A 56,960-nucleotide genomic window follows, 5' to 3' on the forward strand; every position below is an offset into this window, starting at 1 on the left:
GGGCGGACGGGTGTGCGGAGGGGCGGGCGGAGGCGGAGGGGGGCGGGCGGCTTTCGGGAAGTGTCGGCCGCTACCCGTCAGTCACCGTGCGTCCGCCCCTCGGCGCGGCGGGCGGCGAGCAGATCGCGGGCGGCACGGAGCGGCTCCGGGTAGGCCCAGGCCCGGACGTCGACCGGTCCGGCCAGGAACCCCTGCCGGTCGAGGAAGCGCTCCTGCTGCTCCAGCAGGGCGAGGCGCTCCTCGGAGAGGTCGAGGTGCAGGGTGCGGTGACCGCCCGCCGCGTACGCCCCGGCGACGCCCTCCTCCCCCGCTCCGGTCTCGGCGCCCAGGATCCGCGCGACCTCCGCCGGCTGCCCGGCGGCCCAGTCGGCGGCCTCCAGCAGCACGGCGAGGAAGCGGGCCACCAGGTCCGGGTGCGCGTCGAGCAGTTCCTGGCGCACGGTGATCGGCCGGGGCGTGCCGTTGTTCACCCGAGCCCGGCGGTCCGGGACGGCGTCCAGGTCGACCGCGACCTCCGCCCCGATCCGTCGGGCCGCCTCCACGGCGAGCGCGCCCTTCACATAGACCGCGTCCACGACACCGTCCCGCAGCGCCGTCAGCTCCGCCTCCCACTGCCCTCCGCCCGGCGCGGCCGGCACGTCCACCAGCTCGACGTCCGCCGGCGTGAGACCCGCGAGCGAGAGTGCTCCGTGCAGGCCGGCCAGCGCCATCGCGCGCCAGAAGTCGATGGCGATCCCATGGTGTGGGACGGCGAGCCGCAGCCCGCGCAGTTGGCCCGGCTCGGTGACCCCGCTCCCGGACCGGACCAGGACGACCTGGCGCTCCTCGATCCAGGTGAGCCCGACCAGCCTGGTCCGCTCGCCGCGCGAACGGGCCCAGAGCGCCGGCACATTGCCGCCCTCGCGGAACAGCCCGGTCAGGGCGTGGGTGTAGTGGTGGTCGGCGGCGACCTCCGGAGGCGCGTCCTGGAGCGAGCGGACGGCGATGCCGTCGGGGGCGAACTCCCGGCCCAGCCAGCCCCGGTCGGCCGCGATGCCGGTCGCGGTGGGCACCGGGCAACGGGTGAACCAGAGGGTGTCGGGCACCCCCGGGGCAACGGCGGCGACGGGGGAACCGGTGGTCGGGGAACCGGCGGTCGGGGAACCGGTGGTCGGCGCGGGCCCTTCGGCGGAACTGCGGGCGGAACTGGGCACGGTGGCTGGTCCTCTGCGGCGGGGCGGGTGCGTGCGCGCCCCCGACGGCGGGGCGGTGGGCGCGGTACGGGTCACCAGGCGTGGTGGAACGGAACGGGGGCTGGAACCGGGGGCGGGGCGGAGTCGTACGGGGACCGGCGCGGGCCGGGGTGCGTCAGCGACAACACGCGCAGGAGGAGGGGCACCGGTGGGTCGTCACGGCACTGCTCCTTCCCGAGGTCCGGGCGCCGCCGGACGGGGCCGTCCGGTGCGCTGCGCCGAGCGTTCCACGGCGGGCGAGCCAGGAGCAAGGGTTTGCCACATCATGGGATTGCTTGTTCATGAACGGCATCCTTTTGCAACGCCGTTGACACATTCCCGCAGCACGCGCTGCCATAGTCTGGGAGCGACTCCGGTGAACGGCCGGAGCCACGGACAGAACGAGAGATGCCATGGCCGAGGCCGTCACCGCCACCCAAGGCCCGCCGGCCGGCGCCCAGGCCGTCCAGCGGGCCCTCGGGCTGCTGCACTGCTTCCACGACAACGGCCCCGATCTGAGCGCCTCGGACCTGGCCCGCCGGATGGGCCTGTCCGTGTCCACGGCGCACCGGCTGGCCCGCACCCTGGTCAGCGCCGCCTTCCTGGAGCAGGACGAGCAAACGGCCCGCTACCGGCTCGGCCCGGCGGTCGCCGAGCTCGGCCAACTCTCCTTCCACCAGCGCGGGCTGCACCTGGCCGCCCCCGAGCTCGACCTGCTGTCCCGCCGCACCGGCGCCGCCGCCGATCTCGCGATCCGCAGCGGTCCGCACGCGGTGATCCTGGTCGGCGCCTCCGTCCGGCCGGACACCGGGCTCGGACTGCGCCGACCGCTCCACTCGACCGCGCTCGGCAAGGTCCTGCTGGCCTGGCCCCGCCCCGGCGACGCGGGCGTGGCGACGCTCGGCCCGCTGGCGCCGTTCACCGACCGGACCATCACCGCACCGGAGCGCCTGGCGGAGGAGCTGGCGAAGGTCCGGGCGGCCGGTCACGCGCTCAACGACGGCGAGTCGGAGACCGGGGTGCGCACGGTCGCCGTACCGGTGCTGGACGGCGCCGGCCAGGCCAGGTTCGCCCTCGCCGTCCGCTCCACGCCCGTACACCTCACCGACGAGCGGCTGGACTGGTTCCTCGACCACGCCCGGGCCTGCGCCGGAGCGCTCGCTGTTCTGCTGCTGCCGCCCGACCAGCGGATCTGAGGAAACGTCAGAACGCATGAGGGGGCCGGGCGTTCGGGAAGAACGCCCGGCCCCCGGCCGATCGGTGTCGCGAAGTGCGGTGCGATCGGTCGACGTACGGTGCGGCGAGGAGCGGGGTGCGCGCTCAGGCCACCGGCGTGTACTTGTAGCCGACCCGACGAACCGTCACGATGCTGTCGCGGTAGGCCGCTCCGAGCTTGCGGCGCAGCCTGGCCACGTGCACGTCCACCGTGCGGCCGTCGCCGACGTGGCCGTAGCCCCAGACGGCGGAGACCAGGTGGTCACGGGTGTGCACCCGCTGCGGGTGCTCGGTCAGATGGGCGAGCAGCTCGAACTCCAGGTAGGTCAGGTCGAGCAACTGGCCGTCCACATAGGCGTTCCGGCGCTCGGTGTCGACCGAGATCCCCCGGCCGACGGGCCGCACCGGACGCGTGCCGGCGCCGGCGGCGGCCCCGACTCCGGCGACACCGAGGCCACCGGCGCCCGGCGCACCGAGGACCGAGGCCCCGACGGCGGCGGCCGGACCGGCCTGCGGGGCCGGGATCGTGGCGGTCGGGAAGCCCTGCTGCCCGGCGCCCGGCGCGGCGGCGGCTCCGCCCTCGGCCGGGACCAGCACCAGGTAGCCGACCATCGGCTGCCCCGCCGAGGCGCCGAACTGCGCCCCGTACTGGGCCAGCAGGGCCTGCGGCAGCGAGCCCTGGGGCAGCGCGGCGACCACCGCGGCACCCTCGGGCAGCGCCGCGAGCAGCGCCTGCGGCGGGAGCGCCGGAACGAGCTGCGGTGCGGCCGGCGGGACCGGGCCGACCGGCGGGACGGACGGGACCGCGGCGGCGACCCGGCCGAAGCCGGGCTGCCCGAAGCCGGACTGGGCGGGCCCCTGCGACGCGGAGCCCGGCTGGCCGGCGGCGGCCGGCCGCTGCGGTGCGGGCCCGCCGTGCCGGCGGTCGACGGGGGACGGGACGGAGCGGACCGCGCGCAGGTGCGGGGTCGCGGAGGGGAGGGGGAGAGTGGCCGTGGAGGTGGAGGACATGATGTCGCTCATTTCGCGCGTGACGGACGGGGTGGAGTCGTCTGCGCGTCTACCGGGCGTGCTGCCGTGGACCGACCCGAGGTCAGCGGAGGGAGTGCCGGGACGCGCTGGGCGAGCCCGGACACGTCTGGTCGAACAGGTGTGGCTGGCGGGACGGCCAGAACGGTTCGAGGAGGTTCACTGGTGCTCTCCGCAAAGCGGGCAGGGCCGACGACGGCCAACCGGACTGCTGTCCGGTACTGCCGGGTCGACGATGCGATGGACCGTCAGCGTCCGCCCGGCCCGTCCGGTGAGTCCGGAAGGGGCGCACCGGACGGGAGATCCCCCGGGCGGCGAACGGCGGTGACGGTGAGGTGGCTGGCGACGGTTGGCGAGGTCAGCGACAACAGGCGCTGCAGATCAGCGCGTGGTCGATGTACCGCCGGACGGTCAGCGCCGGGGTGACCGGCATGGCGAGATCGGCTTGGGCGGACCCGGCCTCGGCACATCGCTGCTCGACGTTCATGGTTCGGTCCTCCCCCCTCGGTCTGCCGGTACGTCCCTGTACCGCGCTGCGGCGCGCGTGCCGGACGCACACCGGGCGCGCGGCACGTTCGCGGCATCCCGGCAGCGGGCCGGGCGGCCTTCGACACCAGAGCCTTCCACGCCGGGGCGGTCAAGGCAACCTGCTCGGCCAGGATCGTCCGGCATGTGAACACCCTGATGAGACGCCACCTGTCGGGGCCGGGGCGGGAGGCAGCGGCGGGAGGCGGGAGGCCGGGCCGGGCGGGCTATCGGGCCCCGGCGCTCGTCCCGGCGCTCGTCCCGGTGCTCGTCCCCCGGCGCGCCGCCGCGTGCTCGACCAGGGCCACCAGCAGTTCCTTGCCGTCCTCGCGGCGGCGGGCGTCGCACAGCACCACCGGAATGTCCGGGTCCAGGTCGAGCGCGTCCCTGACCTCCTCGGGGGAGAACAGTTCACTGCCCTCGAAGCAGTTCACGGCGACCAGGAACGGGATCCGCCGCTGCTCGAAGAAGTCCACCGAGGGGAAGCAGTCCGCCAGCCGCCGGGTGTCGGCCAGCACCAGCGCGCCGAGCGCGCCCCGGGCCAGCTCGTCCCAGACGAACCAGAACCGGTCCTGGCCGGGCGTGCCGAACAGGTAGAGCGCCAGCCCCGGCCGCAGGTCGATCCGGCCGAAGTCCATCGCCACCGTGGTGGTGCGCTTGGCCTCGACGCCCGCGGTGTCGTCCACCGGGCGGCCCAGCTCGCTGAGTTCCTCCTCGGTGCGCAGCGGCCGGATCTCGCTGACCGATCCGACCAGGGTGGTCTTGCCCGCGCCGAAGCCGCCGGCGACCAGGATCTTCACCGCGACCGCCGGACCGCCCCGCCAGCGCGGGTCGTTGGCCCGCTCGGCGCCCCCGTCGTACGCGGGGCCCGGGGCGGTGGCGGCGGGGGCGTGGAGGTCAGAGCGCACGGAGTCCATTGATCACGTCTCGCAGCAGGCGCTCGTCCGGCAGCTCGGCGAGCGGAACGGGTCGGGTGACGCTGATCAGCTCGGCGTCGTAGAGATCGCCGAGCAGGACGCGTACGACGCTGACCGGCAGGTCGGTGTAGGAGCCGAGCTCGGCCACCGAGATCGGCTCCCGGCGGCACCAGGCCAGGATGGTCTGGTGCTCGGGGTCCAGCACATGGGCGGGGACGGCCGCAGCGACCGGCGCCGGGTCCTTGGCGACGATCAGCGAGATCAGGTCGAACAGGCCGTCCTCGACCGGCCTGGCCCGGCCGCGGGTCATCGAGAAGAGGCGCACCACCGGTCCGGCCTCGTCGTCGAACCAGCGGTCGTCGACCGGGGTCCGCGGCCGGAACAGGTCGAGTTCCGACTCGTCCCCGTCCCCGCCGGCCGGACCCCGGTCGTCCGGGCCCCGGTCGGTGGCTTCCCCGCCGGTCGCGTCGGCCACGCCGGCCGTGTCCGCACCGGTCGTGTCCGCACCGGCCGCACCGGTCGGCTCCGGATCGGCTGCCACTGCCCTCGGCTCCTCGTCCGCCATCGGACCGCTCATCTCCCGGGCGGAGCCACGTCGGCGCGCGGTTCGGCGGCCAGGTGCTCGCCGACCCGCTTGACCAGCAGGGCCATCTCGTAGGCGATCTGGCCGATGTCGGCCTCGGCCTCGCTCAGCACCGCCAGGCAGCTGCCGTCGCCGGCCGCGGTGATGAACAGGAAGGCCTCGTCCAGCTCGACCATGGTCTGGCGCACGCCGCCGACCTTGAAGTGCCCGCCGGCGCCCTTCGCCAGGCTGTGGAACCCGGCCGCGACGGCGGCCAGGTGCTCGGCGTCCTCCCGGGCGAGGTCGCGGGAGGCGCCGGTGGCCAGGCCGTCGCCGGAGAGGATCACCGCGTGGCGCAGGGCGGCCACTCGGCCCACCAGGTCGTCCAGGAGCCAGTTGAGGTCTCCGGACGACTGCGTCGAAGTGGTCATGAATCAGTTCCTTCTGCTGGAGCGGGTCGTGCGGATGGAGCGGGTCGTACGGGTCGTACCGGTCGTACGTGCGGTGCGGGTCGTCCAGGCCGTGCGGATGGTGCGGTGCCTTCGGGCGGCCCGTCGGACAACGGACCGGCGGGTGCGTCCGGTTCCGCCACCGGGCGCGGGGACCGGGCGAACCTGGTCGGCGGTGGCACCGGCGCCCGTCGGGCCAGCGGCGCCGGTTCACCCCCGGATGGGCCGGGCAACGCCGCCGGGGCGGGTGCCGGGGCGAGCGCGCGGCGCACCGACGGCGCCGGGAAGGGCGTCCCGGGCGGCGTCGGAGCCGGTGGCGCTGTCGGCGTCGGAACCGGGGCGGGCGACGGGGAGTCCGTCGGCCGGGCGGCAGGGGTGCCCCGGCCCCGGGTGAAGCCGCGCTGGAACGAGGCGAAGGTGGCCCGCGCCTCCTCGGGCGAGCGCTCGCGCACCGGTTCGCCCTCGCCCGCCCGGGCACCGGAGCCGCCCGGACCGTCGGCCCGTCCGGCGGCGGCCTCCGCCGCGCGCTCGCGCAGTTGCGGGGCGAGGCTCGCCTGCCGCACCCGTCGCGGCAGCCCGCCCGGCGTGCCCGCGGTGGCGGTCCGCGGCGGCACGGCCTCGGCGGTACCTGCGTCGGCGGCACCGGCGTCGACCGCCACGGGCGCCGCCGTCGCGACGGCCCGGTCCGCGACCACGGCCTCGGCCGCGTCGGCGGGCCCGGTCCTGAGCTCGGCCGAATTCGGCCCGAGGGAATCCATGCCGTCCGCCGTGCCCGCCGGGTCGTCCGCGCGCCGGTGGCGGCCGGTGCCCGGTCCGGTCGCGTCGCCGGTGGCCGCCGCGACCAGCACGGGCCCGCCGCTGCCGCGCGACCGGCGCGGCAGACCGCCGGGGGTGCGGGCCGGTTCGGGTGCCGAGGGGCGCGGCCCACCGGCGATCCGGTGCCGGCCGCCCGCTCCGTTCACACCCTTCAGCGCGCCGTTCGCGCCGTTCATGCCGTTCGCGCCGTTCGCGCCGTTCGTGCTGTTCGTGCTGTGGGAGTCGTGGGAATCGTCGTCGGGGCCGTCCTCGGCCAGGGCGGGCACCGCGACCAGGTCGCGCTGTCCGCGCCGACCCACCGCTGCCCGTCGGCCGCCGACCGGCCCGGGAGCCGCGCCCGGCCCCTGACCGGCCCCCGCCCCGGAACCCGCCCCGGAACCCGCACCCGGGCCGGAGGCCGCGGGCGGCTCCGGCAGTCCGTCCGGCGCCTCCGCCAGCAGCTCGCGCGGGATCAGCACCACCGCCGTCGTCCCCCCGTACGGGGAGGGCCGCAGGTGCACCCGGATACCGTGCCGGCGGGCCAGCCGGCTGACCACGAACAGGCCCAGCCGGTCGGTGTCGGCGAGGTCGAACTCCTGCTCCACCGCGAGGCGTTCGTTGATCCCGGCGAGCAGTTGCTCGCTCAGCCCGAGCCCGCGGTCGTCGATCTCCAGCGCGAAGCCGTGCGCCACCACCTCGCCCTGCACGGTGACCTGGGTGCTGGGCGGGGAGAACACCGCCGCGTTCTCGACCAGTTCGGCGATCAGGTGGGTGACGTCCGCGACCGCGCTGCCGAGCAGCCCGGTGCCGGGGAACGGCCGGACGATCACCCGGGCGTAGTCCTCGACCTCGCCGACCGCCGCGCGGACCACGTCCACCATCCGCACCGGCTTGCGCCAGGCCCGGCCCGGCGAGCCGCCGGCCAGGATGATCAGGCCCTCCGCGTGCCGCCGCATACGGGTGGTGAGGTGGTCGACCTTGAAGAGGTCCTCCAGCTCCGCCGGGTCCTCGGCGCGCCGTTCCATGGTGTCGAGCAGGGTCAGCTGGCGGTGCAGCAGGACCTGGCTGCGGCGGGCCAGGTTGACGAAGACGGCCGAGACGCCGCGCCGCAGTTCGGCCTGCTCGACGGCGGCCTCGACGGCGGCGCGCTGCACGGCGTTGATCGCGCGGCCGACCTGGCCGATCTCGGCCTGGCCGAACTCCAGCTCCGGGGCCTCGGTGGCGACGTCCACCGACTCGCCCTTGCGCAGGCGCAGCATGACCGAGGGCAGCCGGGTGCCGGCCAGCTCGTTGGCGGCGTTGCGCAGGCCGATCAGCTCGCGGACCAGGCCCCGGCCGATCCGGAAGGAGATGAGGACCGAGAGCACCACCGCGACCAGGCCGATCAGACCGGCGATGCCGCCGCGCCAGAGCAGTCCGACCGCATAGGAGTGGTCGCGGTCGTCGATGGTGCCGCTCAGCCGGGCGTTGATCGCCGCGAGGTCGCCGAGGGCGCGGTCGGCGGTCTCCCGCCAGGCCTCGCCGTTGATCGCCTGCACCACCCGCTCGGGTCCGCCGGCGCCGACGAAGTCCGCCTCGGCGCGGGCGAGCGCGGCCCAGGCCTCGCCGCCGCGCAGGGCGATGTAGTCGGCCTGGTCGACCGGGTCCAGTTCGGCGATGTAGACGGTGAACAGCGCCTGCTGGTTGTGCAGGGCGTCGAGCGCGACCTGGTACTGCTCGGAGGTCGGCCGGCCGTTCCCGGTGCGCAGCCCCTCCATCGCCGCGTCCTCCTGGGCGAGGTACTCCCGGGCGCGCATCAGCTCGATCAGGATCGTGCCCTGCCGAGGGAGTTGGCCGCTCTGGCGGGCGACGAAGGCGGACCGGAAGCCGAAGACGGGCTTGATCAGGTCGGTGTACTGGCCGAGCGCGAACTCCCAGTTCAGCGCGGCGCGGCCGATCTGGGCGCGCAGCGGGCTGAGCTGGTCGGCGGCGGCGAGGATCTGCAGGTAGCGGCCGCGCTGGGCCTCGTCGAGCCGGCTGCCCTCGCTGTCCTTCTTCTGCTGCAGTACGGCGAGGTCGTGGTCGGTGGCGGCGCGGGCCTGCTCGAAGGCGTCGCGGGCGGCCCGGGAGGCCGGGTCGGCGAGCCTGCGGACGGCGGCCCGGCGCTCGTTCTGCAGGTCGTGCGCGTACAGGTCGACCGGGCTGCCGAACTCCTTGTAGGTCGCGCTGACGTCCAGCCTGCTCCAGACGTCGCCGGTGGTGGCGAGCGTCGCGTACGCCCAGAGGGCGGTGAGGGCGACGATGGGCACCAGGAGCAGCGCGATGATCTTCGCGCGGATCGAGCTGCTGCGCAGACGCATGGAGTCCTCGGTCGGGAAGTGCCAGGCGCGGACGGGGTGCGGGGAGTGCTGGAGGCGTGACGGGGCGGGGCGGCCTGGGAGCGGGAGCGTGGGGGTGGAAGCGTGGGGCGGAAGCGTGGGGGCGGCGACGCGGAGGCGGCTCGACCAGGAGGCGGATCGACACCGACGAGTTGACACGGGCTGGTTGACACGGACAGGGTTGGTACGGACCAAGCGCCGGCCAGGGGCAGCGCTCGGCCGCGACCGAGGACCCCGGCCGCAGGTCTGCGAGACTCTACTACGGCCTGACCACTCGTTCGAGGGTCGAACCCACCCTCTTCTCGGCCCGGACCGGATCGTGTCCGGATCGCCGTCGCGATCACCGCTTCCGCACAGTCGTACGAGGCCCTCGACGGCTCCACGACACTTTCCGCACACGCCGGTGCCGATCTCGTCGCGTCACGGTCACAACCCTGGGCAGTCGGCGAGGGATCCGATAGTTTCGCTGCACCTGCAGGACTGATCGGGGGGATCGTGCGCGAGTTCACCACCCCCGCCCCGGCCGGACCGCCGGCCGCCGGAGGTCTGGCCGACTCGCTCTACGACACCGCGGAGCGCTCCCCCGCCCTGGTCCAGCTGACCCGCCGGGCCGACCGCTCCCGACGCGCCGCCGCCGGGGACGCGTGGCAGGACATCACCGCCGCCGACTTCCGCGACCAGGTGCTCGCCCTCGCCAAGGGCCTGCTCACCCGGGGCGTGCGCTACGGCGACCGGGTCGCGCTGATGTCCCGCACCCGCTACGAGTGGACCCTGTTCGACTACGCGCTCTGGTCGATCGGCGCGATCTCCGTCCCCGTCTACCCCACGGCCGCGCCCGAGCAGGTCCGCTGGATCCTCGCCGAGACCCAGGCGGTGGCCTGCCTGGTCGAGGACGAGGACCACGCGATGACCGTCGGCGCGGTCTGCGACGCGTTACCCGACCTGACCGGCATCTGGCAGCTGGACCGGGACTGCGTCGAGGCGATCGTCGAGGACGGCCGCGGGGTGCCCGACTCGCTGGTCCACCGGCAGCGGCTCGGCGTCACCACCGACACCGTCGCGACCGTCGTCTACACCTCCGGCACCACCGGGCGCCCCAAGGGGTGCCTGATCACCCACGGCGCGCTGGCCGCCGCGGCCGACGCGCTGCTCGACGGCTGGGGCGAGGCACTCCGCGACACCGGCGGGCACCCGCCGTGCACCGTGCTGTTCCTGCCACTGGCGCACGTCTACGGACGGATGGTGCAGATCGCCTCGATCCGCGGCGGCTTCCGGATCGGCCATGTCTCCGAGGTGTCCACGGACGCACTGCTGCCCGCGCTCGCCGCCCTCCGCCCGACCTTCCTGCTCGTCGTCCCCTACGTCCTGGACAAGGTGTTCCAGCAGACCCGGCGCACCGCCGAGGAGGCCGGGCGCGGCGAACTCCTCGAACAGGCCCGACAGGTGGCCGTCGACTGGGCGGCCGCCCGGGAACAGCGCGCCTTCGGGCACGGCCCCGGCCCCGGCACCGCGCTGCGGCTGCGCCACCTGGCCTACGAACGCACGGTCTACCAGCGGCTGCGCGCCGTGTTCGGCGGCCGGGTGCGGGCGTTGATGTGCGGCGGCTCGACGCTCGACCGCGAGCTCGGGCTGTTCTTCGCCGGGATCGGCTTCCAGCTGTTCGAGGGCTACGGGCTCACCGAGACCTCGGCCGCGGTCACCGGCAACCCGCCCGGACGGTCGAAGATCGGCTCGGTCGGACGGCCGGTGCCCGGCGCGACGGTGGCGATCGCCGACGACGGCGAGGTGTGGGTCCGCGGCCCCGGCGTCTTCGGCGGCTACCTCAACCATCCGCGCTGCACCGCCGAATCGCTCTTCGAGGGCTGGTTCGGCACCGGCGACCTCGGCAGCCTGGACGAGGACGGCTATCTGACCATCACCGGCCGCAAGAAGGACATCATCGTCACCAGCAGCGGAAAGAACCTCGCGCCCGCCGCGCTGGAGGTCCGGGTGGAGTCCCACCCGCTGGTCTCGCAGTGCCTGGTGGTGGGCGACGACCGGCCGTACGTGGCCGCGCTGATCACGCTCGACCCGGCGGCACTGGCGCACTGGCTGAAGCGACGCGGGCGCGGGCAGTCGGACCCGTGGACCGTGCTCGCCGACGAGGACCTGCACGCGGAGGTCCAGCGGGCCGTGGCGGCGGCCAACACCGCCGTGTCGCGGGCCGAGTCGATCCGCGCCTTCCGGCTGCTGCCCAGGGAGTTCGGGGTGGAGCAGGGGCTGATGACGCCCTCACTGAAGCTGCGGCGGTCGGCGATCGTCGAGTACTACGCGGCGGACATCGAGGAACTGTACGCCCCCTGACGTCTCGTCTTGTCCCGTTTTACGCAAGTGAATTGGGAGTCCATCGGGTACGACCGGCCCCTTGACGATCGCGGTGGTCCAGTCCATTGTTTTGCTCCGGTCCGAGTGCGGCACGCCGAAGCTCCCGCCCCCTCCGGGAGCACCCCCACATCCCGTTGTCCGCGCGTCCGCCCCACGGGCGCGTCCCCCACGCTGGAGTCCCCACGTGTCCATCTCCTCGCGCATGTCCACCCGTCTGTCCGGGCTCGGGTTCGGGTTCGGGTTCGGGCGGTTGCCCGCCGGCCTGCCCGCTCGCCTGCCCGCTCGCCTGTCCGCGCTGGCCGCCTCGGCCGCGCTGCTGGTGGCCGGCCTGGCCGGACCGGCCGTCGCGACGCCGTCGTCCGCGGCGCCGTCGTCCGCGGCGCCGTCGTCCGCGGCCGGGCCCGCCTCCGCCGCCGCGCCCGCCGTCAACCTGGCGACCAACCCCGGGTTCGAGATCCCCGCCTCCTCGCTCGCCGACTGGGGCAGTGTGCCCGGCTGGCGCTGTTCCGGCGGGCCCGCCGAGGCCGCCCTCACCACCACCGCCCCGCACTCCGGCAGCTCCGCCCTGGCCGTCACCCCGGCCGGCGACGAGTCCACCGGCGAGTGCGTGCAGACCGTCTCGGTCCAGCCCGGCACCACCTACACCGCCTCCGCCTGGGTCCGCGGGAAGTTCGTCTTCCTGGGCGCCACCGGCGGCACCGACCGCCCGACCGCCCCCGCCTGGACCGAGTCGACCGACGGCGGCTGGCAGAAGCTGACCACCCGCTTCACCGCCGCTCCCGGCGCCACCACCGTCCGGCTCTCCGTCCACGGCTGGTACCAGCAGGGCCCGTTCGCGGTCGACGACGTCCGGGTCGACGGCCCCGCGCCCGCCCCGGCGACCTCCGCCGCCTCGGTGCCGACCAGCGACAAGGTGGTCTTCTTCACCGTCGACGACGGCTGGCAGACCACCCCGGAGGCGGAGCAGGTCATCGCCGCCAACAAGCTGCCGATCACCGCCTTCCCGCTGCCGATGGCCGCCGCCAACAACCCCGACTACTTCCGGCGGGTGACCGCCGCCCCCGGCTCCTCGATCCAGGACCACAGCGTCTCCCACACCGACCTCACCACCCTCTCGCCCGCCGCGCAGCAGGTGGAGATCTGCGACGCCCGCGACTCGCTGACCCGCCTCTTCGGCACCGCGCCGACGGTGTTCCGCCCGCCGTACTTCGCCTGGAACGCCGACACCCTCCAGGCCGCTGCCAACTGCGGCATGCGCACCGTGCTCACCGCCGACGCGGACTTCAGCTGGGGCGCCTCCAACATCTGGCACGAAGGGACCCTGTCGCCCGGCGACGTCGTCCTGCTGCACTGGACCGACACCCTCGCCGACGACCTCCGCCGCGCCCTGGCCGCCGCCGAGGTGGCCGGCCTCAAGCCCGCCGGCCTGGCCTCCTACCTGCGCTGACCTTCCCGACCCCTGCTCGCACGGCGCACCGCCGGCCCCGCCCCGGGGCCGGCGGTGCGGCGTTTCCCCGACACGACGACGCGTTGACAGCAGCGCCGCACGGATGCTGGGATGGGCCGCGTGCAGCGTGGCGCCGGCCAAAGAGATGTGGGCCGGCCGGCAGCCGGGCCGGCACCCGACACCGAGGGACGACGCGTGATGAGAACGTTCTCCGCTCCCCTTTCCTGAGCTCCTCGGAGCACTTCTTCGCACCTCTTCGCGGCCGCGACCGGGCCTCTTCCGGGACGGTGCCGCCGCTTCCCCTTCCGAGTCCCTTTTTCGACTCCCTTTTTCGATGCTCCGGTGAGAGATCCGGAGAGAGAGCTGCACAGTCGTATGCCCATGTCTTCCTTGTCGTTCAATCAAGCTGTCATCGAGGAGTTCCGCGCCCGGGGCGGGAGGGTCGGCGGACCCTTCGAGGGCGGGGACCTGTTGTTGCTGACCACCGTCGGCGAACGGTCCGGGCGGGAGCACACCGTCCCGCTCGGATTCGTGCGGGCGGACGGGCTGCTGCTGGTCGTCGCCTCGGCGGCCGGGGCGCCCGAGCACCCGCAGTGGTACCGCAATCTGCTCGCCCGCCCGCTGGTGCGGGTGGAACTCGGCACGGAGGTCTTCGACGCGACCGCCGTCCCCGCCGAGGGGAACCGGCGCGAGCGACTGTTCGAGGCCGTCGTCCGGGCGGCCCCCGGGTACGGGGACTACCAGCGGCACACCGCGCGGCTGCTGCCCGTGGTCGTCCTGGAGCACCCCGGTGCCGGGGCCGGGGCCGGCGCCGGGGCTCCGGCGCGCGAGGTGACGAGCCTCGCGGACAAACTGCTGGAGGTGCACGACTGGCTGCGGGCCCAGCTGCGGCAGCTGCGGGCCGAGGCCGAGGCGCACCTCGCCGGAGGTGTCGGGCACGCTCCGTCGCTCGGACTGCAGCTCCGCCAGCACTGCCTGGCGTTCTGCCAGGGCCTGACCGTGCACCACACCGGCGAGGACCGGGGTGTCTTCCCCGCGCTGGCCCGCAGCCACCCGGAGCTGCGGGGCGTGCTGGAACGGCTGGCCGAGGAGCACCGCACGGTGGCGCGGCTGAAGGACGAGCTGGTCGCGCTGGTGTCCGGCCTCGACTCCGCCGACGGCTCCGCCGAGCCGGAGCTGTTCCGGGCCGCGCTGGCGCGGACGGCGGACGAGCTGGAGGCCCATCTCGCCCACGAGGAGCGGGAACTGCTGCCCGCCCTGGCCGGGATCCCGTTCCCGCCGCCGGGGCGGTGACGGGTCGGTGACGGGTCGGGCCCGCCGGTCCCTCCCGGGTGGGGGGACCGGCGGGCCCGCCGGGTTGTGCGGTCGGGGTTCTGCGATCGGGGTTGTGCGGTCGGGGTTCTGTGATCGGGGGCGGGCTTGTGCGGCTGGGGTCAGGCCTGCGCGGTGAACACCGGCAGGAAGCCGCCGGAGTGGCCGGAGGCCTTCGGGTGGTAGCTCTCCTCCACCGGCAGGGTGGTGCTGTTCAGCCAGGTGGTGCTGGAGCCGCAGATCTCGTGCTCGCGGAAGATCGACCGGACGTCGCCGAAGGCGAAGCCGGCGTTGGCAGCACGCTTGGCGATGACGTCGTCGAGCGTGTCGGCGGCGCCGTTGATGGCGGCCCGCTTGGTGTCGCCGATGCCGAAGATGCAGCTGCCGCCGACCTTGTAGAGGTGCGGATAGCCGAGCACGACGACCCGGGCGTTCGGGGCCTTGGCGTGGATCGCCGAGTAGACCTGGTCGAGCTTGCCGGGCAGCGTGCTGGTGGCGTAGTTCTTCGCGGTGGCGACCGCGTTGAGACAGGCGCTCTCCGAGTCCAGGACGCAGGTCTGCATCGTGCTGGCGAAGCCCGCGTCATTGCCGCCGACGCTGATGCTGACCAGCGTGGTGGCCGAGTTCAGGGTGGAGAGCTGGTTGTTGAGCACGTCTCCGGTTCTGGCGCCGGAACAGGCGAGGAACGAGAAGGAGGACGGCGCGTGCGCGTTCTTCCACAGGTACGCGTACGCGTTGGTGCTGCGCTTGCAGCTGCCGCTCTCGCTCGTGTAGCTGCCGGCTCCGAGGCCCGAGGCGTAGGAGTCGCCGAGCGCGACGTAGTTGACCCCGGCGGCGTGGGCCGAACCGGCTGTGACGAGGGTGGTCAGGGAGAGGAGCGCCGCGGTGACGGCGACGGACATGGCACGGGCAGGGCGTAGCATGACACCTCCAGGGAGTGACTTGCGTCACACAATTTGATACCAGGCGGTAGCTAACTCTGGAAGTTGTCATGCCAAGGCAATTGACGGTCAGTCTGACAACGGCACGGTGAACTGCCCCTTCTGGCACGGTAAGTGCGCCCGTGCGCCGGTTTCGGGGCATCGCCCGATCGAGGGACGGCACTCAGCCGGACGTGCGACCGCCGGCGGCGGCACGCTCGGGCGGTCGGCGAGGCGCGCGGCAAGGCGCGCGGCAAGGCCGTCGGTCGGGTCAGGCGGTCAGGACGTCGGTCGGTCAGGCCGTCGGCGATTCCCCCGGGGCGGCACCCGGGGCCGCGCCGGGGAACAGCTCGCAGCCCGCCGCCGGAAGTTCCTCGATCGTCTCGTTGGCGGCCGAGGGCACGCCCAGCCTCCGGACGGCGGTCGCCACCGCAGCCCGGGCCTGACGCAGGCCGGGCACGCCCCAGCCGAGCAGCTCGACGGCGAGGCCCGGTGCGACCAGCAGCCGCCGGTAGTGCCGCCCCGAGGCCGGGTCCGGCGCACTCGGACCGACGGCCCGCAGCGCGGCGGCCATCCGGACCCGGGCGCACTCGTGGCCGCCGTTGGCCGAACCGACCCGGTCGTAGAGGTAGCCGAGGTAGTACGGCGTGCCGATCAGCGCCTGCGCCTCCTCGGCCGCCTCCCGGGCCAGCGCCGAGCCGGGGTCACCGGCGTCCTCCGGCTCCAGCGAGCCCCCGGGCAGCGAGACGACGCCGTCCTTGGGGTTGACCAGGGTCAGCACCCGGCCGTCGGGGGCGAACAACCACCCCCAGGACTGCTTCACCGGAAGCCCGGCGGGCACCTGCTCGCCCGGCCGCCACGGCCAGCCCGCAGTGGGACGCCGGCGCACCCGGCCGAGCAGCTCGGCGATCTCCGCGCTGTACTCGATCCGGCTCATGCGTCCCCCCTTTCGGTGTCGGGCTCGCCGGACCGACGGTGCGCGGGGACGGTTCGCGGTACGCGGTTCGGGGCGGCGGGCGCGGCGGCGTGGGGCACCGGCCGTTCCCACTGTTGATCTTCCCCGAAATCTTCCCCGAACAGGCGGTCGATGAACAGTCCCCAGCGCCGCTTGGTGGACAGCCGGAGCCGAACGCCCTGGTCAGCCGCGATCAGGCCAGGGGCCCACCCCCGCCCCCGGTCGGCCGCTCCCCGGGCGGTCCGCCCTCACCCGACGGCGGCGGCGCCGGCAGGGGGAAGCCCGGCAGCGGGACGACGGCCGGCGGGAAGGGCAGGCCCCGGCCGACGTCGTCGGCGAGCTCGTCCAGCACCTCACGGACGGTCATCGGCCGCAGCCTCCCGCCCCACAGCGCCCACCCCCGCACCGTCTGCCCGCCGGGGGACGCCGGGTCCCCGTGCAGCACCATCGCACCGGCACCGCCGACGGCGAGGCCCGCCGCCAGCGTCACGCAGAACGCCTCGGCGTCCCGCCCGCCGGGCCCGGGCCGGCCCCGGGCCACCCGGACGTCGGTCGCCGAGGTCAGCTCCTCGCCGTCCTCGGGGCCGTGGCAGCGCAGGGTCAGCAGGTGGATCCCGTCACCGGCCCCCGCGCCCACCGCCAGCTGGACCTCGACGGCGTGCCGCATCACCGCCACCAGCCGCCGCTCCCCCGGCGACCCCTCGCCCGCCGCCGTCAGCAGGGCCGCCATCGCGATGGAGATCCGGACCCGCGCCCGGTGGTCGTCGGCCAGCTCCGGCAGCAGCACCGCCAGCCGCTGCCCCGCGTAGACGAACGGCTCCCCGGCCAGCTCGGGGTCGGCCGCGTACGCGACCCGGGCGGCGGCGTCCGCCGGTGCGAAGCCGAGCTCCTCGCAGTACTCCGCGTAGTCCGCCGGGTCGAGCACCCGGAGGTGGACCTCCAGTCCCTGCCCGCGCAGCGCGCGCAGCTGGACCGCCACCCGCCGCAGGTAGGAGCGGAAGGTCAGCCCGCCGAACAGCCCGTACCGCGCCAGGTCCGCGAAGTCGGCGGCGCCGACGGCCAGCGCGAGCGCCACCGGCTGCGGCGGGGGCGCCCCGCGCGGGCGCCCCCGGCGCCGCTCCCGCACCCCGGGACCGGCGGGCCCGCCCGAGCCGCCCGCCCTGGGCACGCTCGCCCCGCCGCCCGGCGGCCGCCCGTCGGGGATCCTCCCGCCAGGCCCGGCCGGCCCGGGCCGACGCCGCTCCGCACCGGGACCCCACAGCCGCACCACGGGCGCGCGCCACCGCTCCCGGCAGCCACCCGCACCCGGACGCCGGTCCCGGCCCCGCCTCCGGCGCCGCCCCCGCTCCTGCTCCCGGCCCTGCTCCTGCTCCCTCGCCCGCCGCTGGTCCGGGCGCTGGAACCCGCTCCGCATCCGCTCGCGCACGATCGTCTCCCTCCGTCGTCGGTACTCCGGCACCGGCCCCACGAGCCCCTCGGCTCCCGGCGAACGCGACCATACACACCGTCACCGACAATCGACCCGGAGTGACGTCGACGAGGCCCGGCGGGCGGCCCGGGGACGGTCCCGGGACGGCCGGCGGCACCCGTTCCGGACCGGGTTGTCGGTGCCGCCCGTTATGGTCGGGAACCATGCGACTGCTGCATACCTCCGACTGGCATCTCGGGCGCTCGTTCCACCGGGAGAGCCTGCACGACGCCCAGCGCGCCTTCCTGGACCACCTCGTGGCGGTGGTCCGGGACGAGTGCGTCGACGCCGTGCTGGTCGCCGGCGACGTGTACGACCGCGCGCTGCCGGGCCTGGAGGCGGTGGCGCTGTTCGACGACGTGCTGCACCGGCTGGCCGACCTCGGCGTGCCGACGGTGTTCATCAGCGGCAACCACGACTCGGCCCGCCGCCTCGGCGTCGGCGCGGGCCTCATCGGCCGGGCCGGCATCCACCTGAGGACGGACCCGGGCGAGTGCGCCGAGCCCGTGCTGCTGGCCGACGCGCACGGGCCGGTCGCCGTCTACGGACTGCCCTACCTGGAGCCCACCCTGGTCCGGGAGCGCTTCGGCCTGGCCCGCGGCGGGCACGCCGCCGTGCTCGGCGCGGCGATGGACCAGGTCAGGGCCGACCTCGCGGCCCGCCCGGCCGGCACCCGCGCGGTCGTCCTGGCGCACGCCTTCGTCACCGGCGGCGAGCCCAGCGACAGCGAGCGCGACATCGCGGTGGGCGGGGTCGCGGCCGTACCCGCCTCGGTCTTCGACGGCGTGCACTACGCCGCGCTCGGCCATCTGCACGGCTGCCAGACCCTCGCCCCGCACCTGCGCTACAGCGGCTCCCCGCTCGCCTACTCCTTCTCCGAGCACGAGCAGCGCAAGAGCATGTGGCTGGTCGACCTCGCGGCGGACGGCTCGGTCACCGCCGAGCGGGTGCCCTGCCCGGCCCCCCGGCGGCTGGCCCGGCTGCGCGGCCGGCTCGACGAGCTGCTCACCGACGAGCGGTACACCGCCGACGAGCAGTCCTGGGTGCAGGTCACCCTCACCGACCCGAGCCGCCCCACCGAGCCGATGGAGCGGTTGCGCCGCCGCTTCCCGCACACCCTCCAGCTGCTGTTCGACCCGGAGGAGAGCACCGCCGCGGCCTCTCCCTCCTACGCGTCCCGGGTCAGCGGGCGGACGGACCTGGAGATCGCCGAGGGCTTCCTGCGGCACGTCCGCCCCGGCGCCGACCCCGACCCGGACGAGCTGGGCTGGCTGCGCGAGGGCTTCGAGCGCGTCCGGGAGACCTCCGACCGGAAGGCGGAGCTGCCCCGATGAGACTCCACCGGCTGACCGTGACCGCCTTCGGCCCCTTCGCCGGCGCCGAGACGGTCGACTTCGACGCGCTGGCCGCCGGCGGCCTGTTCCTGCTGCGCGGCGCCACCGGCGCGGGCAAGAGCAGCGTGCTGGACGCGGTCTGCTACGCCCTCTACGGCGAGGTGCCCGGCACCCGCCGGGCCAACCGGCTGCGCAGCGACCACGCCGAGCCCGACCGGCTGACCGAGGTCCGGCTGGAGCTGACGCTCGGCGGCCGCCGGCTGGAGATCATCCGGATCCCCGAGCAGCCCCGGCCGAAGAAGGTCGGCACGGGCATGACCGTCGAGCGGGCCCAGACCCTGCTGCGCGAGTGGTCGGCGGACGGCGCGGGCACCGGTGCGGGCGGGCCCGGCTGGCGGGCGGTCAGCAAGTCGCACCAGGAGGCCGGCGAGGAGATCCACCGGCTGATCGGGATGAGCCGGGACCAGTTCTGTCAGGTGGTGCTGCTGCCGCAGGGCGACTTCGCGCGCTTCCTGCGGGCCGACTCGGAGGAGCGCGGCAAGCTGCTGCGCCGACTGTTCGACACTGAACGGTTCCAGTCCGTCGAGGCCTGGCTCGCGGAGCAGCGCCGGGCCCACGAGGCCGCCGTCCAGACCGGGCGCCGCCGGCTGCGGGACTTGGCCAGCAAGGCCGAGCAGGCGGCCGGGCCGGGCGCCGAGCCCGCCGAGGGCCCGATGGCGGCCACGGACGAGGCGGCGCCGAGCGCGGCGGCGGACACCGAGCTCACCACGGGAGTGCTGGGCTGGGCGGCGGTGCTGCGCGGCGGCGCGGCCGAGCAGCTGGCCGTCGCCGAGGCCGCGCTGGCCGGCGCGGAGGAGGCACACCGGGCGGCGCAGCGGGCCAGGGAGGCCGCCGAGCAGCGGGCCGACCGGCAGGAGCGGCACCGGCAGGCGGTGCGGGAGGCGGCCCGGCTGGCCGAGGACGAGCCCGCCCGCGCGGCGGACCGGCGGCGGCTGACGGCGGCGCAGGCGGCGGTCGGCGTCGAGTCCGTGCTGCACCTGCGGGAGCGCGCGGCGGCCGCCTACCGGCAGGCCCGGGAGGAGGAGCACCGGCACCGGGCGGTCCTCGCCGAGGTCCCGACCGGCCCGACCGGCCGTGCGCTCCTCGGCGGCAGCGACCCCGGCGGCGGCAGTGAGCGCGGCGACGGAACGGCCGGCGGCGGCCGGGCGCTGGCGCACGCCGAGGCCGAGGAGCTGGCCGGGGCCGAACGGCGGCTGCGCGCCGAGATCGTCCGGCTGGAGGCGGCCGGGGCGGACGAGCGGCAGTGCGCCGAGCTGGCCGGTACCCGGACGGCGCTGACCGCGGACCTGCGGCGGGCCGAGGACCTCGCCGAGGAGGCGGGCGAGTGGCTGGCCGAGTTCGACGCCCGGCACGCCGCCCTGAAGGAGGAGGAGTCCGCCGCCCGGGAGGCCGCCGCGCTGGTCGAGCGGCTGGACGCCCGGCGCGCGGAGCTGACCGCCCGGTTGTCCGCCGCCCGGGCCCGGGACGCGCTGGACGGCGAGGTCGGCCGGGTCGGGCCGCGCGCCCTCGCCCTGCGCGCCGAGGCGCTGGACGCCCGCCAGTACGGCCTGGAGCTCCGTGAGCGCCGGCTCGCCGGGATGGCCGCCGAGCTGGCCTCCGGGCTGAGCACCGGCGAGCCCTGCCGGGTCTGCGGCTCGGCGGAGCACCCGGCCCCGGCCCGCCCGGTCGGCGAGCCGGTCCGGGCCGAGGACGAGGAGCGGGCCCGGCGCGCCCAGACGGCCGCCGAGCAGGCCGCCGACGCGGCCGAGCAGGAACTCGCCGGGCTCCGGGTGCGCCGCGCGGCGGCCGCCGGCGCGGCCGGTGAGGAGGCCGCCGACGCCCTGGCCGGGGTGCTCGGCGGGCTGGGGGCGGAACACCGGGAAGCGGTCCGGGTCGCGGAGCGGCTCGGTGCGGTCGGCCGGGCGATCGAGCGGCTCACCGAGGAGCAGACCGCCCGCCGCACGGCGCTCTCCGACGCCCGGGAGCGGAGCGCCGAACTCGCCGCCCAGGCCCGCGCCCTGCACGCCGAGCAGGAGAAGCTGACCGCCCGGGTGGCGGCGGCCCGCGGCGACGCGCCGTCGGTGGCGGCCCGGGCGGCCGCGCTCGACCGCCTCGCCTCGGCCGTGGCCGCGCTGGCCGGCGCCGCCCGGGCCGCCACCGAGGCGGCGCACCAGCTCAAGCAGGCGGACGACGAGCTGGCCGACGCCGCGGTGGCGGCCGGGTTCGCGAGCGCCCAGGACGCCGTCGCCGTCCTGCTGCCGCGGGCCGAGCGGGACGGGCTGGAGCAGCGGATCGACCGGCACCGGGCCGAGCTGGCCGCGGTGGAGCGGCGGCTCGCCGAACCCGAACTGGTCGCGGCCGCCGCCCTGCCGCCGGCCGACCTGCCGGGCACCCGGAGCGGGCTCGGCGCCGCCACCGACCGGTTGCGGGCGGCGCACGCGGCGCGGGACGCGGCCCGCCTGCGGTGCGAGGCCCTCGCCGCCATCGGGCGGCAGCTGGCCGAGCTGGCCCGCTCGCTGGCCCCGGAGCTGGCCAGGTACGCGCGGATCAGCCGGCTGGCCGCGCTCACGGCCGGCACCTCGACCGACAACCGGCTCCGGATGCGCCTGGAGTCGTACGTCCTGGCGGCGCGGCTGGAGCAGGTGGCGGCCGCGGCGAGCGAGCGGCTGGTCCGGATGTCCGGCGGCCGGTACACGCTCGTCCACAGCGACGACCGGGGCGGCGGCAACAAGCGCTCGGGGCTGGCGCTGCGGGTGGTGGACGCCTGGACGGGCACCGAGCGCGACACCGCGACGCTCTCCGGCGGCGAGAGCTTCTTCGCCTCGCTCGCCCTGGCACTCGGTCTGGCCGACGTGGTCACCGACGAGGCCGGGGGCATGCCGCTGGACACCCTGTTCATCGACGAAGGCTTCGGCAGCCTCGACGAGCACACCCTGGAGGAGGTGATGGACGTCCTGGACGGGTTGCGCGAGCGGGACCGCGCGGTCGGCATCGTCAGCCACGTCGCCGATCTGCGCAGCCGGATCCCGGCCCAGCTCCTGGTCCGCAAGGGCCGGCACGGCTCCACCCTGGCGCCGGCGGGACGGGAGGACGCCTGACGCCCGAAACGCCCCTGACCCGACCGACCGTCCGCCCCGGGAGGATCCTGCGGCGGGCCGGGGGCCGGGCGGCCCGCTCAGCCGGAGCAGGCGATCCGCTGGGCCTGCTGCCAGGTACAGACGGGGCAGAGGGTGCTGCCCGGGTGGTCGGCGGGCAGCTCGGTCGGCTCGCCGCACAGTACGCAGTCCGCGCGCGGACCGGTGGAACCGGGGTCGGGCAGCAGGGCCGCCTCCGCGCCGCTCGGGGCGAGCTCGCAGACCTGCTCCGCCGCCGGGGTGTCCTGGACACCGGGGGCGGCCGTGTCCTGCCTGGCTGTTTCGCTCATGCCGCCTCTCTACTCCCCGGACCGGGCAGGGCGCAAGGCGGTCCCGGGCGAGGCCGCTCCGGGGACCGTCGATACGGTGGCCGTATGCCCGACTCTCCCGGTCACGAGGTGTCCCCCGCCGTTCCCTCCGTCCCGCCGCCGGTCCCGCCGGTCCCCTCCGCCCGGACCAACGCCTCCGGATCCACCGGGACGGCCGGGTCCACCGAGGCCACCGGGACGGCCGGATCCTCCGGGTCCGCCCTGGAGCGGAGGCTGCGCGCCGCCCGGGCCACCGGGCCCAACTACCGCGAGGTGGGCGCAACCGCGGACGCCCGGCTGCCGGAGGGCTACACGCATCTGCGGCGGCGGGTGCATCTCGGGCACGGCCCGGAGGTCCTGGCGCGGGCCGGCCGCTTCGTCCTCGGCTGGGGCTGCCAGCTGGGCACCGGCTTCGCCGTGTTCCCGTACGCGCCCGCCGAGCCCGGGACGACCGTCCTCCTGCGGCTCGGCCTGCCCGGCAGCCGCTGGCCCCGGCTGGTGATCCCGTGCCGGGTGGTGTGGACGGTGGACGAGCCGGACCGGATCGGCTTCGCCTACGGGACGCTGCCGGGGCACCCGGAGTGCGGCGAGGAAGCGTTCCTGGTGTCGATGGACGCGGCGGGCGAGGTGTGGTTCGAGGTCGTCGCCTTCGCCCGGCTCGCCGCCTGGTACGCGCGGCTCGGCCGGCCGGTCGCCGTGCTCTGCCAGTACCTGGCGATAGAGCGGTACCTCGCGTCCGTGGTCGAGGCCGCCGCCGGCCCCGGAACCGGGGCACCGCTGCCGGACTAGCGTTCCGCCCGGCCCCGACGGGCCGGGGCCGGGTCCGGGGCCGGGCGGCGCGCTCAGCCCAGGAAGGAGAGCCGGAGCGTGCGGTGCGGGTTGTCCCCGTTGGTGTCGACCAGCACCACCGACTGCCAGATGCCCAGCGCGAGCTGTCCGTCGATCACCGGCAGGGTGGCGTGCGGGGCCACCAGGGCGGGGACGACGTGGTCCCGGCCGTGGCCGGGGCTGCCGTGCCGGTGACGCCACCGGTCGTCGGCCGGCAGGAGGTCGCGCAGGGTGGCGAGGAAGTCCTCGTCGCTGCCGGAACCGGTCTCCAGGACGGCGATCCCGGCCGTGGCGTGCGGGACGAAGACGTTGAGCAGGCCGTCCCGTCCGACAGCGTGTTGGTCGAGGAACCGGACGCAGCGGTCGGTGATGTCGAGCGCGACCTCATGGATTCCGGTGGTGATGTCGAAGGTCTCGGTCCGGAAGGACGTGGAGGTGGGAGTGGAGTGGGACGTGGTTCGGGTGTGGGTGTGGTCCGCCATGGCGCCATCCTGACCCACGGCCGAGGGTGGACCGGCAAGCCTCGCCGACTCCCGGCGCCGGAGGGGCCGGTCGACATAGGCTGAGAGGTTCAGACCAAAAATGACATCCGAGGATCGGTACGGACCACGGATGACCAGCCGGGCCGGAGACGGACCCGCCCGCGTCGGCCCGCATCGGCACGGAGCGGGGAGCGGAAACGCGGAAGACCCGACGGTCGTCAGGATCCGTCGGGCCGGTGCCGAAAAGGCGTGTGTGCAGGAGGAAGGGCGGGGCGGAGACCCCGGGTTCGGGGCCCCGCGCGACCGGACCGGATTCGACCGGACCTGACTCGACCGGACCGGTCGGCTCAGCCGCGGCTGCCGAAGAGCCCCCGCCGCAGCCGGCGCAGCGGCGCCAGCAGCTTGACCCGCGTGTGGCGGCGCGGCGGCGCGGTCGGGGCACCGACGCCACGCGGCGTCAGTTCCCTTATCAGCCCGAGCGCCTCGGCGGTGTCCACCGCCGGGAGTGCGGGCGCGCCGAGCACAGCCAGGTGTCGCTCGATCCGGCGGCCGGTCGCGCCGACGCCGCACTGGATCGCGGGCACCCGAGGCCGGGTCCGCACTTGCATGTGTTCCATCAGTTTTCCCACCCCTACGAGGCGCCAGGGCCGTGAGGCGAAGACTATCCGTGACAGACGGCCTTCGCGCAACCGTCCTGGTGTTCTGCAACCGTACCGTGCTGCGTCAACTGACACTGCACCAGGGCCCACCCGACCGATCACGACTGAGCATCAATGATGGTGCACGACCGGCGGGACGTCACCGGGTTCTTCGGGTCGCACACCCGGCGCCCGCCGTGACGGTGTACGCCCGGCGCACGGGGTCACCGCCCCTTCACGCGCCGTGGCCACCCGGCGGCCACCGCACCGCCCTCCGGCCGTCACCCCCGGGGCGGGCCCGGTACGTCGGCGACAAGGTACGACTATCCGTTTAGGAAGTGAACACAGCCGGGGGATTGACGCGGGAGTCGGCTCCAAGCAATATCTCTATCGATCACGCGGGCGCGAGCACCACCGCCCCCCGTGTTCGACTGATGAAGATTCCGGCTCCCCCGTGCCTACTGCCAGGCCGCCTCGACGCTGCGGTGGCCAGGCTCGGGCGGTGCTCGGACCGGCGGCCGGCCGTAGAGGGTCGGCCGGGCCGCCACCAGGCTGCCGGTGCCACCCCCTTCCGGGGTCCGGCACCGGCGGCTCCGGCCCAACGGCCCTCGGCCGTGACCGCCCCGGCCCTCGAACCCGGCCGGGCCTCCCCGAGCCGGGCCTCCCCGGGAGGGCACACCCCGCCCACCAGCAGCGCCGCCGCACCCGTCCTCCGCCCTCCGCGGCCGCGCTCGGTAGACTCGGCCAGCGTGCCAGTCCTCCTCAGCATCGTGCTCCCCGTCCACGGGGTGGAGCGCTTCCTGCCCCGCTGCCTCGACTCCCTCCTGGCGGACACCCCGTCCTCCGAGTCCCGCTTCGAGGTGATCGCGGTCGACGACCGCTCCCCCGACCGCAGCGGCGCGATCCTGGACGAGTACGCGGCCCGTGATCCGCGCCTGCGCGTCCTCCACCTCGCCGAGAACCAGGGCCTCGGCGGCGCCCGCACCGCCGCCCTCCCCGAGGTGCGCGGCGCGTACGTCTGGTTCGTCGACAGCGACGACTGGGTGCCCGAGGGCACGGTGACCGCCCTCCTCGACGAGCTCACCGGCGAGCTGGAGCGCGAGCGGCGCGGCGAGGCGCCCGTCGACGTCCTGCTGACCGACTTCGTCCACGTCTACCCCGACGGCGGGACCGAGCCCAACCCGTGGCGGCACGTGCTGACCGGTTCCCCGCTCGTCGCGGGGGGCACGCTGGCCGAGCACCCGGCCGTGTTCAAGACGGTGATGTCGGTCTGGAACAAGGTGTTCCGCCGGGAGTTCCTGCTCGGGCTCGACGTCTCCTTCGGTCGCGGCTTCTACGAGGACATCTCCGTCACCTACCCGGCACTGCTCGCCGCCGAGCGGCTGCGCTACTTCGACCGCCCCTGCTACTTCTACCGGCGCGGCCGGACCGGGGCGATCACCAGCACCGCCTCCGCCAAGCACGCCGACGCCTTCGCCCAGTACGACGCGATCTTCGCCTTCCTGGACCGCCCCGACCAGACCGGCCACCCCGTCCGGCCCGTCCCCGGGACACTGCGGACCCTGGTCTTCGAGCGGACCGTGCAGCAGGCACTCACCGTCTACGACACCCCCGGACTGGTCCCGGTCGGGCTGCGGCCGGAGTTCTTCCGGCGGATCGCCGAGCACTTCACCCGGCACCGCCCGGCGGGCTACCGCTTCCCAGGGGGCGTGCGCGGCGTGCAGTACCGGCTCGCGGCGCGAGGCGCCCGGCGCGCGTACGCGGAACTGCGCCGCACCGGCCGACTGCCGCGCGAACTCAAGCGCGGGGCGCGGGCGGTGGCACCGGCCCTGAAGAAGGGGGTGCGCAGCAGCGCCCGGTTCACCGCGTACAACGCGTTCCGCCGGATGCCGTTGAACCCGCACCTGGCGGTGTACGCCGCGTACTGGCACCGGGGTTACGCGTGCAGCCCGGCCGCGATCTACGAGAAGGCGAAGGAGCTCGCGCCCGGGATCCACGGGGTCTGGGTGGTGGAGAACCGCGCCCAGGCGGCGACGCTGCCGGACGGGGTGCCGTACGTGATCGTCAACACCCCGGCGTACCTGAGGACGATGGCCACGGCCAAGTACTTCGTGAACAATGTCAACTTCCCCCGGACCATGGCGAAGCGGCCCGGCACGGTGCACGTCCAGACCCAGCACGGCACGCCGCTGAAGGCGATGGGCATGGACCTCAGGGACCACCCGGTGGCCGCCGACGGGATGGACTTCGACCGGCTCCAGGAGGCGGTCGACCGCTGGGACTTCCTGGTCTCCTCCAACCCGCACACCAGCGAGCACTTCGCCCGCGCCTTCCCCGGCCGCTACGAGATGCTGGACACCGGGTACCCGCGCAACGACCGGTTGGCCGGGGCGACGCCGGCCGGGACGGCGGCGATGCGCGAACGGTTCGGGCTGGCGCCCGGGCGCACCGCCGTGCTGTACGCGCCCACCCACCGGGAGGCGCGCGGCGGTTATGTGCCGCTGCTGGACGTCCGGGAGCTGGCCCGGCGGCTGGGGCCGGACTTCACGCTGCTGGTCCGCACCCACTACTTCCACACCGGCGGCCCGGGCGACCTGACGGCGGACGAGGACGCGGCGGAGATCCTGGACGTGTCGGCGCACCCGACGGTGGAGGACCTCTACCTGGCGGCCGACGTCCTGGTGACGGACTACTCGTCGATGATGTTCGACTACGCGGTGCTGGACCGGCCGATCGTGATCTTCGCGCCGGACTGGGAGGAGTACAAGCGCGACCGGGGCGTCTACTTCGACCTGTTCGAGCAGCCGCCGGGCGCGCTGACGACGGATCCGGAGGGGCTGGCGGCGGCGCTGCTGGCCGGTGACCCGGAGCCGGCGGCGCGGGCCGACTTCCGCAAGCGGTTCTGCCCCTGGGACGACGGCGGGGCGGCGGAGCGCGTGGTCCGCCGGGTGTTCCCGACCACCGGCTGAGCGCACGACGGCACGACAGACGCGACAGACGGGCCGGGCACAGCAGGCACAGCAGGCGACAACAACGCGAGGACGGGGCCCCGGAGACGATCCGGGACCCCGTCCGGGCCGGCCGGCCCCGGCCTCGTCAGCCCTGGCGCGCGGCCAGGAACTCCTCGAAGGTCAGCTCGCCGTCGTGGTTGGTGTCCATCTGCTTGATGATGGCCTCGGCCACGGCGACCGAGGTGGTGAGGTCGCCGAGCTCGCGCGCGACGAGGGCGTACTCGGCGGCGGTGATCCGACCGTTGCCGTTCCGGTCGAACTTGTCGAACGCCGCGCGAATGTCGTCGACGTCTGCCATGGGGGCCTCCTGGGACCGAATCAACTGCTGATGTGCATTTCCGACGGCGGTACCCTACCCGCCCGTGGCGAGCGCCACTGCGGGCGGGAGTGGACGGGCTCGGGGGTGGGTGTCGTAGTCTGCGGGTCTGATCCCGGCCCGGCCGGGGAAGCGAACGCCGCTCGTCGTACCCCAGGCCCGGGCACCTCTCGGGCGTGCTCGTCCAGGGAGGGACCATGCTCGATCTCGTCACCAGGCTGGTGCTGAAACCGCTCGCCCGGGGGATCTGGCGGCCCACCATCGAGGGCATGGAGAACGTGCCGCGCAAGGGCGGCGTCATCCTCGCCAGCAACCACCTCTCCTTCATCGACAGCGTGGTCATCCCGCTCACCGCGCCGCGCCGGGTCCACTTCCTGGCCAAGGCCGAGTACTTCACCGGCAGCGGCCTCAAGGGCGCGCTGTCCCGCGGCTTCTTCCAGGGCATCGGCGCGGTGCCGGTCGAGCGCGGCACCTACCGGTCCGCCCAGGCCTCGCTGGAGTCGGCGCTGGAGATCCTGGAGGACGGCAAGGCGTTCGGCATCTACCCCGAGGGCACCCGCTCGCTGGACGGCCGCCTCTACCGCGGCAAGACCGGCGTGGCCTGGCTGGCCCTGACCGCCGGCGTCCCGGTGGTGCCGGTGGCGCTGGAGGGGCCGGACCAGATCCTCCCGATCGGCAAGCGGGTGCCGCGCCTCAAGAAGGTGACGGTCCGTTTCGGGGAGCCGCTGCACTTCGACGAGCTGCACGGCCAGGCGCGTTCGCTCAAGGCCCGCCGCCAGGTCACGGACGAGGTGATGGCGGCGATCCAGCAGCTCTCCGGCCAGGAGGTCGTGCAGACGTACAACGAGGTCCCCAAGGCGGCCTGAGGCCGGGGGCCCCCCCCCTCCGGCCCCGCCACCCCTCCGGCCCCGCCACCCCGCCACCCCTCCACCTGGGGCACCGCCGCGCCCGGCTCAGGGAGCGACGCCCGGCTCAGGGAGCGACGGCCGCGACCGGGGCCTCCCGGCGGAGCAGCGCCGCGTACCGGCCGTCCGCCGCCAGCAGCTCTTCGTGGGTGCCGAGTTCGGCGACCTCGCCGCGCTCCAGCACGGCGATCTGGTCGGCCCCGCGCACGGTGGAGAGCCGGTGCGCGATGGTGATGGTGGTGCGGCCCTCCGCGAGGGTGTCGATGGCCTCCTGGACGGCCCGTTCGGTGCTGTTGTCCAGCGCGCTGGTGGCCTCGTCGAGGATCAGTACGGGCGGGTTGCGCAGGATGGTGCGGGCGAGCGCGAGGCGCTGCTTCTCCCCTCCCGAGAAGCGGTAGCCGCGCTCGCCGACCAGGGTGTCGTAACCGTCCGGCAGCGAGGCGACGGTGTCGTGGATCCGCGCGGCCCGGGCCGCGGCGACGAGTTCCTCGTCGGTGGCGTCCGGCTTGGCGAAGCGCAGGTTGTCGGCGACCGAGGCGTGGAAGAGGTAGGTCTCCTGGGAGACCACGCCCACCGCGCGGGCCAGGCTGTCGAAGGACAGCTCGCGGACGTCGACGCCGTCGATGGTGACCCGGCCGCCGGTGACGTCGTAGAGCCGGGGCACCAGGTAGCTGAGCGTGGTCTTGCCGGAGCCGGTCTCGCCGACCACCGCGAGCGAGCCGCCCGCCGGGATCCGCAGCCCGACCCCGCCGAGGGTGGGCCGCTCCTGCTCCGGGTCGTAGCGGAAGTCGACGTTCTCGAAGCGGACCTCGCCGCGGATCTCGCCGAGGGTGACGGGGTGCTCGGGCTCGTCGATCTCCACGGTCAGGTCGAGGTACTCGAAGATCCGCTGGAACAGCGCGAGCGAGGTCTGCACGGCGACGCCGGTGGCCAGCAGGCTGATGGTCGGGCGGAACAGGCCCTGCTGGAGCGAGACGAAGGCGACCAGGGTGCCGACCGAGACGATCGGCGCACCGCCGGCGGCGGTCATGCCGGCCGCCCAGTAGATCACCGCGGGCATCGCGGCCATCACGATCTGGATGGTGTTCATCCGCCAGCGGCCGGCCATCGAGGCGCGGACCTCCAGGTCGGCCAGCCGGTCGGACTGGCCGGTGAACTCGCGGGCGAGCGAGTCGGTGCGGCCCATGGTGCGGCCGAGCAGGATGCCGCTGACCGACAGCGACTCCTGGACCGCCGAACTCATCGCGGCGAGCTGCTTCTGGCGCTCCCCGGTGATCTTCTTGCGCTCGTTGCCGACCCGGCGGCTGATCCAGACGAACACCGGCAGGAGCACCAGCGACACGACGGTGAGCCGCCAGTCCAGCGCCACCATGGCGACCACCGAGGCGACCACGGCGGTGAAGTTGGAGACCAGCGAGGTGGCGGTGGAGGTCACCGTGGACTGCATGCCGCCGATGTCGTTGGCGATCCGGGACTGCACCTCACCGGTGCGGGTGCGGGTGAAGAAGGCCAGCGACATCCGCTGGAGGTGGCCGTAGACGGCGGTGCGCAGGTCGTGCATGACCCGCTGGCCGACAGTGGTGGAGATCAGTGTCTGGAGCACGCCGAAGACGCTGTTGACCACGGCGGTGGCGACCATGCCGAGCACCAGGACGGTCAGCAGGCCGGTGCGGCCCTGCGGGATCGCGGTGTCCAGCACGGCGCGGAGCAGGAACGGCGTGGTCACCGAGACCACGGCGGAGGCGGCCACCAGCAGGCCGACCAGGGCGAGGCGGCCGCGGTAGGGGCGGAACAGCGTGAGTATGCGCCGCCACTGGGTGGGCGGGCGCGGGTCGTTCTCGGCGTGGGCGGGCGGGGTCCACTGGATGCCTTCGGGGCGCACGGCGGGCAGCCTCCCTCGGACGGCGGCGCGGGCGCGGCGCCCGGGGGGGCGCGCGCCGACGGCGGGTGGGCGGTCGGGCGATCGCCAGCATAACGAGAGAGGCTCATAGTTAGCAAAGCTAATAGTGAGACCGACTCCGCTGTGCTGGTCGGGACGCCCGGCCGTCGCACCCACCCCCCGGGGGGGGCGCGCCGGCCGGCTCAGTCCGTCCGGTACGTCCGGGCCGCCTTGGAGGAGACGCCGCCGAGCCTGCCGGACGGCAGCACCCGCGCGATCGCCACCGCCGCCTTGTAGCGCTTGCTCGGCACCGACACCGAACGCCCCCGGGCCAGGTCGCGCATGGCCTCCTCGACCACGCGCTCGGCCGACAGCCAGCCCCAGGACGGGATGTTCCCGGTACCCATGCCGGCCCGCTCGTGGAACTCGGTGTGCGTGAAGCCCGGGCAGAGCGCCATCAGCCGCACCCCGGTGCCGCCGAGGTCCCGCATCACCCCCTGGGTGAAACTGACCACCCAGGCCTTGCTCGCGCCGTAGGTGCCGCGCGGCAGGAAGGCTGCCACCGAGGCGACGTTGACGACCGCGCCGCGCCCGCGCTCGCGCATCCCCGGCAGGGCGGCCGTGGTCAGCCGCAGCACCGCCTCGACGTGCACCTTCAGCATGTCCAGCTCGTCCTGCAGCGGCACGGTGGAGAAGGCGCCGCGGTTGCCGAAGCCGGCGTTGTTCACCAGCAGGTCCACCGGGCGGGAGTCGTCGGACAGGCGGGCCTCGACGTCGGCGATGCCCCTGTCCGTGGCGAGGTCGGCGGTGAGCACCTCCACCTCCACGCCGAACTTCCCGCGCAGGTCCGCAGCGGAACCCTCCAGCCGCTCGGTGTCCCGGGCCACCAGGACGAGTCCGTAGCCGCTCCGCGCGAGGCGGCGGGCGAAGGCGGCTCCGATGCCGGCGGTCGCGCCGGTGATCAAGGCAGTGGTCATGCAGCGACCGTACCTACTCCCGAGTACCGGCGACAGCGCTGCGCGGCAGCGCGGTGCCTCTTCGTGACCACCGTCACGGACAGTGCCCCAGTGGCGCCGGACCGTTCGTGCTCGTATCGTCGTTCGAGGGGGGCGTCGCCGGGCCTGGCGACGGAACTTCGATGAGGAGGCACCCGATGCTTGCTCAGACCACCCGAACCACGCGGACGACGCTCGCCACCCAGGGCGAGCTCGACGCACTCGGCATGTTGATCACGGAGGACGAGGCGACCGTCAGCGACGCGCCCACGTACCGTCCGGAAGCCGCCGCGCTGCTGCTGCTGGCAGGCGCGCTGCTGCTGTCCCCGAAGCCGCCGAAGGAGAAGACGCGGTAGTCGGAACGGACGCTGCCGGGCGACGCGCGGAGTCCCACCGCGCCACAGCCCTCCGGCCCCGCCGCGGCCATGAGCCCGGCGGCCGGGGCGGCAGGCCAACGGCCCGGACCCCGGCGGAGCCGCCGCGCGAACGCGCCGCGACCCCGTGAACACCGCGAAGCCCCCCTCCAAGGAGAAGCACGCAACCATGCCGACCGCCGATCTCGCACTCCGCGACGAATACGCCGCAGCGGTGGAGCGGCTGGCGGGCCGCACCCTCGACGCCCTCCGGGGCGCCGGGGGTGCGGTCGCGCCCGCGCCCGCCTTCCCCGGTACCGGCCCCGTGCCGCGTCCGGTCCTCGCCGCCGCCCGGGTGCTCGGGCCGGACGTCCTCGCACCGCAGGCACTGGGTGCGACCGGACCCGACGAGCAGGCCGTCCTGCTGCTCGCGGAGGCCCACCGGGCCTTCCCCCCGTCCGCCTTCCCGGCCCCCTCCGCCACTCCCCCCTCCGGCCCGGACGAGGAGCGGGCCGCCGGTGCCGCCCTGGTCACCGCGTGGCGGGACTGGGGCACCGCCGTCCTGCTGGCCCGCGCGCTCGGGCCCGCCGCCGACGCCCTGCTCCCCGGGGCGGCGGGCGAGGACGCCGCCCAAGGCGCGCCGCGGCCCGGCCGCGCCCCGCTCCCGGAGCCGTACGCCTGGCAGGCCTGGTCGGTGCGGATGGCCCAGCTCTCCGCGCTCGCCCTGCCCGGCCTCGACGGGCCCGTCCACGACGCCGCCCGCGAGCACACCCTCGCCCTGGCCCGCGGCGCCGTCCGCTCCGTCCTGCGCTGCGACCAGCGCGTCGCCGCCCGCCTGACCCGCTGGCTCGCCTGGCTCGCGGCCGACGGGCGGGACCTGCCGTTGGAGGTCGAACCCATGCTGGAGCGGATCCGCGCCGTGGGCGACGGCAGCGCCCGCACCGCGCTCGAACTCGCCGTCGCGGAGCGCCTGCTGACCGGAAGGACGTCATGACCGACCACCGGATCCTCGCCACCGCACAGCAGTTGGGCTCCCGGGCGATGTCCTGGCTGCACACCTGCCACGAACGCGGCTTCGGCCGACTGCCCGACGACGTCACCATCGACCTGGCCGATCCCAACAACGCCTACAAGCCGCTCGCCGAGTCCGCGCTCGCCGCCTCGCTCGTCCTGCGCGACGGCGTCACCGGCCCGGAGGACGCCCGGATCGCCCGTGAACTCCTGGACTTCGGCTGGTCCCAGCTGCGCGAGGGGAACCTCCTGTACGAGCGGCTGCTGCGCTACCCGGTGATGACCGACCCGCTGGAGACCTACGTCCACTTCGCCCGGTCCGGCTACCGGCACGCGGCGCTGGAGGAGCTGCTGGAATCGCTCACCAAGGTGCGCGGGATCCAGGCCATCGAGATGATGCCCAACCGGCGGCTGGCCCTCGCCAACGCGCGCCGGGTGATCGGGCTGCGCAACCAGCCCGACGACTGGCCCGCCCTCACCGCCAGGACCTGGCTCGGCGCCACCCCCGAGCCCTGGGCGATCGACTGGCTGACCGGCTACCACATCACCCACGCCGTCTTCCATCTCACCGACTGGGGCGCGCAACCGGAGAGCATGCCCGAGCCGATGCGCGACTACGTCCGCAACTGGCTGCCGGTCTGGGTCGACACCTGGCTGGAGGTCGGCCAGTGGGACCTCGTCGGCGAGCTGCTGGTGGTGGACTCCTGCATCGGGGAGCCGGTCACCGGCGCCCAGGGTTGGGAGGCGCTCGCCGCCATCCAGCGCGAGGACGGGCTGATCCCCCGGGAAAGCGCGGAACCGGTCTCGGACGACCCCGAGCAGGCGTTCCGCGACCACGAGCACACGGCCGTGGTCGCCGTGGTCGCGGGCACCGTCACGCTCTCCCGCGCGCTCGGCGGCGCGGCGGTCCCGGCGTGAGGGCGCGATGAGCACGACGGTGGCGGGCACGGGAGCGGCGGGCGTCGCGGGAATCGAGGGAGTCGCGGGCACCGAGCCCGGTGCGCCCGGGGCGGAGCAGCTCGCCGGACTCGTGCTCGCCGCCGGGCCGCACGCCACCGCCGTGACCCTCGCGGTGGCGCGCGGCGAGCGCTCCGCCGTCCACTGCCACGGCCGGACCGCCCGCGACGGCGGCCCGTGCACACCCGACACCGGCTACGAACTCGGCTCCGTCACCAAGACCTTCACCGCCCTGCTGCTGGCCGAGCTGGCGGCGCGCGGCGAGGTCGCCCTGGACGACCCGGTGCAGCGCCACCTTCCGGCCGGACGGCGGCCGCCGGACGTCCGGCGCGGCGGACCGATCCGGCTGATCCACCTGGCCACCCACACCTCCGGCCTGCCGGGGCTGCCGCCGGGCCTGCTGGCGAGCGCCGTCCCCGCCTGGAACAGCAACCCCTACGCCGGCTACGACGAACAGCGGCTGTGGGCGGCGCTGGCCCGAACCACCCTGCGCCGCCCGCCCGGTGAGGTGTACTGGTACTCCAACTACGGAGTCGGCCTGCTCGGCCGGCTGCTCGCCGAGGCGGGCCGCGGCCCCGACTACGCCGGGCTGCTCGGCGAGCGGATCGGCCGCCCGCTCGGGCTGCGGACCCTCTCCTGCTCCCCCGACGCGCCGCAGTGCGCGACCGGCCACCACCTCGGGCGGCCGCTCCCGCCGTGGCGCATCCCCGCCCTCCCGGGCGCGGGCGCCGTCCGGGCCGGGGGTGCGGACCTGCTGCGCTTCCTGCGCGCCCACCTGGAGCCGGACGGCGGCCCGCTCGGCACCGCGCTGCGGGAGGTGCGGCGGCCCCGGTTGCGGCTACCGCGCTCCGGCGACGAGATCTGCCTGGTCTGGAACCACCGCCGCGCCCCGGACGACCGCGACCTGTTCTTCCACTCCGGCGGGACGCGCGGCTTCACGGCGTTCGTCGGCTTCTGTCCGCAGACCGCCACCGCGGTCGCCGCGCTCACCAACACCGGCCCCACGGTGCGGTCCTCCTTCACCCAGACCGCCTACGACACCTTCAAACGGCTCGCCCGGCCGGACGGGGAGGCCGCGGAAAGCGGCTGACGTCCCCGTCCGGCGCGGGCCCGGCCGTCAGTCCTGGTCGGACCGGGCGGCGGTGTCGGCCGCGCCGCCGGCGCCGACCGGGCGGAGGCGGGAGGCGGCGGTGGCGGCGAGCTGGGGCGCCAGCCTGGCCACGTCGCGCGACCCGACGGCGGCGATCAGCGACGGCAGGACCCAGCGGACCGGCTGCATCCCGCGCAGCCACGCCTGGGCGTAGACATGGGCGGAGCGCCGGGCGATCCCGGCGGCCAGGCGGTCCACCGCCGGTTCCAGCGGATAGGTCTTGTTGGCCGGCCACGGCAGCCGGGAGCGCATCTGCTTGAGCACGGCGTCCTCGTCGGCCCCGCGCACCATGTCGGTGTCGGTCCAGCTCAGGTACCCGACACCCACCTTGACGCCCTGGTGGGCGACCTCGGCCCGGATCGCGTGGGCGAACGCCTCGACCCCGGACTTGCTCGCGCAGTACGCGCTCATCAGCGGCGCCGGGGTCAGCGCGGCCAGCGAGGCGATCTGCAGGAGGTAGCCGCGGCTCTCGGCGAGGGCGGGCAGGAAGGCCCGGGCGGTGGCCACGCTGCCGAGCAGGTTGACCTCGATCACCCGGCTGAACGCCCGGTGGTCGCTGTCCAGCAGCGGACCGCCCAGGGCGATGCCGGCGTTGGCGACGACGGTGTCGATCCGGCCGTAGTGCGCCTTGATCCGCTCGGCGAGCCCGGTGAGCGCCTCGACGTCGGTGACATCGGCCTCCCAGGCGGTGGCGTCCGGGCCGCACTGTGCGGCGACGGCCTTCAGCTCCTCCGGCTCCAGGCCGACCAGCGCGACCTTGGCGCCGCGCCGGGCGAGGTTGCGGGCCAGGGCGGCGCCGACACCGCGTGCGGCTCCGGTGACGACGGCGACCTGGGCGGAGAGCGGTGGGGTGGCGGTCATGCGACGGCGGTCCTCTCGGGGTCGACGGTGGCGGCCGGCAGGTCGGTACCGGTGGTGGCGACGGAGTCGGCGGAGTCGGCGGCTGCGCGGCGGGCCGGGAGGTGGGCGGTCGCCATCCGGTCGATCTCGGCGGCGACCTCGGCCGGCCGCTCGAGCGGCGCCATGTGGCCGACCCCGGGCAGCAGGAGCAGCCCCTGCGGGTCGGCGAGCGCCGCCACCATGCGGTGCGCGTGCACCGGCGGGGTGAGCCGGTCCTCGGCGCCGACCACGACGGCCGTCGGCGCGGCGAGGCGGGCCAGCCCGGGGCGGACGTCCAGCCGGTCCAGCACCCGCGCCCAGTTGGCGCGGACCCCGGTCGGGCAGGCGTGCGCCATCCGGACGGCCACCTCGGTGCGCTCGGCGGGCGCGTCCGCGCCCATGATCGCGTACTTGAGTCCGGCCCGGCTGACCGGACCGACCGGCCCGAGCGGCAGCCGGGAGCGCAGCACCTGCCGGTGCAGGAAGCGGCGCAGCCCGGGCGGGCGCACCGCGTCCGGGACGATCCGCACCTCGGCGAGCAGGTCGGACGGCCCGGTGGAGATCAGGACGGCGGCCGCCGTCCGTTCGGCGACCTCGGGGCGGGCGGAACCCGCCATGACGGTCATGCCGCCCATGCTGTGCCCGGCCAGGACCGCCCGCTCGCCCTCCGGGACCACCCGGGTGAGCACGGCGGCGAGGTCCTCGGCCAGCGCGCGGGTGGAGTAGCGGGCCCGGCTCGACGGGATCTCGCTCCGGCCGTGGCCCCGCTGGTCGTAGACCACCACCCGGTACCGGTCGGCGAGCCGGTGGATCACCGGCGCCCAGAAGTGGGTCGTGCAGGTCCAGCCGTGCGCGAGGACGACGGTGGGCGCCCCCGGCTGTCCGTGGACCTCGATGTGCAGCCGGGTGCCGTCGGCCGAGCGGACGGCCAACTCCTCGGCGGGTACCGGCTGGAGACAGTCGGCGGGGATCGGACGGCGGCTCATGCCATGACCTCCTCGGTCCCGGTGGCGGCCGCGGACGGCTCGGACGGCGGCGCTGACAGTGCGGACGATGCGGACGGCGCGGCCCGGTCGTCCTGGCGGAGGATCAGCTCGTACTCGGTGAGGTCCACCTTGCGGGTGGCGCGGCGGAACGAGGTGGTCGAACCGGGCCAGAGCACCGTGTTCTTGCCGCTCTTGTCCAGGTACCAGCTACGGCAGCCGCCGGTGCTCCAGACCGTGCGGTCCATCCGGTGCTGGAGTTCGAGGTTCCAGCGCCGCTGCGCCCGGGCGGTGGGCTGCATCGCGGTCGCGCCGATCTCGTCGAGCCTGGTCAGCGCGTCGATCAGGTAGTTGAGCTGGGACTCGATCATCAGGATCATCGAGCTGTTGCCGAGCCCGGTGTTGGGGCCGATGACGAAGAAGAAGTTCGGGAAGCCGTGCACGGTGGACCCGCGCAGGGCCTCCATGCCCTCCTTCCACTTCTCGGCGAAGCTCGTGCCGTCGGCCCCGAACACCCGGGAGCCCATCGGCATGTCGGTGACGTGGAAGCCGGTGCCGAAGACGATCGCGTCCACCTCGTGCTCGCTGCCGTCGGCGGCGACCAGGGTCGAGCCGCGCACCTCGCGCAGCCCGGCGGGGACCACCTCGGTGTTGGCGGCGGCGAGCGCCGGGTAATAGGTGTTGCTGAGCAGGATCCGCTTGCAGCCGATCCGGTAGTCCGGGGTGAGTTTCGCCCGCAGGGCCGGGTCGGCGACGCCGTCGGCGAGATGGCGTTCGGCGAGGCGCTGGACCAGCTTGAGCAGGCCGGGCCGCCGGACGAACGCGTCCACCTGGAGCTCGCGCAGGGCGAACAGGGTGCCCCGGCGGGCCTTCGCGGTGATCGGGAAGCGGCCGTGCAGCCGCTTCTCCAGCTCGGTGATCGCCCGGTCCCGGCGCGGCAGGACCCAGGCCGGGGTCCGCTGGAAGACCGTCAGCTTCCCCACCTGCGGCTGGATCGCCGGGACGATCTGGGCGGCGGAGGCCCCGGTGCCGACCATCGCCACGCGCTTGCCCGCGAGCGGGAAGTCGTGGTCCCAGCGGGAGGAGTGGAACACCTTGCCGGGGAAGGAGTCCAGGCCCGGCAGGTCGGGGATCTGCGGGTCCGCGAGCGGTCCGGCGGCGGCCACGACGGCGTCGGCGGTCCAGCGGCCGGCCGTCGTGGTGATCTGCCAACGGGTCCGCTCGACGTCCCAACGGGCCTCGGTGACCTCGGTGTTGAAGCGCAGGTGGGGGCGGAGGCCGAAGACGTCGGCGACCTTCTCCAGGTAGGCGCGGATGTCCGGCTGGCCGGAGAAGCTGCGCGGCCAGTCCGGGTTGGGGGCGAAGGAGAAGGAGTAGAGGTGCGAGGGGACGTCGCAGGCGCAGCCGGGGTAGCTGTTGTCGCGCCAGGTGCCGCCGACCGAGTCGGCGCGCTCCAGGACGACGAAGTCGGTGATGCCCGCGCGGCGCAGCCGGACGCCGGCGCCGAGGCCGCCGAAGCCGGAGCCGATGACGGCGACCCGGACGTGCGGGACCGCTTCCGGCTCCACCGCTTCCGACTCGACGGCTTCCGACTCCACAGCCTCGGGCTCAACGGCTTCCGGCTCGACAGCTTCCGGCTCCACGGCCTCGGGCGCGGTGCGCGACCGGTCCTGGGTGGTCGCCCCGGAGGCTCGGGGGCGGGGGCGCTTGGTGCTGGATGCCATGCGGCGTCCTCCTGGGGGTGGGGGACCGTGGGGCGCACGTCGCCGCTGCTCGGCGCGGCGCGGATCACGCCAACCGTGCCAGCAATCACTGGCACGGTTGGCAGGGTAGCCCTTGTTGACACTTGATGGAAGAAGCCCGACCGCTCCGATCGGACAAGCGTCGGTCCTATGCTGAGCGCCGTGGACAAGGTCGAAGCTGCCCCCGAGGACAGACACCGCGAGTTCCGGGTGGAGGAGCTGGCCGAAGCGGCCGGGATCACCACCCGCACCCTGCGCTTCTACCGCGAGCGGAAGCTGCTCCAGCCGCCCCGCAAGGAGGGACGGATCGCCTGGTACGGGGAGGCCCACCTGTCCCGGCTGCGGATGATCGCCGAGCTGCTGGAGCGCGGCCACACCCTCGGCGGCATCGCCGAACTGATCGGCGCCGGCGAGAGCGGGCGGGACGTCGCCGATCTCATCGGCCTGGAGGCTGCGCTCGTCGCGCCCTGGTCCGACGAGACGGCGGTCCATCTCGACTGGGACGAGCTGAAGGCGGCCTTCGGCGACCAGCTCACCGAGGAGAACACCGCCGAGTCCATCGACCAGGGCTTCATCACCGTCGAGGAGGACGGGATCACCCACGTCAGCCGCCGCCTGATGGACGCCACCACGGCGCTGGTGGCGGAGGGCGTACCGCTGTCGGTGGTCCTGGCGGCGAGTCGGCGGACCCAGGAGCACGTGACGGCGATAGCCGAGATCTTCACCGCCCTGGTGCGCGAGCACGTGCTCGGCGCACTGTCCGCCGAGACCCCGCTGCCGCCCGGCGAGGCCGCCCGGCTGACGGAGCAGATCCTGCGGATCCGCCCGCTCGCCCGTACGGTCACCGACGCCCAGTTCGCCCTGGCGATGGACCGCCGGGTGCACGCCGAGTACGACGAGCTGCTGCGGCAGCGCCTGGAGCACCGGGAGGGCGACTGACGGTCGGGCAGGCGTAACGATCCGTGCCACCGGGCAGGGATCAGCCGCCTCGCCGCCTGCCGCCCGAACGGAGTCGCCCGATGCCCGACACCCCCGCCCACCGCCGTTCGCTCCCCGCCCCTGTCCGCCGCGCCCCCGCGCGTCTCGCCCCGAGCCGGCGCGGGCTGTTCGCGCTGGCCGCCGGGCTGGCCGCAGGAGCAGCGCTCACCGCCTGCGGGTCCGACGGGTCGAGCACGACGGGTACGGTCGGCGGCACTACAGGCACTACGGGCACTACGGGCACGACCGGAACGACCGGAACGCCCCGCGTGGTGCGGCACGCGCGCGGCGAGAGCACCGTCCCACCGCGGGCCGGCCGGGTCGTCGTCCTGGACACCGACGCCCTCGACTCCGCCGTCACCCTGGGCCTCACCCCGGTCGGCGCCACCACCGTCGCCGCCGGCGCGCCGTTCTCCGCCTACCTGCCCGCCGAACGCCTCACCGGCGTCAAGGCCGTGGGCGTCATCGGCTCGCCCCAGCTGGAGGTGATCGCCGGGCTGCACCCCGACCTCATCCTCGGCAACCAGGTCCGCGACGACAAGCGCTACGACGAGCTGTCCAAGATCGCGCCGACGGTGCTGAGCAGAACCACCGGCCCGGCCTGGAAGGAGAACGTCCGGCTGCACGCCGAGGCGCTCGGGCGCCAGGCGGAGGCGGCGGCCGCCGAGCAGGCGTACCGGGCGAAGGCCGCCGAGCTGGTCTCGGCACTCGGCGGTCCGGAGAAGGCAGCGGCGCTCAAGGTCGAGATGGCCCGCTTCCTCGCCGGGGCGCCGACCCGCCTGTACCTCAACGACACCTTCGTCGGCTCGATCCTCACCGACCTCGGCCTCGGCCGCCCGGCCAACCAGAACAAGTCCGGCTTCGCGCTGGAGATCAGCCCCGAGCAGGTCGACCAGGCCGCGGCCGACGTCATCTTCTACTCGGTCTACGGCGACCCGGCGAAGTCCGACCACGCCAGGATCGTCGGCGGCACACTGTGGAACGGCCTCGACGCCGTGCGCAACGGCAGGGTCCACCAGGTCGACGACAACCTCTGGATGCTCGGCATCGGTTACACCGGCGCGGGCCTGATCCTCGACCGGATGCGGCGCGACCTCGTCGGCTGACCCGTACCCGGCCCCGCGGACGCCCCGGCCCCGCGAACACCCCGGCCGCGCCCGCCGAAACCCAAGAACGTGCCAAGGACGGGCGGCCCGAAGCGGAGCCCGCGCGCGCCCCGCGTGAAGAAATCGCGGGGCCGGGGCGGGAGGCCGGACACCCGCCGCCCCCGGCCGACGGCAGGCGTTAGGCTCTCCGCTCGGCTGCCGCGCGGACCACCACGGCGCGGCGCCGACCGACCCGGGCCGGCGGACGGCCCGCAGCACGGGGGGAACGACGAACATGAGCGACGGAACAGTGCCCGGCGCCGCCGGCGGCACCGTCAACGGCTCCGGGCCGGGCGGATCGGCCGGCCCGGACGGCTACCACGTCAATGTGGGCGGCCTGAACGGCGTCGCCGAGCAGCTGGGCCGGACGGCGACCGACATCGCCGAGGCCAGGACCGCGTACGCGGGCTCGGTCTGCTACGCGTCCACCGCCTTCGGCGAGTTCGGCGTGGACCGGGCCTGGTCCTCCTTCGATACCGCCTGGTCGAAGGAGATCGGCGTGACCCAGCGCGCGCTGGAGGAGCTGTCCCAGAAGATGGCCACCACCACGGCGAACTACCGCAACACCGAGCACGCCGTCACCTCCGGCCTGGTGCCCGCCGGCGGCGGCCGGTGAGCAAGGTCAAGGATCTGGAGCACGCGCGGCACAGCATCGAGCAGTTCACGTTCATGCTGCCCAATCTGCACCTGCTGCAGGGCATCGAGGAGGCGCTCGCCGTCCCGGAGCCGGTCGGCGACCCGGCGGCGGTCCGCGCCCGGGCGCAGGACTACGCGAAGGCGGCGGCCTCCTTCGCCAAGGCCACCACCGACCTGTCCGGGGTGGCGGCCAACCAGCTGCCCTCGGTGTGGACGGGCTCGGTCGCCGAGCACGCGACCCAGGCGGTGCACGCGATGTCGGCGGAGACCACGACCTCCAAGGACACCCTCGCCGAGGCCGCCAAGGTGCTCGACGCCTGGGCCAACGACCTGCAGTGGGCGAAGTCCACCGACGCCCAGGGCCGCCAGCAGCTGCACGACGCCGGCGAACGCGCCCGGCACGACCCGGGCGGCTTCGACCAGGGCGCCCGGGAGACGGCACTGGCCGGCGTCGGCACCCGGCTCGCGGCCGCGCGGCGGGCCGAGAGCTGCGGCACCGGCACCGCCGGCAAGCTCAACCAGCTCGCCGCCAAGGCGCGCGCGGCGCGGGCCGGTGACGGTTCGATCGACCCGCTGGCAGCGGTGGTGCTGGCCACCGAGAAGAACCCCGGCGCGGGCGAGGACGGCGACTACATCCTCACCCCCAACCAGCTCGACCGGGCGAACCAGGTGCTCGGGGTGATGACCGGCGCCGACCAGGCCGCGTTCCGCGCGCTGCTCTCCGGCGCCAAGTCCCCCGAGGAGTCCGCCTACCTGTGGAAGGCGCTGGCGGCCGGGCACCCGGTGGCGGACATCCAGCGGTTCGACGCGCAGATCCACCCGCACGGCGACGACCCCGCCTGGCTGGCCCAGCACCTCGTACCGGCCACGTCCACCGACGACACCCGGCGCGAGTCCTCCGACAACCTCGACGTCACCTACCAGGGCCAACCGGTCAGCATCGACGGCTACGGCGTCTACTCGCAGCGCAACGTGAGCGACTGCGTCGCCGCCTCCACCGTCATCGCGCAGGCCAAGCTGGACCCGCTGCTGATGTTCCAGCTGACCACCGGCGGCACACCCGACACCCCCGGCGCCGACTCGCCGGAGAACTTCGGGCAGCGCCTCCAGGACGCCTACCTCGGCGAGTACAGGGACGGCCAGCGGGCCGACGGCAACAAGAAGGTCTACCCGCAGGTGGACGCCGGGCTCGGCGCCACGGCCCAGACCTACCTCGCCGACAAGGACCTCGGCCGGGCGACCGGCGCCGACTACGAACACGTCGAGCTGAAGAGCGACGAGGACCGGCGCAACGCGGTGACCCGGATCGAGAAGTCCGTCGACGAGGGCCTGCCGGTGCCGATCACCGTGCGCAACGAGGACTCCGGCCACCAGATGATGATCATCGGCCGGGACGGCGACAAGCTCCAGATCTACAATCCGTGGGGCTTCACCTCCTGGGTGACGGAGGAGCAGTTCATCAACAGCCAGCTCGGCGGACTCACCCCCGGCGACCACCCGCTCAACCAGTCGACCGCCCTGGAGCTGCCGAAATGACCACCGTCCGGTCCGATGCCGAACTGGCGGACCTCGACGTGCCCGCCGCCGTCACCCGCGGCCTGCTGCTGGCCGGCGGGCCGCGCCAGGCCCTGTTCACCGAGGCGGCCATCGCCGCCGCGCACCGCGCCGAGGCGGCGGGCATCGGCCCGTACCCCCTGGGCTTCCTGGCCCGGCACGTGCGGACCGGCGGCTTCGCGGCCGCGCTCGCGCTGCCCGAGCCGGTGATCGGCGAGTCCGGCACGGCGCTCGTCCGCACCTGGCTGCAGGCCGCGGCGGCGACCGGGGCGGACGTGGGGCGCGAGCACCTGTTCGCGCGCTGGCTGGCCGAGGTCGCCGCGCTGCTCGAACTGCGCCGGGACGCGCGGGCGGGGGGTGCGGCATGAAGGGTCGGACGGTCCCTGCTGCCGTAGCCGCAGTCCTCGCCGTTGGGCTGGTGGCCCTGACCGGGTGCTCGTCCAGCGGCCCGGGCGGCTCCGGCGGCTCCGGCGGTGAACCCCCCGCCGCCCTGCTGGCCCTGCCCGCCGATCTCGACGCGGAGGCGGTGGCCGGCGGCAAGCAGCCCGCCTTCGAGCCGAGCGACGTGCACCTCGCCGTCGGCCGGACGGTCGGCATGGACGTACGGGTCGCGCCGCTGCCGCACGGCTGGCGGCTCCTCGACGAGGGCGACACCGCCCTGCTGCGCCGGGACGCCGACAGCAAGCAGAGCACCTGCCCGCCGAAGACCGCCGGCTGCGGCCACACCGTCCGCCAGAGCTGGACCGCCACCGCCGTCGGGAGCACCACGCTCACTTGGCGGTATGTCGACTTCGCGAGCTGCAAGGAGGCGCAGAACCCGGCCTCCTGCCGGACGCTGGCCAGCAAGGAGGTCCGGGTCACCGTCGGCTGACGGCCCGCGCGGGCCGGGTCGGTGGTCGGTGGGCGGTGGGCGCTGGGCGGTGGTCGGTGGGCGCCGGGCGGAGACGGTGGCCCCTTGCGGCCCGGAATGCGGGTGCCGGGAGCGCCGCACCGGGCCTACCATCCGATCATGATCGAAGGAACGGCAGTACGACTGCGCGCCCTGCGCGCCGAGGACGCGGAACACCAGCTCCGCTGGCGCAACGACCCCGAGGTGGTGCGGCTGGCGGCGGCCGGCGACCCGCGCTTCGGCCCGACCACCGCCGAGGCCCTGGCGGACCGCTTCGCCCGGATCCTGCGCCTCGACCCGCGCGAGAGCGGCATCCTCACCGTCGAGGAGAAGGCCGGCGGCCGCCCGATCGGCATGGTCGACTACCGGGGCGTCGACCCGTACGAAGGCGTCGCCGAGGTCGGGATCTTCATCGGCGAACGGGAGTTCTGGGACCACGGCTACGGCACGGAGGCCCTCGGCCTGCTGGTGGACCACCTGTTCGGCATGTTCCCGCTGCACCGGCTGGAGCTGGACACCTGGAGCGGCAACACCCGGGCGGCCCGGGCCTTCACCCGGCTCGGCTTCCAGGAGGAGGGGCGCCGCCGGGACGCCGTCCTGCTCGCCGGCGCCCGCTACGACCGCCTGCTGTTCGGCCTGCTCCGCCGGGAATGGGAGGCCCGCCGCCGGTCCGCACCCGAGGCACCCGAGCCCGCCGGCGCGACCGCCGCCGTGAGGTAGCCGTCCCCACGCGGTAGACATACAGTCAATTCCTCCTCGGACCACCACAGTTGGCCGCCCGGACGCTGGCGGGCCCGACGCACCGTCAGCTCCATGGGGCCCGCCACCGCCGCACGGGCCCGCTGGACGAGCCCCGGAGCGCGGGCCCGGCAGCCCGTGGCCGACATCTGAGCGGAAGCGTCCGTTTCACGGTCAACCAGGGGTAAAGTCAGCGAGCATGGTCGAATCGACGGTTCCGATCCTGCCCTGTCAAACTCTCCCGCCGGTGCTCGATTTCTACACCGCACTCGGCTTCGAAGTGACTGTCCATCAGCGAAACCCCGAGCCCTACGCCGTCGTCCAACGCGGCGGCATCCAGCTCCACTTCCTCGGCATGCAGCAGTACGACCCGGGCGCCGGCCACGGCACCTGTCTGGTCCGCACCGACGACGTGGACGCGCTGCACGCCGCGTTCCAGGAGGGCCTGCGGTCCGCCTACGGGCGGGTGCCGACCCAGGGCCTGCCCCGGCTGGGCGCGGTCGGCGACACCCCGCACGGTGTGCGGGAGTTCGTGCTGACCGATCCCGGCGGCAACTGCCTGCGGATCGGTCAGCCGATCCGTGCCGACCGGCACCACCGGCCGTCCTCCGAGGAGCCGTTCGCGAAGGCGCTGCACCACGCCGCGCTGTTCGCCGACTCCAAGGAGGACCCGGCGGCGGCCGCCCGGGTGCTGGACCGGGCCCTGGAGTCGCCGGACGGGCCGCCCGCCCCGGTCCTGCTGGTCCGCATCCTGGCGTTGCGGGCCGACCTGGCGCACCGCCTGGCGGACGGTGCCAGCGCCGAGGTCTTCACCCGGAGGGCGGAGTCGATCGCCGAGGAGCTCACCGCCGAGGAGCGGGAGTCCGTCCGGGACGAGCTCGGGCGCCTCGCCGGCCTCCTGGTCCGGGGCTGACGCACAACGGACGACGTGCGACGGATGACGGACGACAGCCAACAGATGGCAGATTCCCCATCTGCGGTCCGTTGGCCGTCATCCCGCCGCGTCGTCGCGTCGCGGCGTCGCCGCTCAGGACGCCCAGACGCGGGTGCACAGCACCAGGCGGTAGCCGTCCGGATCGGCCACCGTGACACCGTGTTCGTCCCAGTAGGGGTTGTGCGAGGGCACCCGGGTACCGCCGGCGGCCTCCAGGCGCCGGACCAGTGCCTCGTCCACCGGCGCCCCGAGGTAGACCACGAAGAGGTCGTCGACGGTGGGGGCCGGTTCGACCGGCCGCTCGGGGTCGTGGGTCAGCTCGAAGTGCCAACCGCCGCCGGGCGGGCCGACCATGAGGAGGTCGTGCTCGCCGGGGACGTGCTCGGTGGTGCGCCACAGGACGGCCAGGCCGAGGCCGTCGACGTAGAAGCGCTCGGCCGCCGCGAGGTCCCGGGAGGGCCTCGCGACGCGGACGTGGGTGGTGGAGTCGATCACGACCGGCGAGCCTACCGAGGCGCCCCGCCGGCCCGTCGGCGGCCCGTCGGCGCGCCGTCAGAGCCGCTGCAGGCGCTCCCCGTCCCCCGTCCGGGGACAGGTCACGCAGGCCCCGCCGGGCTCGATCGCGTAGTAGAGGCAGCAGCCGAGGCGGGTCCGGGTGTGGTGGGTGCGGCCGTCCTCCCCGCACAGGACGCGGAAGTCCGCGGCGCCGAGGAGCGGGTCGGTGTGCCCCGGGAGCACGGCCGTCGCGGCGGTGACGGCGGCGTCCTCCTCGGCCGGGACCGCCGAGCCGGCCGACTCGTCGAGCCGCTTGCCCAGGTACCAGATCGCCGAGGCGAGGTCGTCGGTGACCATGCCCCACAGCGCCCGGGTGCCGCGCCGGGTGGGGGCGGCGAACGCGGCCAGCAGCGGCTCCACATGGGCGACGACGGCGGCGCGCAGCTCGGCCCTGAGCTCGTCCTCGCCGGGGAGGCTGACATGGGCGTACGGGCGCAGCGCGAAATCACCCGTGGGGGCGTGGAACCACAGGTTCGCGCCGTCGATCGACGGGACGCGACCCCCCAGCCGCCAGGGGCCGGCGATCAGCACGCAGACCGACCAGAGGTAGTGGTGCAGCAGCCGGGAGGCGGCGACGTGCGGGCGCGGCGCGGTGCCGTGCCCGGCGGCGACCGGGGCGATCCGCGCGGCCTCGCCGGCGAGTGCTGCGGCCAGCGCGGCCGGATCGGTCGCCAGATCGGCTGCGGAGTACCAGCCGAGCGCACGGGCCGGGGCGGGCTCGTCGGCCGCGAGCAGTCGCACCCGGAGCACCGGGCAGAGGTCGAGCAGCAGCCGGTAGTCTGTGTCCAGCGGATTCGCGGGACGTGGTGCGACGGGTACGGCGGCAGGCAGGGGCTGACCCGAGAAGATCACCGGCACTCCCGAGATCGTGTTAGGTGAGCCTCACCTTATAGGCACTCACCGGCCGGTTCGCGCCACCCCGCCGATCGCCGCCCCGCAGATCGCCGCTCCGACCCGCCCGGTACGTACCAATCCGGCCAGGACTTGACTCACTTAGGCATACCTAACCTAATATCTCCCCCCGTGCTCACTATCGATCCGCCGTCTCCACCGGCCCCGGCCCCGAGAGTCCGCTCAGCGGCCCGGCTCCCCCTGGTTCTGGTCGCCGGGCTCGGCCTGCTGGCGCTGTGCGCCGCGCTGAGCCTCGCGCTCGGCTCCCGCACGATCCCGCTGGGCACCGTCGTCGGCGCCCTGACCGGTGGTGAGCACGGCGGCGACGCAGACGTGGTGACCGGCCTCCGGGTGCCGCGGACGCTCATCGGCCTCGCGGTCGGGGCCGCGCTCGGTGTCGCCGGGGCGGTCGCCCAGGGCGTCACCCGCAACCCGCTCGCCTCGCCGATCACCCTCGGCATCAACGCCGGCGCGAGCTTCGCCGTGGTCGCCGCGATCTACACCTTCGAGCTGACCCGCCCGATCGAGTACGTGTGGTTCGCCTTCGCCGGAGCGGCGGTGGCGGCCGTGGCCGCCTACGCGATGTCGCGCCACGGCGGGGACCTCGACCCGGTCCGGCTCGCCCTCGGCGGCACCGTGCTCACGGTGGTGCTCACCTCGTGGACCTCCGCGCTGATGCTGGCCAGTCACCGCACCCTGGACGAGGCGCGGTTCTGGCTGGCCGGGTCGGTCGCCGGGCGGCACCTGGACACCCTGGTGCCGGTGCTGCCGTTCCTGGCGCTCGGCCTGATCGCCTCCTTCGCCGTCGCACCCTCGCTGAACGCGCTGGCACTCGGCGACGAGAGCGCCCAGTCGCTCGGCGTGCCGGTGGCCCGGATCCGGGTGGTCGGCGGCCTGGCCGTCGTCCTGCTCGCCGGGTCCGCCGTGGCCGTCGCCGGCCCGGTCGCGTTCATCGGACTGGCCGCCCCGCACCTGGTCCGGCCGTTCCTCGGCAACGACCACCGGCTGCTGCTGCCCGGCTGCCTGATCGCCGGTCCGGTGCTGCTGCTCACCGCCGATGTGCTCGGCCGGATGGTGGCCCGCCCCTCCGAACTGGAGGTCGGCATCGTGACGGCGTTCCTCGGCGCGCCGCTGCTCGCCGTGCTGGCCCGCAAGGTGGCCCGATGAGCGCCCCGGTCCTCACCAGGACCCCCGCCGCCCCCGGCGCCGGCACCTCCGCCGCCCGTCGCCGCGCCCGGACCGCCGTCTGGTCGCTGGTCGCCGCCGTCCTGCTCGTCCTGCTCACCGGGGTCGCGCTCGGCACCGGACAGGTCAGGATGACGATCTGGGAGGCGCTGAGCGCGCTGGCCGGGTCCGGCGACTCCGGGAACGTCCTGGTGGTCCAGGAGTTCCGCGCCCCGCGCGTGGTCTCCGCGCTGATCGCGGGCGCCGGGCTGGCGGTGTCCGGCTCGATGCTCCAGCGCCTGTTCCGCAACCCGCTCGCCTCGCCCGACACCATCGGTGTCACCGGCGGCGCGTCCTTCGGCGCGGTCCTGATGCTCGCCACCGGCGCCTCGCAGGAGCTCGTCCCGCTGGCCGCGCTGGGCGGCGGGCTGCTGGCCGCGCTGCTGCTCGGCGGCTTCGCCTGGCGCTCCCGGATGGCGGTCACCCGGCTGGTCCTGGTCGGGCTCGCGGTCCAGCAGGGCCTCGCCGCCGCCGTCAATCTGATGATCGTGCGGTTCCCGGCCGAGCTGGCCGCCTCCGCGATGCAGTGGACCACCGGCTCCCTCTACGGCCGGAACTGGGACGAGGTCTGGATCGGCGGTTCCGCCATCGCGCTGACCACCGTCGCCGTGGTGCTCAGCCAGCGCCGGGTGGCCGTGCTCGACCTCGGCGACGACTCGGCCGGCGGGCTCGGGCTCAACCCGCAGCGCGACCGCGTCCTGCTGCTCCTGCTCACCATCGCCCTGGCCTCCCTCGCCGCGGCGCTCACCGGGCCGGTCGCGTTCGTCGCACTCGCCGTGCCGCACCTGGTCCGGCTGCTCGCCGGACCGCCCACCCTCGGCACGCTCGGCCTCACCGCCCTCACCGGCTCCCTGCTGCTGCTCGCCTCCGACCTCCTCGTGCTCCATGTGATCCCCGTCCACGGCCTGCCGGTCGGTGCCGTCACCGCCACGCTCGGCGCGCCCTGGCTCCTGGTGCTGATGATCCGCCAGGGCCGGCTTCCCCAGAGGACCAGCTGATGACCCTCGACGTGACCACCGCGGCCGAGGCCGCCACCGGCTCGCCCACCGCGGGTGCCGACCGGTCGACGAACCGCCTCGCCGCCCACGGCCTCGGCCTGCGCTACGGCAACCGGACCGTCGTGGACGGGCTCGACCTCGAACTGCCCGGAAACGCCGTCACCGCCATCGTCGGCCCCAACGCCTGCGGCAAGTCCACGCTGCTGCGCGGCCTCGTCCGGCTGCTGGACCCGGCCGCCGGCACCGTCACCCTGGACGGCTCCGACATCCACCGGATGCCGGCCAGGTCGCTCGCCAAGCGGATGGGCCTGCTGCCCCAGCAGCCCGTCACCCCCGAGGCCGTCACCGTCGAGGCGCTGGTCCGGCTGGGCCGGTTCCCGCACCAGCGGATGCTCACCCCGTGGTCCAAGGCCGACCAGGCCGCGGTCGAGGACGCGCTCACCCGCACCGGCATGGCCGAGCTGCGCGACCAGCACGTGGACCGGCTCTCCGGCGGCCAGCGGCAGCGGGCCTGGATCGCGCTCGCGCTGGCCCAGGACACCGACCTGCTGCTGCTCGACGAGCCGACCACCTTCCTCGACCTGCGGCACCAGCTCGACGTCCTCGACCTGGTCTCCGACCTGCACGCGCAGGCCGGACGGACGGTCGTCATGGTGCTGCACGACCTCGGCCAGGCCGCCCGGTACGCCGACCACCTGGTCGTCCTCAAGGACGGCCGGCTCGCGGCCGCCGGGGCGCCGGGGGACGTCCTCACCGCCGAACTGGTGGAGAGCGTCTTCCAGGTGGCCTGCCAGGTCGTGCCCGACCCGGAGACCGGCACGCCGCTGGTCGTGCCCAGGGCCAGGTCGGGACGGGCCGCCGCAACGGCTGCCCCTGCTGCCCCGGCTGTCCCGGCCGCCCCGGAGGGCTGAGACCCCCCTCCCCGAGCCCCGCTCCCCCTGCTTCCGGCCGCGCCCGCCCTTCGCGGGTCGTTCCGGCACCCCGCCCTGCCCCGAAACCGAGACAAGGAACCCTTCATGAACCGCTCCGTCCGCGCCCGCAGACTGCCCGTCGCCGTCCTCGCCGTCGCCCTCTCCACCACCCTGCTCGCCGCCTGCGGCAGCAACGGCGACAGCAAGGCCGCCGACACCGCCAAGCCGGCCGGCGACGCCTCGGCCGCCGCCGGTGCGGCCGCCGTCTTCCCGCGCACCGTCACCCACGCGGCCGGCGCGGCCGAGATCAAGGCCCAGCCCAAGCGCGTGGTGGTCCTGGACAGCGGCGAGCTGGACGACGTCACCCTGCTCGGCATCACCCCGGTCGGCGCGGTCTCCCCGCACATGAAGACCGAGGGCGGCTTCCCGAACTACCTCAAGGACAAGATCAAGGACGCCAAGGACGTCGGCCCGATGAACGAGCCGAACCTGGAGCTGATCGCCTCCCTGAAGCCCGACCTGATCCTCTCCTCGAAGGTCCGGCACGCCAAGGTCTACGACAAGCTCAACGCGATCGCCCCGACCGTGCTCGCCGAGACCACCGGCTTCCCGTGGAAGGCCAACCTCGCCCTCTACGCGCAGGCCCTCGGCAAGGAGGCGGAGGCCGCGAAGGCCCTCGCCGACTACGAGGCCCGCGCCGCCAAGCTCGGCGAGGCGATCAAGGCGAAGAACGGCGGCACCATGCCGAACGCCTCGGTGGTCCGGTTCGTGGCGGGCCCGACGCGCCTCTACGGCAAGGCCTCCTACAGCGGCGTCGTGCTGAAGGACGTCGGCCTGACCCGCCCGGTCTCCCAGGACGTGGACCAGAACATCCTGGAGGTCAGCGCCGAGCAGATCAACCAGGCCGACGCCGACCTGGTCTTCGTCACCGTCGCCGACGACCCGTCCAAGACCAAGCAGAGCGAGGTCCAGGACACGCCGGTCTGGAAGGGCCTGAACGCCGTCAAGGACAACAAGGTGTTCAACGTGCCGGACGAGACCTGGATGTCGGGCATCGGTGTCCAGGCCGCCGACGCCATGCTGGTGGACATCGCCAAGGCCGCGGGCGTCGACGCCCCCAAGTAGGCCCCGCGCCCGGACGGGCGGGCGGCGAGGGGCGGCAGGGGGGACGGCCGGAGGCCGCCCCTCGGCCCGCCCCGTCCCCGCCCGCCCCTCGTGCCGTCACGTACGCCAGCTACGCACGCCCTCACCCTCACCCGAGCCGGCCCGCACTCCCTCACGCCTGCCCTCGCCCGCTCGCCCGCCCCACACGGAGAGGACCCGCCCTGCCATGCGCCTCTACCTGCTCGCCCACAACCCGACCGACTCGGTGACCGACGGATTCCTCCCGGCCGCCGCCCGCCTCGGGCTCGCCGTCACCGTCCTCACCGACCACGCCGACGCCCACCGACGTGCCTACGCCGGAACGGAGTCCGCGCCGGAGGTGACCGAGTGCGAGGTCCGGGACTTCCGCGAGGTGATCGGGCTGATCTCCCGCCTGCGGGCCTCCGGCACCGCCGACGCGCCGTTCGCCGTCTTCAGCAACAGCGACCACCTGCAGACCCAGACCGCGCTCACCGCCGAGTACTTCGGCCTGCCGGCCAAGGACTGGAAGGCCACCCTGCGGGCCAAGAACAAGGGCCAGCTCCGCCGCCACCTGGCCGCCGCCGGCCTCGACGCCGTCCGCTCGGTCGAACTCGCCCCGGAGCAGGACCCGTCCGCGCTGCGCGCGGCGGACCTCCCCTTCCCCGTCGTGGTCAAGCCGCGCGAGGGCGTCGCCAGCGAGGACGTCTCACTGGTCGCCGACATCGAGGAACTGGTCCGGCGCGCCAAGGAGATCCAAGGCCGGCGCCCCGGCGCCGCCCTCGTCGTCGAGGAGTTCCTGGACGGGCAGTTGTGCACCCTGGAGACGCTGGGCGACGGCCACCGCCGGCACGTCCTCGGCGGGTTCCGGACCAGACTCTCCCCGCCGCCGGACTTCGTCGAGGAGGTGCTGGAGTTCGTCCCCGCGCACCCGTCGGCCGTGGTCGCGCAGGTGCTGGCCCAGCTGGACGCGCTCGGGGTCGGACTCGGCGCCTGCCACACCGAGTTCGTCGTCCAGCCGGACGGCCGGGCCCGGATCATCGAGGTCAACTACCGCGCCATCGGCGACCAGTGCGACCTCATGCTCGCCGAGATCCTCGGCGTCCCGCTGTTCGAGCACATCCTCGCCGCCCACCTCGGCCTCGAACTCCCCGCCGACCTCGGCGAACGCTGCGCCGCCACCCGGCTGCGCGCCCGCAACGAGGTGGTCTGCGCCGACCGGGCCGGGACCCTCACCGCCGCCCCCGGGCCGTACGACGAGGACGTCGACGGAGTCCGGCTCGCCTACCGGCCGCTGCGCCCGGTCGGCGAACGGCACGAGCACTACCGCACCAACCGGGACTACCTGGGCGTGATCTGGGCGATCGGCCCCGAGCAGGCCGCCGTCGACGCCGCCGTGGCCCGGTTCGTGGCCGCCAACCGCTGGGAGATCACCCCGTGAGCGCCGCGACCACGCCTTCCGCCGCCGCCACCGCCAGCAGCACCGCCGGTGTGCTCACCCTCCGGGTCCTCTCCACCCTGGTCCGCGAGGACGTGCTCGGACTGCGCACCCGCGGCACGGTCGAGCACCGGCCCGACGGCGCCTGGCTGGTGGCCGCCGAGCACGGCATCGCCGTCCCCGTCGCCGCCGAGGGCTTCCAGAGCGAGTACGCCGCGCGCCTGCCGCTGGTCGAGGTCGACGGCCGCCGGATCGAGGAGCTGGACGCCGCGATGGCGGCGCTGGCCGCCCACGCCGACGCCGAGGACCGGCCCGGCTGGGCCGCGTTCGCCGAGGAGTGCCGCCAGACCCTCGCCACCATGGAGCTGCACGAGCGGGTGCGCGCCGAGGTGCACACCGCGCTCACCGACCTCTACGGCGCCGACCCGGCCCACTGGACCGGCCCCGCCGCCGCGCTCGGGCACGACACCCTGGCCGCCTTCCTGGACCACCCGGTCTACCCGACGGCGCGCGGCCGCTCCGGCCTCGACGAGCGCGAACTCCGCTCCCACGCACCGGAGTTCCACCCCGCCTTCGAACTGCGCTGGCTCGCCCTGCCGACCGGCACGCTCACCCGGCACGGCGACCGACCGCTGCCGCGCTGGTGGCCCACCCCGAGCTGGCTCGGCCTCGACCTGCCCGGCGGCGACACCGCCTGGGAGACCCTGCCGGTGCACCCGCTGACCGTCGGCCCGGCCCTGGACGAGGCGCTGCGCGCCACCGGGCTGGACGACCGCGCCGTGCTCGCCGAGCGCCCCTACCTGACCGTCGTCCCGACCCTCTCGATGCGGACGGTCGCGGTCGCCGAGGACCCGGTCCACCACCTGAAGCTGCCGCTCGCCACCGCCACCCTCGGCCGGCTCAACCGCCGCACCATCAAGCCCGGCACGCTGGTCGACGGCGCCGCCGGACAGCGGCTGGTCGAGGCCGTGCTGGCGCGCGAACCCCGGTTCGCCGGGCGGATCCTGCACGCCGACGAGCAGACCTGGGCACACGCCGGGCACGAGCTGCTGGCGGTGCTGCTGCGCCGCTACCCGGAGGGGCTGGAGCGGTCCGTGACCGTCCCGCTCGCCGCGCTGCTCGCCCCGGCCCCGGAACCGGCGTCGGCCCCGGCATCGGTCCCGGCTCCGGCTCCGGCTGCGGCTGCGGCTGCCGATTCGGCTGCGGATGCGGCCCAGGCGCCCACCGGCGGGCGCCTGGTCGTCGACCGGCTCGCCGACCGGTTCCACGGCGGCGACCCGGTCGCCCTCTACGACGCCCTGCTGGAGCTGCTGCTCGACTGGCAGACCACGCTGTTCGGCCACGGCGTCGCCCTGGAGTCCCACCAGCAGAACACCTCCCTCGTGCTCGACCAGGACGGCGGCCTGCGCCTGCTCTACAAGGACGACGACGGTCCGCGCGTCCACAGCGGACGCATGACCGCCTCCCTCGGCGAACTCTCCCCCGCACCCGAGGAGTTCGACGACGCCCGGATCTTCGGCGACGACGACCGGCGGCTCACCGACCTCTTCACCACCATCACCGGCCACCTGTGCACCGGCTCGCTCGCTTTCGGCCTCGCCGCCCACGGCCGGGCCGGACTCGACGACCTGCTCGCCCTGCTGCGCAAGCGGCTGACCGAGGCGGTCGAGCGGACCGGACCGGCCGCCGAACCGCTGCGCGCCGCCCTGCTCGACGCCGAGCGGCTCCCGGTCAAGGCGATGGTCACCGCCGGCACCCTGCTCAGCAAGCAGCGCTCGGGCGCCGCCGACATCAACAAGCACTACACCGACGGCCCGAACTACCTGCTGCCGCAGCAGCGTTCCACCATCGAGCCGGGACCGGCGCAGTGACCGTCGACGCGCTGCCCCGGCAGTCCGAACGCGACACCGCCGCACCGGGCGGACTCGGCCGGCGCCAGGTGCACGCCGTCGCCGCCTGCTACTTCGTCGCCTCCTTCGCCGCCCTCGGCCTGCCGCCCTACCTGACCGCGATCCTGCCCGGACTCGGCGACCAGCAGGGACGCTGGGCGGGCGTGCTGTACATCGTGCCCACCGTGTTCAGCGCCCTCGGCGCCCCGCTGTGGGGGCGGCTCGCCGACCGGTACGGCCGCAAGCGACTGCTGCTGCGCGCCCAACTCGGCCTCGCCGTCTCCTTCCTGCTGGCCGGGGCCGCCGACTCGCTGCCCGCGTTCACCCTCGCGCTGGTGCTCCAGGGCTTCCTCGGCGGCACCTTCGCCGCGACCAACGGCTACCTCGCCGCCGCCCTGGACGGCGCCCGGCTGTCCCGGGCGCTCACCCTGATGCAGGGCAGCGCGCGGGCCGCACTGGTGGCGGCGCCGATCCTGGTCGGCCTGCTGTCACCGTGGATCGACCCGCACCGGCAGTACCTGCTGATGGCCGTACTGCCGCTGACCGCGGCGGTGTTCCTCTCCATGCTGCCGGAGCCGGGCCGACCCGGGGCGACGGCAACGGCAACGGCAACGGACGGGACCGGGGCCGCCTCCGACCCCGCCTCCGACCCCGACCCCGGCAGCGCGACCGCGGCCACCCCGACGAGCGCCCCCGCCGACGAGCCGCCGGGCCGCACGCCCCTGCGCGTCCTCTACGGCCTGGAGTTCGCCTTCGTCTTCGCCACGATCATCTCCTTCCCCTATCTGATAGCCCTGGCCGAGGAACGCCTCCCCGGGGTCTCCGGCACCACCACCGGCGTGCTGTTCGCCCTGCCCCACCTGTGCTACCTGGCGTTCGCGGCCCGCACCCACACCGTCTTCCTGCACCGCCCGCACACCGGCATCGCGCTCGGCTTCGGCTTCGTCGCGCTCGGCCTCGCCGGACACGCCGCGGCCGACTCCCTGCCGGCCTTCGTCGCCGTCCGGCTGCTGCTCGGCGCCGGACTCACCCTCGGGCTGGTCTGCCTCTCGGTGCTCGCCGCCGAGGCCTGCCGCGGCCGGGCCCCCGGGCGACTCTTCGGCTCGCTCGAATTCGTCTCCAAGGGCGGCGCCGTGGCCGCCGGCGCCGTCGCCGCGCTGGTCAACGGCCGGTTCGGCGCCACCTCCCCCGTGCTGGTCGGCACCGCCGCCGCACTCCTGGCCGCCGTCGCGGCCACCGCACTCTCCTCCCGATCCCGCCAGCGTTGGAGTCGCTCATGACGCACCAACTGCCCACCGCCGACCATGCCGTGGTCCATACCCTGCTCAACTGCCTGCTGCGCGAGGTGTCCGCACCCGAACACCAGACCGCCGTCACCGACGGCCGTCTGCTGATCCGCCTCCCCCGGCGCGGCACCCTGCTCCGGGTGGCCCTGCGCCGCACCTCGCTGATCGGCGCGCACCGCTTCACCGGGCCGGTGGAGGAGGAACACCAGGGCGGCTGGCGCGAGTTGGACTGGCGCGAGCTCGCCCGCCAGGTCCAGGGCGAACTGGAGCTGCGCACCGGCACGGTCAACGAGGAGTTCCTCGGCCAGCTCGCCTCCAGCCACACGGCGGTCTCGACCGCCCTGGCCGGCCGCCCCGAGCCCGGCCCCAACCGCTACCTGGAGTCCGAGCAGGCCCTGCTGTTCGGGCACCGGTTCCACCCCGCGCCCAAGTCCCGCTCCGCCGAACACGGCGACTGGCGCGACTACGCCCCCGAGGCCCGCGCCGAATTCCCGCTGCGCCACCTCGCCGTCCGGCAGGAGCTGATCGCCGAGTCCTCCGCCGACCCGGCCGCGACCGCCCTGCTCGACGGGCTGGCCGCCGTCCCGGACGGCTACCGGCTGCTGCCCGCCCACCCCTGGCAGTACGAACTCATCGGCGACCACCCGCTGTTGCGCGGGGCGCTGGAGAGCGGCGACATCGTCGACCTCGGCCCCGGCGGCACCCCGTTCGCGGCCACCGCCTCGGTGCGGACCCTGTACGGCGCGGGCGCGTTCCTCAAGTTCAGCCTCAATGTGCGGATCACCAACTGCCTGCGCAAGAACGCCGCCTACGAGCTGACCGGCGCGGTCACCCTCACCCGGCTGCTCGCCCCGGTGCTGGCCGACCTGGCCGAGCGGTTCCCGGACGCCGCCGTGCTGCGCGAGCCGGCGTTCCGCACGCTCGCCCTCCCCGGCGCCGACGGCCGGCCCGACCGGGCCCTGTACGAGGGCTTCGGCCTGATCGTCCGCGAGGGCCTCGGGGGTTCGCTGCGCCCCGGCGTCACCCCGCTGCTGGCCGCCGCCGTCGCCGACGAGTACCCGACCAGTTCGGCGCACATCTCCCGGCTGCTGTCCGACCCGGCCGACCCGGCCCGCGCGCTCGACTGGTGGACGGCCTATCTGCGCCTGCTGCTCCCGCCGGTGCTGGCCGCCTTCTTCGACCACGGCGTGGTGCTCGAACCGCATCTGCAGAACGTCCTGATCGGCGTGGACGCCTCCGGCCGTCCGGCCCAGGTGCTCTTCCGCGACCTGGAGGGGACGAAGCTCGTCCCCGAGCGGCACGC

At 74.9% G+C, this 56,960-nt stretch carries 50 protein-coding genes (1 of these 50 running past the window's edge); 29 read left to right on the plus strand and 21 right to left on the minus strand.

Features of this window, described 5'->3' with window-relative positions:
* Positions 1-77 precede the first annotated feature (77 nt).
* Positions 78-1,085: an ABC transporter substrate-binding protein gene (locus ADK60_RS21850; RefSeq protein ID WP_053648326.1), complete on the minus strand. Its 1,008-nt coding sequence runs from the start codon at positions 1,083-1,085 to the stop codon at positions 78-80.
* Positions 1,086-1,624: 539 nt separating this feature from the next.
* On the opposite strand from ADK60_RS21850, the gene ADK60_RS21855 reads away from it, so the two are divergent.
* A complete protein-coding gene (locus ADK60_RS21855) occupies positions 1,625-2,407 on the plus strand; it encodes an IclR family transcriptional regulator (protein ID WP_053648269.1) in 783 nt (260 codons plus the stop codon).
* 124 nt (positions 2,408-2,531) lie between these two features.
* Here ADK60_RS21855 and ADK60_RS41205 read toward each other — a convergent pair whose 3' ends face one another.
* The 6 genes from ADK60_RS41205 to ADK60_RS47750 form a co-directional block, all read right to left on the minus strand.
* Entirely contained in the window at positions 2,532-3,437 is a 906-nt protein-coding gene (locus tag ADK60_RS41205; protein ID WP_502687444.1) for a winged helix-turn-helix domain-containing protein, read from the minus strand.
* Between the two features lie 376 nt (positions 3,438-3,813).
* Positions 3,814-3,942, minus strand: coding sequence for a hypothetical protein (locus ADK60_RS47745; protein WP_286163044.1), 129 nt, complete (start codon positions 3,940-3,942; stop codon positions 3,814-3,816).
* 265 nt (positions 3,943-4,207) lie between these two features.
* On the minus strand, positions 4,208-4,780 hold the full coding sequence (locus ADK60_RS21865; RefSeq protein ID WP_053648328.1) for a GTP-binding protein: 573 nt from the start codon (positions 4,778-4,780) through the stop codon (positions 4,208-4,210).
* A gap of 97 nt (positions 4,781-4,877) precedes the next feature.
* Positions 4,878-5,207: a DUF742 domain-containing protein gene (locus tag ADK60_RS48475; protein ID WP_231978716.1), complete on the minus strand. Its 330-nt coding sequence runs from the start codon at positions 5,205-5,207 to the stop codon at positions 4,878-4,880.
* Between the two features lie 263 nt (positions 5,208-5,470).
* Positions 5,471-5,890 (minus strand): roadblock/LC7 domain-containing protein, encoded by a 420-nt coding sequence (locus tag ADK60_RS21875; RefSeq protein WP_030392000.1) that lies wholly within the window; start codon positions 5,888-5,890, stop codon positions 5,471-5,473.
* Positions 5,887-9,042, minus strand: a complete 3,156-nt coding sequence (locus ADK60_RS47750; protein WP_053648271.1) for a nitrate- and nitrite sensing domain-containing protein — start codon at positions 9,040-9,042, stop codon at positions 5,887-5,889. Before ADK60_RS47750 ends, ADK60_RS21875 begins: the two co-directional genes overlap by 4 nt.
* Before the next feature lie 513 nt (positions 9,043-9,555).
* Between ADK60_RS47750 and ADK60_RS21885 the strand changes: the two genes are divergently transcribed.
* The 3 genes from ADK60_RS21885 to ADK60_RS21895 all read left to right on the plus strand — a co-directional run bounded on the left by ADK60_RS21885 (position 9,556) and on the right by ADK60_RS21895 (position 14,164).
* Positions 9,556-11,403 carry an AMP-dependent synthetase/ligase gene (locus tag ADK60_RS21885; protein WP_045937993.1) on the plus strand — a complete coding sequence of 616 codons (1,848 nt, stop codon included), beginning with the start codon at positions 9,556-9,558 and terminating at the stop codon, positions 11,401-11,403.
* Between the two features lie 223 nt (positions 11,404-11,626).
* A complete protein-coding gene (locus tag ADK60_RS21890; RefSeq protein ID WP_159400526.1) occupies positions 11,627-12,871 on the plus strand; it encodes a polysaccharide deacetylase family protein in 1,245 nt (414 codons plus the stop codon).
* 375 nt (positions 12,872-13,246) lie between these two features.
* Complete coding sequence (locus ADK60_RS21895; protein ID WP_053648275.1) at positions 13,247-14,164, plus strand: nitroreductase/quinone reductase family protein; 918 nt, start codon at positions 13,247-13,249, stop codon at positions 14,162-14,164.
* A 140-nt stretch (positions 14,165-14,304) separates the two neighbouring features.
* On the opposite strand, the gene ADK60_RS21900 is transcribed toward ADK60_RS21895, so the two are convergent.
* From ADK60_RS21900 to ADK60_RS21910, 3 genes are all read right to left on the minus strand, one after another.
* Positions 14,305-15,105, minus strand: a complete 801-nt coding sequence (locus tag ADK60_RS21900; protein WP_053648277.1) for an SGNH/GDSL hydrolase family protein — start codon at positions 15,103-15,105, stop codon at positions 14,305-14,307.
* A gap of 292 nt (positions 15,106-15,397) precedes the next feature.
* Positions 15,398-16,039: a hypothetical protein gene (locus ADK60_RS21905; protein ID WP_063772393.1), complete on the minus strand. Its 642-nt coding sequence runs from the start codon at positions 16,037-16,039 to the stop codon at positions 15,398-15,400.
* A 211-nt stretch (positions 16,040-16,250) separates the two neighbouring features.
* On the minus strand, positions 16,251-17,225 hold the full coding sequence (locus tag ADK60_RS21910; protein ID WP_053648279.1) for a DUF8829 domain-containing protein: 975 nt from the start codon (positions 17,223-17,225) through the stop codon (positions 16,251-16,253).
* Positions 17,226-17,689: 464 nt separating this feature from the next.
* Between ADK60_RS21910 and ADK60_RS21915 the strand changes: the two genes are divergently transcribed.
* Together ADK60_RS21915 and ADK60_RS21920 are read left to right on the plus strand one after the other, a co-directional pair.
* Positions 17,690-18,859, plus strand: coding sequence for an exonuclease SbcCD subunit D (locus ADK60_RS21915; protein ID WP_053648281.1), 1,170 nt, complete (start codon positions 17,690-17,692; stop codon positions 18,857-18,859).
* Entirely contained in the window at positions 18,856-21,996 is a 3,141-nt protein-coding gene (locus tag ADK60_RS21920) for an AAA family ATPase (RefSeq protein WP_053648283.1), read from the plus strand. Before ADK60_RS21915 ends, ADK60_RS21920 begins: the two co-directional genes overlap by 4 nt.
* Before the next feature lie 77 nt (positions 21,997-22,073).
* Here the strand turns inward: ADK60_RS21920 and ADK60_RS21925 are convergent, their stop codons facing one another.
* Entirely contained in the window at positions 22,074-22,322 is a 249-nt protein-coding gene (locus tag ADK60_RS21925; protein WP_053648285.1) for a hypothetical protein, read from the minus strand.
* Positions 22,323-22,406: 84 nt separating this feature from the next.
* On the opposite strand from ADK60_RS21925, the gene ADK60_RS21930 reads away from it, so the two are divergent.
* Entirely contained in the window at positions 22,407-23,129 is a 723-nt protein-coding gene (locus ADK60_RS21930; protein WP_079008592.1) for a DUF1990 domain-containing protein, read from the plus strand.
* Positions 23,130-23,182: 53 nt separating this feature from the next.
* Here ADK60_RS21930 and ADK60_RS21935 read toward each other — a convergent pair whose 3' ends face one another.
* Both ADK60_RS21935 and ADK60_RS21940 read right to left on the minus strand, forming a co-directional pair.
* Complete coding sequence (locus tag ADK60_RS21935) at positions 23,183-23,650, minus strand: YjbQ family protein (RefSeq protein ID WP_045938009.1); 468 nt, start codon at positions 23,648-23,650, stop codon at positions 23,183-23,185.
* Positions 23,651-23,997: 347 nt separating this feature from the next.
* Positions 23,998-24,267: a hypothetical protein gene (locus ADK60_RS21940; protein WP_045938010.1), complete on the minus strand. Its 270-nt coding sequence runs from the start codon at positions 24,265-24,267 to the stop codon at positions 23,998-24,000.
* 770 nt (positions 24,268-25,037) lie between these two features.
* On the opposite strand from ADK60_RS21940, the gene ADK60_RS21945 reads away from it, so the two are divergent.
* Positions 25,038-27,257: a bifunctional glycosyltransferase/CDP-glycerol:glycerophosphate glycerophosphotransferase gene (locus ADK60_RS21945; RefSeq protein ID WP_053648288.1), complete on the plus strand. Its 2,220-nt coding sequence runs from the start codon at positions 25,038-25,040 to the stop codon at positions 27,255-27,257.
* Between the two features lie 127 nt (positions 27,258-27,384).
* Here ADK60_RS21945 and ADK60_RS21950 read toward each other — a convergent pair whose 3' ends face one another.
* Positions 27,385-27,597 carry an EF-hand domain-containing protein gene (locus ADK60_RS21950; RefSeq protein ID WP_053648290.1) on the minus strand — a complete coding sequence of 71 codons (213 nt, stop codon included), beginning with the start codon at positions 27,595-27,597 and terminating at the stop codon, positions 27,385-27,387.
* Between the two features lie 215 nt (positions 27,598-27,812).
* On the opposite strand from ADK60_RS21950, the gene ADK60_RS21955 reads away from it, so the two are divergent.
* The gene (locus ADK60_RS21955; RefSeq protein ID WP_053648291.1) at positions 27,813-28,481 is read left to right on the plus strand and encodes a lysophospholipid acyltransferase family protein; all 669 of its coding nucleotides are present in this window, start codon (positions 27,813-27,815) and stop codon (positions 28,479-28,481) included.
* Between the two features lie 106 nt (positions 28,482-28,587).
* Here ADK60_RS21955 and ADK60_RS21960 read toward each other — a convergent pair whose 3' ends face one another.
* Entirely contained in the window at positions 28,588-30,402 is a 1,815-nt protein-coding gene (locus tag ADK60_RS21960) for an ABC transporter ATP-binding protein (RefSeq protein ID WP_053648293.1), read from the minus strand.
* A 200-nt stretch (positions 30,403-30,602) separates the two neighbouring features.
* Positions 30,603-31,376 (minus strand): SDR family NAD(P)-dependent oxidoreductase, encoded by a 774-nt coding sequence (locus ADK60_RS21965; protein ID WP_053648295.1) that lies wholly within the window; start codon positions 31,374-31,376, stop codon positions 30,603-30,605.
* Positions 31,377-31,552: 176 nt separating this feature from the next.
* Between ADK60_RS21965 and ADK60_RS21970 the strand changes: the two genes are divergently transcribed.
* From ADK60_RS21970 to ADK60_RS21985, 4 genes are all read left to right on the plus strand, one after another.
* Positions 31,553-31,750 (plus strand): hypothetical protein, encoded by a 198-nt coding sequence (locus tag ADK60_RS21970; RefSeq protein WP_045938014.1) that lies wholly within the window; start codon positions 31,553-31,555, stop codon positions 31,748-31,750.
* Positions 31,751-31,937: 187 nt separating this feature from the next.
* On the plus strand, positions 31,938-32,741 hold the full coding sequence (locus ADK60_RS47755; protein ID WP_053648297.1) for a hypothetical protein: 804 nt from the start codon (positions 31,938-31,940) through the stop codon (positions 32,739-32,741).
* Entirely contained in the window at positions 32,738-33,676 is a 939-nt protein-coding gene (locus ADK60_RS21980; RefSeq protein ID WP_045938018.1) for a DUF6895 family protein, read from the plus strand. Before ADK60_RS47755 ends, ADK60_RS21980 begins: the two co-directional genes overlap by 4 nt.
* A gap of 7 nt (positions 33,677-33,683) precedes the next feature.
* On the plus strand, positions 33,684-34,805 hold the full coding sequence (locus ADK60_RS21985) for a serine hydrolase domain-containing protein (protein WP_079008594.1): 1,122 nt from the start codon (positions 33,684-33,686) through the stop codon (positions 34,803-34,805).
* A 27-nt stretch (positions 34,806-34,832) separates the two neighbouring features.
* Here the strand turns inward: ADK60_RS21985 and ADK60_RS21990 are convergent, their stop codons facing one another.
* The 3 genes from ADK60_RS21990 to ADK60_RS22000 are packed head-to-tail and all read right to left on the minus strand — an operon-like array spanning position 34,833 to position 38,451.
* Positions 34,833-35,726: an SDR family oxidoreductase gene (locus ADK60_RS21990; protein ID WP_045938019.1), complete on the minus strand. Its 894-nt coding sequence runs from the start codon at positions 35,724-35,726 to the stop codon at positions 34,833-34,835.
* Complete coding sequence (locus ADK60_RS21995; protein WP_053648300.1) at positions 35,723-36,730, minus strand: alpha/beta fold hydrolase; 1,008 nt, start codon at positions 36,728-36,730, stop codon at positions 35,723-35,725. The genes ADK60_RS21990 and ADK60_RS21995 overlap by 4 nt, the downstream gene beginning before the upstream one ends.
* On the minus strand, positions 36,727-38,451 hold the full coding sequence (locus ADK60_RS22000; protein ID WP_079008595.1) for a flavin-containing monooxygenase: 1,725 nt from the start codon (positions 38,449-38,451) through the stop codon (positions 36,727-36,729). The genes ADK60_RS21995 and ADK60_RS22000 overlap by 4 nt, the downstream gene beginning before the upstream one ends.
* Before the next feature lie 180 nt (positions 38,452-38,631).
* Here ADK60_RS22000 and ADK60_RS22005 point away from each other — a divergent pair, with 180 nt between their 5' ends.
* The 8 genes from ADK60_RS22005 (at position 38,632) to ADK60_RS22040 (ending at position 45,322) form a co-directional block, all read left to right on the plus strand.
* Positions 38,632-39,408, plus strand: coding sequence for a MerR family transcriptional regulator (locus tag ADK60_RS22005; RefSeq protein WP_234325806.1), 777 nt, complete (start codon positions 38,632-38,634; stop codon positions 39,406-39,408).
* An 80-nt stretch (positions 39,409-39,488) separates the two neighbouring features.
* Positions 39,489-40,553 (plus strand): ABC transporter substrate-binding protein, encoded by a 1,065-nt coding sequence (locus tag ADK60_RS22010; protein WP_079008596.1) that lies wholly within the window; start codon positions 39,489-39,491, stop codon positions 40,551-40,553.
* A 274-nt stretch (positions 40,554-40,827) separates the two neighbouring features.
* The gene (locus ADK60_RS22015) at positions 40,828-41,208 is read left to right on the plus strand and encodes a type VII secretion target (protein WP_079008597.1); all 381 of its coding nucleotides are present in this window, start codon (positions 40,828-40,830) and stop codon (positions 41,206-41,208) included.
* Positions 41,205-42,764, plus strand: coding sequence for a hypothetical protein (locus tag ADK60_RS22020; protein ID WP_053648306.1), 1,560 nt, complete (start codon positions 41,205-41,207; stop codon positions 42,762-42,764). Before ADK60_RS22015 ends, ADK60_RS22020 begins: the two co-directional genes overlap by 4 nt.
* Positions 42,761-43,150, plus strand: coding sequence for a hypothetical protein (locus ADK60_RS22025; RefSeq protein WP_045938026.1), 390 nt, complete (start codon positions 42,761-42,763; stop codon positions 43,148-43,150). Before ADK60_RS22020 ends, ADK60_RS22025 begins: the two co-directional genes overlap by 4 nt.
* Positions 43,151-43,200: 50 nt before the next feature.
* Positions 43,201-43,653 carry a hypothetical protein gene (locus ADK60_RS22030; protein WP_053648308.1) on the plus strand — a complete coding sequence of 151 codons (453 nt, stop codon included), beginning with the start codon at positions 43,201-43,203 and terminating at the stop codon, positions 43,651-43,653.
* Positions 43,654-43,791: 138 nt separating this feature from the next.
* On the plus strand, positions 43,792-44,391 hold the full coding sequence (locus ADK60_RS22035; RefSeq protein WP_053648337.1) for a GNAT family N-acetyltransferase: 600 nt from the start codon (positions 43,792-43,794) through the stop codon (positions 44,389-44,391).
* Between the two features lie 217 nt (positions 44,392-44,608).
* Positions 44,609-45,322, plus strand: coding sequence for a bleomycin resistance protein (locus tag ADK60_RS22040; RefSeq protein ID WP_053648311.1), 714 nt, complete (start codon positions 44,609-44,611; stop codon positions 45,320-45,322).
* A 114-nt stretch (positions 45,323-45,436) separates the two neighbouring features.
* Here ADK60_RS22040 and ADK60_RS22045 read toward each other — a convergent pair whose 3' ends face one another.
* Entirely contained in the window at positions 45,437-45,838 is a 402-nt protein-coding gene (locus ADK60_RS22045) for a VOC family protein (protein WP_053648312.1), read from the minus strand.
* A gap of 57 nt (positions 45,839-45,895) precedes the next feature.
* On the minus strand, positions 45,896-46,750 hold the full coding sequence (locus ADK60_RS22050; RefSeq protein WP_234371204.1) for a (2Fe-2S)-binding protein: 855 nt from the start codon (positions 46,748-46,750) through the stop codon (positions 45,896-45,898).
* 180 nt (positions 46,751-46,930) lie between these two features.
* On the opposite strand from ADK60_RS22050, the gene ADK60_RS22055 reads away from it, so the two are divergent.
* The 8 genes from ADK60_RS22055 to ADK60_RS22090 all read left to right on the plus strand — a co-directional run.
* On the plus strand, positions 46,931-47,956 hold the full coding sequence (locus ADK60_RS22055; protein WP_053648340.1) for a FecCD family ABC transporter permease: 1,026 nt from the start codon (positions 46,931-46,933) through the stop codon (positions 47,954-47,956).
* Positions 47,953-49,011 carry a FecCD family ABC transporter permease gene (locus ADK60_RS22060; protein ID WP_053648316.1) on the plus strand — a complete coding sequence of 353 codons (1,059 nt, stop codon included), beginning with the start codon at positions 47,953-47,955 and terminating at the stop codon, positions 49,009-49,011. Before ADK60_RS22055 ends, ADK60_RS22060 begins: the two co-directional genes overlap by 4 nt.
* Positions 49,011-49,922, plus strand: a complete 912-nt coding sequence (locus tag ADK60_RS22065) for an ABC transporter ATP-binding protein (RefSeq protein ID WP_079008598.1) — start codon at positions 49,011-49,013, stop codon at positions 49,920-49,922. The genes ADK60_RS22060 and ADK60_RS22065 overlap by 1 nt, the downstream gene beginning before the upstream one ends.
* Positions 49,923-50,027: 105 nt before the next feature.
* Positions 50,028-51,047 carry an ABC transporter substrate-binding protein gene (locus ADK60_RS22070; RefSeq protein WP_053648318.1) on the plus strand — a complete coding sequence of 340 codons (1,020 nt, stop codon included), beginning with the start codon at positions 50,028-50,030 and terminating at the stop codon, positions 51,045-51,047.
* Between the two features lie 205 nt (positions 51,048-51,252).
* Entirely contained in the window at positions 51,253-52,485 is a 1,233-nt protein-coding gene (locus ADK60_RS22075) for an ATP-grasp domain-containing protein (protein WP_053648320.1), read from the plus strand.
* A complete protein-coding gene (locus tag ADK60_RS22080; RefSeq protein ID WP_053648321.1) occupies positions 52,482-54,353 on the plus strand; it encodes an IucA/IucC family protein in 1,872 nt (623 codons plus the stop codon). Before ADK60_RS22075 ends, ADK60_RS22080 begins: the two co-directional genes overlap by 4 nt.
* A complete protein-coding gene (locus ADK60_RS22085; protein WP_234371205.1) occupies positions 54,350-55,651 on the plus strand; it encodes an MFS transporter in 1,302 nt (433 codons plus the stop codon). The genes ADK60_RS22080 and ADK60_RS22085 overlap by 4 nt, the downstream gene beginning before the upstream one ends.
* Positions 55,648-56,960, plus strand: partial view of an IucA/IucC family protein gene (locus tag ADK60_RS22090; RefSeq protein ID WP_079008599.1) — the 5' portion only. 484 nt of this gene lie beyond the right edge of the window; only the first 1,313 of its 1,797 coding nucleotides appear in the window; its start codon is at positions 55,648-55,650; its stop codon lies off the right edge, out of view. Before ADK60_RS22085 ends, ADK60_RS22090 begins: the two co-directional genes overlap by 4 nt.

The organism is Streptomyces sp. XY431, from assembly GCF_001279805.1.
Classification (GTDB): domain Bacteria; phylum Actinomycetota; class Actinomycetes; order Streptomycetales; family Streptomycetaceae; genus Kitasatospora; species Kitasatospora purpeofusca.

Coding starts and splice junctions, on each gene's coding strand:
- ADK60_RS21855 (WP_053648269.1), top strand. CDS start 1,625: ATGGCCGAGGCCGTCACCGCCACCCAAGGCCCGCCGGCCGGCGCCCAG.
- ADK60_RS41205 (WP_502687444.1), bottom strand. CDS start 3,437: ATGTCCTCCACCTCCACGGCCACTCTCCCCCTCCCCTCCGCGACCCCG.
- ADK60_RS47745 (WP_286163044.1), bottom strand. CDS start 3,942: ATGAACGTCGAGCAGCGATGTGCCGAGGCCGGGTCCGCCCAAGCCGAT.
- ADK60_RS48475 (WP_231978716.1), bottom strand. CDS start 5,207: ATGACCCGCGGCCGGGCCAGGCCGGTCGAGGACGGCCTGTTCGACCTG.
- ADK60_RS21875 (WP_030392000.1), bottom strand. CDS start 5,890: ATGACCACTTCGACGCAGTCGTCCGGAGACCTCAACTGGCTCCTGGAC.
- ADK60_RS47750 (WP_053648271.1), bottom strand. CDS start 9,042: ATGCGTCTGCGCAGCAGCTCGATCCGCGCGAAGATCATCGCGCTGCTC.
- ADK60_RS21890 (WP_159400526.1), top strand. CDS start 11,627: ATGTCCACCCGTCTGTCCGGGCTCGGGTTCGGGTTCGGGTTCGGGCGG.
- ADK60_RS21895 (WP_053648275.1), top strand. CDS start 13,247: ATGCCCATGTCTTCCTTGTCGTTCAATCAAGCTGTCATCGAGGAGTTC.
- ADK60_RS21900 (WP_053648277.1), bottom strand. CDS start 15,105: ATGCTACGCCCTGCCCGTGCCATGTCCGTCGCCGTCACCGCGGCGCTC.
- ADK60_RS21905 (WP_063772393.1), bottom strand. CDS start 16,039: ATGAGCCGGATCGAGTACAGCGCGGAGATCGCCGAGCTGCTCGGCCGG.
- ADK60_RS21915 (WP_053648281.1), top strand. CDS start 17,690: ATGCGACTGCTGCATACCTCCGACTGGCATCTCGGGCGCTCGTTCCAC.
- ADK60_RS21920 (WP_053648283.1), top strand. CDS start 18,856: ATGAGACTCCACCGGCTGACCGTGACCGCCTTCGGCCCCTTCGCCGGC.
- ADK60_RS21925 (WP_053648285.1), bottom strand. CDS start 22,322: ATGAGCGAAACAGCCAGGCAGGACACGGCCGCCCCCGGTGTCCAGGAC.
- ADK60_RS21930 (WP_079008592.1), top strand. CDS start 22,407: ATGCCCGACTCTCCCGGTCACGAGGTGTCCCCCGCCGTTCCCTCCGTC.
- ADK60_RS21935 (WP_045938009.1), bottom strand. CDS start 23,650: ATGGCGGACCACACCCACACCCGAACCACGTCCCACTCCACTCCCACC.
- ADK60_RS21940 (WP_045938010.1), bottom strand. CDS start 24,267: ATGGAACACATGCAAGTGCGGACCCGGCCTCGGGTGCCCGCGATCCAG.
- ADK60_RS21950 (WP_053648290.1), bottom strand. CDS start 27,597: ATGGCAGACGTCGACGACATTCGCGCGGCGTTCGACAAGTTCGACCGG.
- ADK60_RS21955 (WP_053648291.1), top strand. CDS start 27,813: ATGCTCGATCTCGTCACCAGGCTGGTGCTGAAACCGCTCGCCCGGGGG.
- ADK60_RS21965 (WP_053648295.1), bottom strand. CDS start 31,376: ATGACCACTGCCTTGATCACCGGCGCGACCGCCGGCATCGGAGCCGCC.
- ADK60_RS21970 (WP_045938014.1), top strand. CDS start 31,553: ATGCTTGCTCAGACCACCCGAACCACGCGGACGACGCTCGCCACCCAG.
- ADK60_RS47755 (WP_053648297.1), top strand. CDS start 31,938: ATGCCGACCGCCGATCTCGCACTCCGCGACGAATACGCCGCAGCGGTG.
- ADK60_RS21980 (WP_045938018.1), top strand. CDS start 32,738: ATGACCGACCACCGGATCCTCGCCACCGCACAGCAGTTGGGCTCCCGG.
- ADK60_RS21985 (WP_079008594.1), top strand. CDS start 33,684: ATGAGCACGACGGTGGCGGGCACGGGAGCGGCGGGCGTCGCGGGAATC.
- ADK60_RS21990 (WP_045938019.1), bottom strand. CDS start 35,726: ATGACCGCCACCCCACCGCTCTCCGCCCAGGTCGCCGTCGTCACCGGA.
- ADK60_RS21995 (WP_053648300.1), bottom strand. CDS start 36,730: ATGAGCCGCCGTCCGATCCCCGCCGACTGTCTCCAGCCGGTACCCGCC.
- ADK60_RS22000 (WP_079008595.1), bottom strand. CDS start 38,451: ATGGCATCCAGCACCAAGCGCCCCCGCCCCCGAGCCTCCGGGGCGACC.
- ADK60_RS22010 (WP_079008596.1), top strand. CDS start 39,489: ATGCCCGACACCCCCGCCCACCGCCGTTCGCTCCCCGCCCCTGTCCGC.
- ADK60_RS22015 (WP_079008597.1), top strand. CDS start 40,828: ATGAGCGACGGAACAGTGCCCGGCGCCGCCGGCGGCACCGTCAACGGC.
- ADK60_RS22025 (WP_045938026.1), top strand. CDS start 42,761: ATGACCACCGTCCGGTCCGATGCCGAACTGGCGGACCTCGACGTGCCC.
- ADK60_RS22035 (WP_053648337.1), top strand. CDS start 43,792: ATGATCGAAGGAACGGCAGTACGACTGCGCGCCCTGCGCGCCGAGGAC.
- ADK60_RS22040 (WP_053648311.1), top strand. CDS start 44,609: ATGGTCGAATCGACGGTTCCGATCCTGCCCTGTCAAACTCTCCCGCCG.
- ADK60_RS22060 (WP_053648316.1), top strand. CDS start 47,953: ATGAGCGCCCCGGTCCTCACCAGGACCCCCGCCGCCCCCGGCGCCGGC.
- ADK60_RS22065 (WP_079008598.1), top strand. CDS start 49,011: ATGACCCTCGACGTGACCACCGCGGCCGAGGCCGCCACCGGCTCGCCC.
- ADK60_RS22070 (WP_053648318.1), top strand. CDS start 50,028: ATGAACCGCTCCGTCCGCGCCCGCAGACTGCCCGTCGCCGTCCTCGCC.
- ADK60_RS22075 (WP_053648320.1), top strand. CDS start 51,253: ATGCGCCTCTACCTGCTCGCCCACAACCCGACCGACTCGGTGACCGAC.